The organism is Clostridium sp. 1001271B_151109_B4 (assembly GCF_015670405.1).
GTDB lineage: Bacteria > Bacillota > Clostridia > Clostridiales > Clostridiaceae > Clostridium.
Genome location: NZ_JADPBQ010000022.1, coordinates 1 through 44,335 on the forward strand (window position 1 = coordinate 1; position 44,335 = coordinate 44,335).

Here is a 44,335-nt window from a genome sequence, read left to right on the forward strand (position 1 = left end):
TTAAAATTTGGAGACTTACTTAGGAAACTCACTCCTCACATGCGTTCGGAGGAGTAAGTTCGAGCAACCAAATTAAAATTTGGGCTCTTACTTATAACTAAACTCAAAGTTTTTTTCTATATTAAAGAAATCAGCATAATCTATATCAAATAAACTCTTTGTAACTTTTGATACATCTATATCTTCCTTAATAAGCTGAGTTAAAACTCCAGCATAAGAAAGGTCTCCTTGAATTATTGCACCATAGATTTTTCCATCTTTATGGATTATCTTTTTATAGTTATTATCTTCAACTTTAGTTTCAACTATATAAGTTTCATCAGCTGGTTCTACCATACCAAGAGACATTGTAGCTATACCTACAAAGTTCATTGTATTTTTACTTCCAAAGAAATCAGTCATTATCATTTCTTTTCCTAACATATTATGTGCTGCTATTATACCTTCTTTAACAGCTGTTGGCCATATTGGATTTCTTCCCGTTACATCTCCAGCTCCATATATATTTTCTATATTAGTTTGCCCTTTTGCATCAATTATTAATCCAAATTTATCACATTCAACATTACTATTTTCCATAAATGCAACATTAGATCTAACACCTGTAGCAACTATTACTAATTCACATGGAACTTCTTCACCAGTATTTAATACTAAAGCTTTTGGATTGTTATTTTCATCTAAAAGTAACTTTTCAGCTTTAACATCTAACTTTAAAGAAACACCTTCTTCAATGAATTTCTTTTCATATACATCTGAAGCATGCTTGTCTAATTGTAATGGAAGTATCTTATTACTCATTTCAACTAAAGAGATATTTAATCCTTGTCCAAGTAATCCACTAACTGCATCTATTCCAACAAGTCCAGCACCTAAAACTACTACATTCTTAATTTTTTTAGCTTGTTCTTTTATTAATATAGCATCATCTAAGTTTCTTAGTCCAACTACATTATTACCTTCTCTAAGTCCTGGTACTGGAGGTATAAATGCAGATGCTCCACTACAGACTAATAATTTATCATAACTTAAAGTCTCACCATTTGATAGTTCTAAAGTTTGTTCTTTATCATTTAATGCTTTAACTTCTAAACCTTTCATCCAAGTAATATTGTTTTCTTCAAAGAACTCTTTACCTGTAAAGTTTAAAGCATCTACATCTCTATGATTTGAAATGTAATGATGAAGTATGCATCTTGAATATACATTTTCATCTTTAGATATTAATACTATTTCAGCATTTTTATCTAATTCTCTTAAAGTTTTAGCTCCACTTATACCTGCTGCAGAGGCTCCTATAACTACATATCTCATTATTCAGTTACCTCCTCTAAAGTAATTGCTCCCATAGGACATTTAGCTACACATTGTGCTGTTCCATGTTGCTTACATGCATCACATTTCATTATTTCTTTATGCATTCTGCTATCAGCTTTTAATACTCCATAAGGACATGCCATTATACACATGTAACAACTAGCACAGTGATCTTTATTATATTCCACTAATCCAGTTTCTTTATTCTTACTCATAGCGCCTGTCATACAAGTATAAACACATTCTGGTCTATCACAATGTCTACAGAATATTGGGGCATATTTACCTTTACTATCTATTGTTATTCTACTTCTTGTATCCTCTGACTCGTGAGCTACAATACATGCTGTTGTACAAGTTAAACAGCCAACACATTTATCTCTATCTATCTTAATTCTTTTCATCTTTAGTCACCCTCTATTTTTTAATGATATTTACTGCAACTGTTTTAAATGATGGTTCCTTTGAATATGGATCATAAACTGAAGGAGTAAGTGCATTTGTTTCAATATAGTGAATTGGTGCATATAAATGATCCTTCTTCACATGATCAGATATCTTTATAGTAAAGTCTTTAGTTACTCCATTTTGAGAAGCTATTGAAACTCTTTCATTTTCTTCTATATTTAATTCTTTTGCTAACTCTGGATGCATAAATGCATATGATTCCTTAGAGTAAATTCTTTCTGACTCAGCAATTTCTCTTGATCTAACTTGAGTATGCCATTGCCCTACTGTTCCTCTTCCTGAGTTAAATATATATGGGAATTCTGCACTTGTTTGTGTTGGGTTTTCTGCTATATCTTCAAAATGGAATTTAGCCTTCTTTGATGGAGTATAGTAATTACCATCTTCATATAATCTTCTTTCATCTTCCACTAAAGTTTCTCCAGCTCTAAATGGCCATTGAACTCCTCTTGAACCTTCCATATTTGGTCCTTCTAACATTTCATAAGTTACACCTGTAATATCACAAGGCATTCCCTTAGAACATTTCTTTAATAATTCAAATGTAGATCTTGGAGTTTCCCATCCTTTTAATAAATCTCCCATTCCAAGTTCCTTACCAATGTTATAGAAGATTTCGAAATCTGATAATTCCCCTTCTTCTTTTTCAATTACAGGATTAACCTTTTATAATCTTCTTTCAGTATTTATTAATACACCTTCTTTTTTAATTGCTGGAACAGAAGGTAAGTATAAATCACAAAGCTTAGCACTATCAGTATCTTCATATATATCTTGAACTACTAAGAAATCTAAATTTTTAACGCACTTTTCAAATTCTTCATTATTTGCCCATGAATGTCTTGGGTTTGTACAAATTACCCATAACCCCTTAATTTCCCCTGCAATTGCTTTTTCAATTATTGCATTGTAAGGAATTGTTGGTTTTGTAGCAAGTACACTTTCATCTACACCTAAAGCTTCAGCAACTGCTTTTCTACGTACTGGATTATCGAAATCTCCACCACCATAAAGTCCTGCCGTATTACTAAATGCTCTTGAACCCATAGCATTACATTGTCCAGTTAAAGAGTTTGCACCTGTACCTGGTCTACCCATGTTTCCTGTTATTAATGCTAAATTAATTATAGATTGAGCTGTTCTAACTGCTTGGTAACCTTGGTTAACTCCCATTGTCCACCAGAATGAAACTCTTTCTCCTGCATGAATAATTTCAGCTAATTCTAAAACTCTTTCCGCACTTATTCCTGTTTCAGCTTCAACTTTATCTAAAGTAAATTTAGCTACATGATTCTTGAAATCTTCATATCCTTCTGTATGATTCTCTATGTAATCAACATCAATATATCCTTTTTCTATTAAAACATTAGCTAAAGTATACATTAATACTAAGTCAGCCTTTGGTTTAATATCTATCCATATATCAGAATTCATAGCTGTTTCTGATTTTCTTGGATCTATTGTTATTATTTTAGCTTCTTTATTTTCTCTAATTCTTCCCCAGAATACTGGATGAGCTATAACTGGATTTGCTCCAATTAAAATTATTGTATCTGAAAGTTCTGCATCATTTAATGTATATGGTGGAGCATCAAATCCAAAACTTTGTTTATGAGCAACTACTGATGTAGCCATACATAATCTTGTATTACCATCACCATTAATACCCATATAATTTCTTCCTACATGCCCTAATAAAGCCATATCTTCTGTTGGCATTTGTCCTGTACTAATGAAAGCAACACTTTCTTTACCGTATTTTTCTTGAATGCTTGTCATTTTTTTAGCAAATGTTTTAAAGCCTTCTTCCCATGAAATTTCTTTCATTTCTCCATTTTCATCTCTTAAAAGTGGGCTTTTTCTTGCTTTAATTTTTGTTTGTTGCTTATCTAAGTTTAATCCTTTTATACAACAAAAACCTTTATTTACAGGGTAATCAACAGTAGGAGAAACCTTAGCTATCTTACCATTTTCTACATAAAAATCTACATTACATGCTAATGCACATAAATTACATGTTGATTGAATCTTCTTCATATTACTCCCATCTCCAATTCATGATTTTAATAAACTCTATATTCAGTATTATTTCAGATTCATTTTATCACTAAAGGTTATATGCAACTGTGACTATAATCACAAATTGTACGTTTTATTGTCATTTATTTAACAATATTATTAGTAAAATCTCTTTTTTTATTTAATAAAAGTAAAAATAAGCTATTAGATTTTTCAAAAATAACCTAATAGCTTATTTAAAATATTATACTAATTCAATTTGACTAATAAAATATTCATCGTCATTTTTATTTGATATCTTTTCAATTCCAAATCCAGTTATTCCATTAAGTTAATGCAAATTTAACTATTTACTATTTCTCCACCGTTTATGTGAATAGTTTGACCAGTAATATACGATGCTGCCTCTGAAGCTAGAAATACATATGCACCTGCACATTCAACAGGTTGCCCAGCCCTCCCCATAGGAGTATTAGATCCAAATTGAGGAATTTCTCCTTTTTCAAAACTTGATGGAATAAGCGGTGTCCATATAGGTCCTGGAGCTACTGCATTTACTCTTATACCACTTTTATTCTTTGCTAATGATGTTGATAAAGATCTTGTTAATGTTACAATTGCCCCCTTAGTCATTGAATAATCTATAAGCTTTTCATTTCCGGCAAAAGCTGTAACTGAAGATGTATTTATAATACATGCACCTGATTTCATATGCTTTAATGCTTCCCTTGACATATAAAAAGTTCCATAAATATTAGTTTTCATAGTTTTATCAAATTGATCATCTGAAATTTGTTTGAAATCTTTACATTCATATTGAACTGCTGCATTATTTACTAATATATCTATTTTCCCATATTCATTAATTACTTTTTCTACTACAGAAGTACAAAAAGCTACATCTGAAATATCTCCTGAATAAATACTACATTTCCTTCCTGTAGCTTCTATTAAATTTTTAGTATCTTCAGCATCTTTCTTTTCATTGTAATAAACTATAGTAATATCAGCTCCTTGATATGCATAAGCAATAGCTACCGCTCTCCCTATTCCACTATCCCCACCAGTTATTATTGCAACTTTATCTTTTAGTAGATCTCCACTTTTTATATACTTTTCATCATAGTATATAGGTAATGGATTCATTTCACATTCAAACCCCGGGTGAATATTTTGATGTTGTGCCGGAAAATTTGTTGGAAAGTTCATATAATCACTCCTTTAAAAATCATTGTCATACTTTATTATTAGTTACTTTCCAACTTATAATTCTTTTTTATAAAAATCTTATATATTAATTTCATTTTATAAAAAAAAGAAATTGCCAAAGCAATTTCCTTTAATTTCATCCCTATATTAATGGAATACTTTATCATATACTATTGAATCTTTAAATCCAAATGTCATTTTTCCATTTTTCTCAAAAACTTCACTTACATACAACTTACCATGTTCTATTCTTTCTTTTAATGTAAAAATAGTACTATTTCCTAAATCACTTATACTTTCTCCATAAAAAGATCCATTTTTCTCTTTATAAATCATAGGGTTAAAATTTTCAGATTTAACTAAACTAGTATAATCCATAATTAGAGAAACATTGTCACTTCTAAATTCTTCTTTAGATATTCCTTCTGGTAATTCATAAGAAGTTAATGTCACATTATTTTCTTTATCTAACGTAAATAAAAATAAATGTGGTAATATATTCTTACCTCTTTCAGTTTCATAATAACTTTCTTCTATTACAAAATACCCCTGAAAATTTTGGGGCAAATTTCTAATTTTGTGATTACATACCGCATTTATATGCTTAGCTTTAGGATGTATAATCTTTCCTTTATCTTCTTCACCTTTTATTTGTGCCTCGTTATTAAATTTACCACACAAATTTTTGATAAAAGATTCTAATCTACTCATATCTCCTCCCTAAACTGTTTATTTTTTTAATAATTCATCAACAACAGCTTTAGCTTCGGCTAAGCAAGAACCGCATCCTTTTCCACAATTAGTTGCACTTTGAACCTTTTCAAAAGTATCTGCTCCATTTTCTATTGCTCTTTCAATATCTTCAACAGAAACATTAAAACAATAACAAATTTTTTTAGCTTTATCCATATATATTCCTCCATAATATTGCTATTTATGCATATAACTATAGTTATATGTATATTTATAGTTTTAACATACATGAAATCTTTATACTCACTTATTAATTTACTCATAAAAAAGCTTGTTATTATTCTTTATTTATTAACTACGTTAATAATTAATTATTTGCATAATATTGAATCAATTATTCTTCTTGCTATTGTTGTTTTATCTGGTAATATAGGAAGGTTATCTTTGCTATACCAGTCTGCATGAAGTATTTCATCTCCATCAACCTTAATTTCTCCACTTTCATATTCAGCAGTAAATCCAATCATTATAGAATTAGGATATGGCCAAGGTTGACTATCAAAATACTTAATATTTTTTACTTTTATATTAACCTCTTCTAATATTTCACGTTTTACACACTCTTCTAATGTTTCATTTACATCTACAAATCCTGCAATAGTACTATGTAATCCATCAGGAAAGTTTTTGTTATTTGCTAATAATATTTTATCCCCCTTAGTAATCCCTACTATAATTGCAGGGCAAACCTTAGGATAGCATGTATATCCACAACTCTTACACTTCATTGCAAATTCATTATTAGCAAACTCATTTTTTCCACCACATATTCCACAATATTTATTTGTCTTATGAAAATGAATTATCTGAGCAGCCTTTCCAGCTACTGATATACTTTCCTTATCAATAATTGCAGCACTTTCCCTTAATGTAATAAACTTTAATTCTCCAGATACCTTCACTGCAGAATTAATTTCACCACAAAAACACTGTGTATCTTTTAGCTTTCCAAGATGATACTTTATTTCTAATCCATCTATTAATTTCTTTATATCTTTAAATGTAGGAATGCTAGTCTTTCCCATATCCTCTTTAACTAAAATCATTTTATCTTGAAATAAAAACCATAAATCCTCCTCTTTATTTCCTTCTTGAAATAAGGGATTTGATACAAATTTCATATAATCATCAGTGTTAATCATATTTCCTCCAATCTTATTCTTCTACTATTTCACAATGCATATATTTCTCAGCCTCATCCCAAGGCACAATAAATCCTTGACCCTTAGAGCAAAATACTGAGTTTGAAGAATACTCTATATCTGCATTTTTATTATATCCTATTTTTCCCATAACCTCATCAGTATTATGACATATATCATATCCATCAAATATTAAGCTTATATTACCTTTTCCCTTAGTGAAAGCAATAAGCTCCATGCCATAATCCATAAATGTTGCTACTGGTCCTCTTCCCGTTACCCTGACTTTATTTAAATTAGTTTCAGGTGCATTAAATTCACCACTTAATTTTTGTATATCTGATAAAACTCTTCCCATATAATCTAATTCTACATCTATTGTAAATCTATAAAATGGTTCTAATAATAAATTTTCAGCCTTTTCTAATCCTTGTCTTAACGCCCTATATGTTGCCTCTCTAAAATCTCCACCTTCTGTATGTTTATTATGGGCTCTTCCAGTTAAAAGTGTAACTTTAATATCTGTAATATCGGAACCTGTTAATAATCCATGATGATTTCTTTCAAAGATATGAGTTTTAATTAAATTTTGCTGTCCTGTTGTTAAGTCATCAGCATGACACTTATTTTCGAATATAATACCAGTCCCCCTTGGCTGGGCTTCAAGTTTTAAATGTACTTCTGCATAATGCTTTAATGGTTCAAAATGGCCATAACCTTTTACTATATTTCTTATAGTTTCTTTGTACATTATTTCACAAGGTCCAAAATCTACTTTTAAATTAAATCTTTCATTTACAATTTCTTTTAAAACTTCTAATTGTATCTTACCCATAATATGCACTTGAATTTCCTTATGTGTCTCATTCCACAACACATTTAATGCAGGGTCTTCAGCTTCTAATATTTTAAAATACTTTAAAACTTCTTTTTCATTATAAGATTCATCATATATAACTTTAGACATTAAAGTTGGAATCATATTAAACTTTATATCATTATTAAAAATACCTATTCCATCTCCTGCATTTACTTCTGATAAACCTGTTACTGCAAAAATATCCCCTGCTTCAACTTCATTTACATTTATAAACTTATTTCCATTATAAATTCTAATACTACTTATCTTTTCTTTTACATTTGTATTTTCTTTAGAAATTTCTATTTCATCCCTTACTTTTAGTTTGCCACTTAATGCTTTAATAAATGTAATTCTAGTTCCATTACTATCATAGCGTATTTTGTTTACTACACCTGAAAATTCATCACTTGAATCATAATTAGTAAATGTTAACTTATCTAATACATTTAAAAATTCATTTACTCCTTCATCTTGAAGAGCAGATCCACTAAAACATGGATATATTTTATTTTCTTTTATTAAATCCCTTAATTTATTTACCCATAATTTTTTTTCATATTCATCATTTAAATATTTTTCTAAAAGAAGTTCATCTTTTTCAGCTATAAATTCTATTGTTTCTTCATCCATATCTTCTAAGTTTCTTATAAAGCAAACATCATTAGAAAGATTTTTATTTATTTCTTGTAATACTCTTTCTAATTCAGCACCAGTTCTATCTAATTTATTTATAAAGAAAAGTGTAGGAACCTTATACTTGCTTAGCAAATTCCAAACTGTTTCAGTATGCCCTTGTACCCCTTCAACTGCACTTACTATAATAATTGCATAATCCATTATTCTTATAGCTCTTTCCATTTCACAAGAAAAATCTATATGTCCTGGTGTATCTATTAAATAATATGTTGAGTCAGCTATCTCAAAGACTGCTTGATCTGAAAATACTGTAATCCCTCTCTTTTTTTCTATATCATGACTATCTAAAAAAGAATTTTTATGATCTACTCTTCCTCTTGTTTTTATACTTTTTGTATGATAAAGAACTTGCTCTGAAAATGTAGTTTTTCCAGCATCTACATGAGCTAGTACTCCTATTGTTTTCCTCATATAATCTCCTTTGCTAATTATGTGAAAATTTATATTTATAATTATATCATCTTAAGTATTTTTTGCTATTTTAAATGTATTTTAATTATAAAAAAGCACATTAAAAGCAATTTTAATTACCTCTAATGTGCATAATTCACCTTATTAAATATATGATTCTGATATCTTTACAAAATATTTTTGTGTTAAATATAACAACTGACAAGTGGTTTTAATTGTAAAATAAACATCATTCAAACAATCTTCTTCTAAATCAAGATATTCTTTTCTATTAATTTTTAATTCATCTAAATAATCTCTTGATTCGTTAATATTATTTAATATTTTATTAAAATTTTCATCATTTTCCTTTAATGCTTTTTTTAATGTTCTGTGCAATAATAATTCATATACGAAATGATCTTTCATATCCTTTCCGTAATATTCTTCTAAATGATATTTACAAAAGCAATCTGCTATATAGTGAGCAATTCTACCTACAATAAAAGATACTTCATTAATATCAAGGTCATTATTTTCAATGTATTTTTTATATTCAAGCATCTTGTCTTTTGAAACACTATATGTGTGTTTAATCTTATTTTTTCTTTTGTGTAGGTCTGGTTCTATACATCCAAGTAAGAATCTCTTTTTATCTAAATTTAAATTATATTTTTCGTTACAAATTTTATAACAATATGAGCCAATGGCTAAATGTGTGTTTATTAACATAAGAGTTCTCCCCCTATCAGGAATTAATATTATATATAATCCCGATAATATTATTATACATCATAAATCCAAATTGTGATTGTAAATTTTTTGTTTTTATTCTGGCTGCCATGTAATATTTTATAAGTCTCAACCAATATTATCTATGTAAATAAATATTACATTTAAATATTTATGATTAATTTCTTAACATATGACTATTTTATTTTGCACATAATAAATAAAAATTATTAATTACCTTAATTATTGGAGGCTAATTATGAAAATTAGATTAGGATATGTTGCAATTTCAAAGAAATTAGGAAAAAAGGTTACTTCTTCTAGTACCGTAACATTTTCAAATTATAACAAAATTATTCTTCCATCAAAAAAATTAGAAAAATTACAAACCGTTGCTGCATCAAACTTACATGATTTAGAAAAAATAATAAAATATAATATTGAAAACAACATTCACTTTTATAGAATTACATCAGCACTAATCCCATTAGTAACTCATCCTGAAGTTGGATATTGGGGCCATAGAGAATTTTTAAAGCAGGATTTTGAATATGTAGGAAAGCTTATAAATGAATCTAATATGAGGATCGATACACATCCTGATGAATTTAATGTAATAAATAGTATTAATCCCAAAGTAGTGGAAAATACTAAAATAAACTTGCTTCGTCAAGCAGAATGGTTTGAAGATTTTAAATATGATCTCGGTAAAATGGTAATGCATATTGGAGGGGCAACAAATGGAAAAGAAGCAGGTTTAGAACGTTTTATTACTAATTTTGCTACCTTCCCCAAAGAAGTTAAATCAAAGATAATTATTGAAAATGACGATAAAACATATACAGCACGCGAAACCTTAAATTTGTGTAATGAATTAAATTTACCTATGGTTTTAGATATTCATCATCATAATTGTAATAATGATAATGATAATATATATGACTTAATTCCTAAAATATTTGCTACTTGGAAAAATGAAAAGCTTCCCCCTAAACTTCACTTTTCTTCTCCTAAAAATGGAGAAAATGATAGAAAACATGCTGATTATATTAATCCTAATGATTTTATTAATTTTCTAGAAAATATAAAGGAATTTAATACTGATATTGATATTATGCTTGAATGTAAAGAAAAAGATTTAGCGCTTTTTAAACTTGCCAGTGATATAAAGGATTTAAAACCTGAATACAAATGGGTCGATGAAAGTACTTTTCTTGTATAAATATATGAAAAATGGTATATAATAAAATATGGTGTAAAACATACTGCAATATATTTTACACCATACAACTTTAGTTAATTCGACATATAGCATTTAAAAATTTAGTAGCAACCCCTTAATGGATTAGCTACTATTTCTTATTTTTAGGACAAACCTTATATTATATAAAAGCTCTCCTTTATTTTTCCGAGCAAGTTCACTACATAAATATAATCCTAATCCCGAACTACTTACTTCTTTTGATAAGTCTTCAAAAGTGTTATATTTAATAAAAGGTTCTAATAGCTTTTCTCTTATATTTTCCGGGAAATTAGTACATTCATTACTTATTGTAAAAACTATATTTTTTCATCCTTATATAAATCAATATTTATAGTTTCCCCAATACTGTATTTTAAAGCGTTATCAATTAAGTTTACAGCAATAGATTCAATATCTTCTAGTACTGAATTATATTGATATTTCTTGACTGGAGTTTCTACTCCATCAAATGATTTAACTCCCTAAACACTCTTTATCTTATCCTCTAATACAACACTTTCTTTACCCCCTATCATACTTAAATATAAAACCGCTACTAATATTATATTTATTGATTTTTTCATAAAACAAAACCTAATATATTATTCAATTATATAATACATAGGAATTTTTACATAGTAATACTTAATTGTTACAAAGTTCTTAACTATTTTTCTAATGCTTTTTCTACCTCATCATAATATCTTAATGTTTCATCATTGCTCTTACTATTAAAGAAAATATATCTACCATCTTTTAACTTAATGCTAATACAATTAGGATTTTCAAAGTAAAGATATAATTTACACTTTCCATAACCATCTATACTAAAATTACCAAGATTATATGTTGATGCCCCTACCCCATTTGTTCTTATTCCTGAAGGTAGCTTATCTATCATTGTTACCTCTTCAATATCATCAACACTAACCTCTATTCCATAAGTTGGTGCCTTTATTTTTACAACATTATCACTTACATTTAAAGTAAAAGTAGCATGGTCCATTACAACTAAATTTCCTACTATACCTACTATAAGTATTCCAGCAAATATTAAACTTCCATAATAAATTCGTCTTCCCTTTTTAGTACCTAAATTATAAGTTATCCCATAGCCTGTCCTATCTTCAACCGTTACACTTCTATCATTAGGATTATTATATACACCTTTGCTCCAAAACTCATCATTATCAGTATAAATAGGATTTGTACAAGTATTTATTATTTTTCCTTGTTCTTCTTTTATTTTATTATTTATATAAAATATGCCAAAAAGAATAATGCTTGAAGGTATTATTACTGATAAAAGAAATAATATCATACTATTGTTATTATTTAAGAAAAGTGAAAACATAAATAACATACCAATACTTTGGATTGTAGCAGCTATTATAGTTCCCATCGTCCATGTTCTTTTAAATACTGTATTATATGCTATATTAGCATTTGTATCTTCACTTATAACTTCTGTTTTCCCCTTAGAATATATTTTGTACATAACTAAGAAAATTATATTACCTATTAATGCATTACTAGCTGCAATTCCAAGTGAAACTCCATACTCTTTTATATTATTAAACACAATTATTATTGGAAATAATGAGATTATAAAACTTGGAATAAACCAAAGAACAGATACTGGCATTTTATCTTTTAAACGAGTAACTTCCGTGTCTATAGTTACTAATCTTTTACTTGGTAATAACCAATTATTTTCTCGTTTTAAATCCATTAACCTTTTATTATATTTAATAAATAAACTTCTAGTAAAAATATATACTCCAATTAACCATAAAAAAAAGTATAATATTTGATTTGAATTATACTTAAAGAAAAAAGATGGACTAAATAAAATAGCTGCAATAATAAAACCTATTATATTTACTTTCTTAAACTCTTTTACTATATCTAATACTTTTTCATTTTTAAGTTCTAAAAATGGAATAGTTACTCCAATTAAAATATTTTTATCTCCCTTGATCATATATTTACAATTAAAATACATTGATAACAAAACAACTACAGGTATACTCGCCCAAATAACATTAAAAATCCCCATCTTTACCCCTCATTCCATACGATATTTAAGCCATTCATATTTTTGTAAATATCTTCACACATTTTCATAAATTCTTTATATTCAATTCCCTTTATACCTGATTCAGCAATTATAAGTTCTAGTTCCTCTTCTAACTTTTCCTTAAATTCTTTGCTTACATCTAATGATGGACTAACCTTAGCTCCATGACGTCTATCTATCTCTATATATCCTTCATTTTTTAATATTGTATATGCCTTATTAACAGTCATATTATTAACACCTATATCTTCCGCCATTTGCCTAACGGTTGGTAGACCTTCACCTTTTTTTAATTCTCCTCTTCCAATTCCCAGTACAATTTCATTTCTTAATTGTACATAAATAGGAATATTGCTAGTCATATCTAATTTAATAATCATAATTTTTCCTCTTTGTATAGTTTGTATTATTAATTGTAATACAAACTATACAAATAAACAATATTAAATTAAAAAAATTTATCTGATGACTAACTGTTATAACACTCGCTCTAACAATGGGCACCCCCATATATAACATATTCTTAGCTTCTAAATAAAAAAAGCAACATTAATTAAGTTATAAAACAAATTAATGTTGCTTAAAAATTATTTTTTTAATACTAATCCTTTACTTCTGATACATGTACACTCTCTTGCTTCTTCAGTATGTAAACATTGATACTTTATTTTTTTAGGAGCCTCTATCTCAACTTGTTTTTTTTCTTTTAAATCCTTTTTATTCATTTCTCTTCTCCTTTTCTCTATAATTCAAATTCTAAATTTTAATTTAGGTAATTGAACTTACCCTACGAATAAATGTAAGTAGCGAGTTTTCTTTATATAAATAATTATTTACTAATTTATTTTTTATTATATAATAATTACTATCTATTAATATTTATTATATAATACTTCTTTTAATAAGTACATATAATATAATTAGCAAAAAACAAATGATAAGTTTAATTGGTTTAATAGTTTCATTATCTCTAATTATGTATTTAGCATATAAGGGATATTCAACAATTATAACTGCTCCCATTATAGGGTTATTAACTATTTTAATTTCTATTGGTCTTAATGGTCATTTAATGGCTAATTATACTGAAGTTTATATGAGTGGATTTGCTGGATTTGTAAAAAGCTATTTTCCACTATTTTTAACAGGTGCAATTTTTGCAAAGTTAATGGATGAAGCTGGATATGGTAGATCTATTGCAGCATTTATAACAAGTAAATTGGGTAAAGATAAAGCAATCCTTGCAATTGTTTTATCTGGTGCTTTTTTAACTTATGGCGGAGTATCTCTTTTTGTTGTTGCATTTATTTTATATCCTCTAGCAAATATTTTATTTAAGGAAGCTGATATTCCTAAAAGGCTTATACCAGGAACCATAGCACTAGGGGCATTCACCTTTACAATGACTGCTATGCCTGGTTCACCTGAAATACAAAATGTAATTCCTATGAGTTATTTTGGAACAGATACTTTTGCAGCACCTCTCCTTGGAATAATAGCAAGTATAATAATGTTTACTTTAGGTATGCTATGGCTTACAAGAAGAGTTAAAAAAGCAAAAATCAACGGTGAAGGATATGGTAATTATACTGATACTCACAAAATTGATTCAAATGAAAACTTACCTAATATTATTTTATCAACACTTCCCATATTAATTATATTCATAACTAATTTTACTTTATCTAAATTTTATTTTCCTAATACTGATGGAAGTTATTTAGATAAATATGGTGTTACTTTAGATAAGGTATGTGGTACATGGAGTGTAATAATTTCAATTGTTATAGCAATTATATATATCATTTTACTTAATTTTAAGAAATTTAAAAATTTAAATACTTCTCTTAATGAAGGAGTAAAGAATTCATTTTTACCGTTACTTAACTCAAGTGCAATAGTTGGATACGGCAGTATAATAAAAGCATTACCAATTTTCACAACAATTCAAACTAGTATAATGAATATTTCTTCTAATCCAATTATTTCTGAAGCAATATCAGTAAATGTAATTTGTGGACTTACTGCTTCTGCTTCTGGTGGATTAGGTATAAGTTTATCTGCTCTTGCACCAACATTTATAGAAATGAGTCAAAATTTATCAATTTCCCCGGAAATATTACACAGAATAGCATCTTTATCTTCTGGAGGGTTAGATACTCTACCTCATAATGGTGCTGTTATAACCACACTTGCAATTTGTGGCTTAACACATAAGCAAAGTTATAAGGATATATTTGTTACTTCAGTTGTCATTCCAATATTAACAACTGTAATAATAGTTATATTAGTATTTCTAATATTTATATAGTATAAAAGAACTCAAGAATACTCTTGAGTTCTTTTATACTAATGATATTTTTTATCCCTTAACAGCTCCTGCTGCAATACCTTCAATTATGTGTTTTTGACATGTTAAGTAGAAAATTATAATTGGTATAATTGCAAGTACTAGTATAGCCATCATTGCTCCCATATCAACAGCACCATAACCACCACGTAAATATTGTACTGCTATTGGAATAGTCTTATATTCTGTTCCTAACAATAAATATGGCAATAAGTAGTCATTCCATATCCACATTACATTTAATATAGCTATTGTAATTGCGATAGGTTTTAATAGTGGTAAAACAATTAAAAAGAATGTTTTTACCGGCGAGCATCCATCAATCATTGCGGCTTCTTCTATATCTATTGGAATTGATTTAACAAATCCACTGAACATAAAGACGGATAACCCTGATCCAAATCCTAAATATATTATTATTATACCAAGAGGATTATCTAAGCTTAACATATTTGCTACTTTACTCATTGGAAACATAACCATTTGGAAAGGCACTATCATAGATAATACAAATAAATAATATAAACAACTTGTAAATTTTGATTTTACTCTTGTAATATACCAAGCTGTCATTGATGTAAATAATATAATTACAACTGTTGATCCAACAGTTATAAATAAAGAATATCCAAAAGCTGAAATAAAGCCAGTCTTATCTATACCATTAACATAGTTCGCAAGCCCTGAAAAAGTTGTTGAATTTGGTAAAGCAAATGGCGATCTACTAATATATAATTTACCCTTAAATGAATTATATAAAACTATGAAGATCGGTGCTAAAAATACAATAGAGAATATAATTAATATTAAATATAAAAGTACATTGTTCTTTTTCTTAGGTTCATACTTTAAATTAAGTTTTGTATCATTTTTTAATTTAGCTTCCATTAATTTTCAACCTCCTTCTTTCTAGTTATACTTAATTGAAGTAACATTATTACTGCTACAATTAAGAAGAAGATTACTGCTTTAGCTTGACCAACACCTTCCCATCCTACTCTTCCATAGAATGTCTTATAAATATCTAATGCAAGCATTGCTGTTTTATTACCTGGTGCACCATCAGTCAATGCTAAGTTTTGGTCAAACAATTTAAATGCATTTGACATTGTTAAGAAAAGACAAATAGTAATTGATGGCATAACTAGCGGTATAGTTATCTTTCTTAATGTCATCCATTTAGAAGCACCATCAATTTTAGCACTTTCCATAAGTTCACCTGGTATGTTTTGTATACCTGCAATATATATTATCATCATGTATCCTATTTGTTGCCAATTTAGTAAGATAACTAATCCCCAAAATCCATACTTAGGATCCATGGTTAAATTTACACCAAAATAATTTAATATTCCATTAATAATAATTAACCATATATAACCTAAAACTATACCACCTATAAGATTAGGCATAAAGAAAACAGTTCTAAATATATTAGTTCCTTTTAATTTTCTAGTTAAAAGATATGCAAGTGCAAAAGCACATACATTTACAGTTATAACTGATACAACAACAAATTTAGTTGTAAAAATTAATGCATTCATAAATTCTGGTGTAGAAAATACTTTTTTATAGTTATCTAATCCTACAAATGTTGCATTAGTAACAGTAGTAAATTTAGTAAATGATAAGTAAATCCCCATTATAAATGGAACTAAAAAAGCTATACCAAAAGCTACTAATGTAGGTAATGCGAATAACCAGAAATACTTCTTTAACCCTTTTTGCATAGTCTCATCCCCCTTTAATTTTTGTACTTAATATCCTATTACTCTTTAATAAAGGCAGCACATATTATATGCTGCCTTATTTAAAAATTACTGAGCTTTTTCAGCTTTCCAAGAATCCTTAACGGTATTAACTACATAATCCCAATCTTGAGTACCTTGTACATATTCTAATAAAGCACCTGCAAATGTATCTTTAAAGTTTTGGCTTGGGAATGCTTGGAATATCCAAGGAACAGTATTTAGAGTATCTTTACTCATCCAATTTAAAACTTCCTTAGATAATGGATCTGCTGGCTTTTCATCATCATCAAATGTATCAAATGGAGCTATAAATCCTAAATCTCCTGAAACATAAGCTTTTCCAGTATCACTTGTAAATAACCAATTTATAAAATCAATTGATGCTTGTTGCTTTTCTTCTGAAACTTGACTATTTATTGCTAAATAGTTTTCAGTACCAATACAAAGCCCTTGATTTTCTTCTCCATCAACACCAGTATATATAGGCATAAACTTAATATTTTCTTCTTTAACTGTATTACCATCAATATCGCTAATTTGTGCCCAAGCCCAATTACCATTTTGAACCATAGCACAATCACCTAATGCAAATTCAGCCATTGCATCATCAACACTCTTATTACCTAATACACCTTTTTCTGAAACTGAGTTATTAGTATACAAGTCATATATATTTTTAAAGTTATTATTATACTTAAAATCAATTTCCTTGGCATCTAATCCTGTTTGAAGAACATCTCCATTTTCCCCAGCATCATCTTTAAATTCATAATATAGTGGTAAATCAGCTAAATGAGTTTCCCATCTCCACGCATTACCTGATGCCATTGAAGTAGATGCAAACACACCTTGAATTCCTAATTCATCTTTATTTGCTTCCATATCTTCTACAACAGCCTTCAATTTATCAAAATTATTAATGTCATCTATAGATGTAACATCAGTTGCCTTATTTGATAAAGCAAAATACTTTTGCATTATTTCATCATTATAAATGATTCCATATCCCTCAACGGCATAAGGAATACCATAAACACCATCACCATCTGTTACTGCTAAAGTTTTATCAAGTAAATGACTATATATTTCTGTATCTTTTAGATCTAAACAATAGTCTTTCCAAGATTGATATCCAACTGGTCCATTAATTTGGAATATTGTTGGAGCATCTTTCTTTGCAATTTCAGATTTTAACGTTTGTTCATAAGTACCACTAGCTGCAGTTTCAACTTTTACCTTTACTCCAGTTTCAGCTTCATAATCTTCAGCTATCTTTTTATATACATCTGCAATTTCTGGTTTGAAATTTAAGAAATAAATTTCCTCTCCTGCTGATTTAGAATCACTTGTAGCATCACCAGTACTGTCCCCCTTACTTCCACATCCTACAAATGCACTTGCAACCAATGTTGTTGCAACAGCAATAGCTAATAGTTTTTTAATCTTCATAAACTTCCCTCTCCCCTTAAACATACTTTATATATAAATGACCTACAGATTTACTGTAAATCTTTACATAGCATTTTAAAAAATATATTCTGATTTGAAATTGGAATGGTTGCTGGTACCGTTTCCTATTTGTAATAAAAAAATTTCTTTAAAAGTTTTTTATTACTTTAAATCATCTTATATTTTTATTCTACTGCAAATTTTTGTTTAATTCAATTCATTTTTCCTTTTTTTACTTTTTTTATTAATCCACTCTTTTTTCATGTAACTAATTTGAATTATTAATAAATAATTTTCCAAATTTTAACTGTTTCGTATTTATTTTAACATTTACATGGTTGTTTGTTTTGTAAATTTTCATAAATAAAGAGTAATTTTAATTTAAACTTTAAAACTACTCTTTATTTATTATCTATTAAATATTCTATTTAAATTTATATTTTCCTCAAAAAGTTTTGCTAATTCATCATATTGATTTAATTTATACTTTTTATAATCAATTAACTCTTTATCTAGAATATTAATGCCTTTATTTACTGTTAGTGAGTTTATAAATGTTCTAAGGAAAATTCCTTCATCAAAAATTCCATGCAAGTAGGTGCCAAAAACATTTTCTTTAAATAGACCTAATATATCCCCATCTTTATTTTCAATAAACACTTCGCTTTTTTCTTTAACATTACTAACTCCATTATGTATTTCATAACCTGATACAGTTATTCCAACACATTCTGATAATGAATTACAAATGTTTTTTATATATCCAGTAGTTTGCTTAGTTGTTTTTTCTTTATTAAAAATAGTATCAACGCTTAAAAAACCAAAACCTTTCTCAGCTGTAATCTCTCCCTCTACACCTTCACTATCTATGATATTTTCTCCTAACATTTGATACCCTCCACAAATGCCCAATATCATTGTTCCCTTGTTTTTAAGTTCAATAATTTTATTAAAAATCCCATTTTTCTTAATTACTTTTAAATCATTAATCGTATTTTTACTTCCTGGAATAATTACTAAATCTGGATCATTAATATCATTTATATTTTCTACATATCTGACACTAACACCATCTAAGATTTCTAAACTATTAAAATCAGTAAAATTAGACATATGTGGTAACCTTATAACTACTATATCTAAGTCTTCTATTTTATTATTTCTTATTCTTTCAGTAACACTATCTTCATCTTCAATATCTAATTTAAAATAAGGTAATACTCCTAATACAGGTATATTAATTATTTCTTCTAACTGCCTCATTGCATCTTTAAAATAATCAACATTTCCCCTAAATTTATTAATAATAACACCCTTAACTCTTTTTCTTTCACTTTCTTCAAGTAACATTAAGGTTCCAACTACAGAAGCAAATACTCCACCTCTATCAATATCTGCTACTAAAATCACATCTGAATCAGATGCTTTTGCCATAGACATATTAGCTATATCTGTTTCTCTTAGATTTATTTCAGCACAGCTTCCAGAGCCCTCTAATATCATAACCTCATAATCTCTTGAGAAATTTTCAAAAGTCTCTTTTACTATTTTCTTCAACTCTTTATTTAATTCCTTATATTTATAAGAATCCATCATAGAATGAACTTTACCATTTACAATTACTTGGGTTTTATTATTTCCACTTGGCTTTAATAAAACGGGGTTCATATAAGCCATAGGTTTTAACCCACAAGCCTCTGCTTGTACAACCTGTGCCCTCCCCATTTCTAAGCCATCCTCAGTTACATATGAGTTCAAGGATATATTTAATGCTTTAAATGGAGCTACTTTAAAACCTTTATTTTTATAATATCTACATAAAGCTGTTGCTACTGTACTTTTTCCTACACCAGAAGCTGTTCCTAAAACCATTATCTTATTCATTTTTACTTTCCTTTACATCTAAAAAACCATGTGTTTCATTTTTTATAATATTAGAATGTTCAAATTTTATTGGATACTTAAATATAGGACCATCATATACAAAAGTATGATATTCTCCATTTTCTCCACAAGCATCAGAGCCTGTTTCTTTTATATCTTTAACTACTTCTTTTGTTAAAACTTTACCCAGAAAATCTTCCCCCATACATTTAAGCTTTACATTTTTTATAACTGTTTTAAATCCATTGTCTATAAATTCATATACTAATTCTTCTCTATTTTCTTGCCATAGTGGAAAAATTGCTTCTATCCCAGCTTCATCACATCTTGCAGTACACCATTCTCTATGTAGTTCTAAATCTATATCCCCAAAAACACAAGAATCTATTTTAAACTTCTCCTTAGCTTTCAATAATTCTTCAGTAAATTTAATTTCGTAATCATCACCTTTTGTTTCTGCTAATATTAACGGTATATTTAATGATTTAGCAACATCCTCTATTAACTCTCTAGGGACTCCATGAAACCAGGACCTATCCTCATCCTTTTTAACAGTTACAAGTAATCCTGCTGGAATATTTCCTCCCTTTATCATTCTATACAATGCTAAAGTACTATCCTTTCCACAACTATATGACATCACAAACTTTTTCATATACTACCTCCACTTTTTTAAAACCTCAAGCATAAACCCTTTTACATCAATTCCATAAACTTTTTTCAGATTTTCTTCAGTTAATACCTCTTTAGGATTTCCTGAACTTATAATTTCTCCATCATTCATCATTACTACTTTTTCACCAAATGCTTGAACTAAATTTAAATCATGTAATACCGCAACAATAATTTTATTATTTTTCTTAGTCCATTTGTTTAAATAATCTAATATTTCTATTTGGCATTTTAAATCTAAATGATTTGTAGGTTCATCTAAAAGAATTATATCTGGATCTTGCGCAAAAGCCCTAGCTAAATATACTCTTTGAAGTTGTCCTCCTGATAATTCACTTATAAGTTTATCCTTAATATCAATTAAACCTACATTTTCGATACTTTTTAGAATTATTTCCTCATCCTCTTTATTTATCTTTGAAAATACTCCTTTTAAATGAGCATATCTCCCTAAAGATACTGTTTCATAAACTGTATATGGAAAGTATATGTTACTAGCTTGTGACATTAATGCAACGTTTTTTGCTAAATCTTTTCTATTTAATTTACTTATTTCTTTAGAATCTAATGTTATATTTCCTTTATACTCTAATAAATTTGCTATTGACTTTAAAAGTGTACTTTTCCCACAACCATTAGGTCCAACTATGCAAAGACTTTTTCCTCTCTCAACACTAAAACTTACCCCTTTAACAATTTCTTTATTATCATATCCACATCTAACTTTATTAACTTCTAGCATTAAAATACCACCTACTTTGACTTTTTAAAATATATATAAGCAAAAAATGGTCCACCAATTAATGCTGTTATTGCGCCAACTGGTAATTCTGATGGAACTACAATAGTTCTTGCTACTAAATCTGTCATTATCATCATACATCCACCAAAAACAACAGACATCGGTATAACGTAAGCATGTTTTGATCCGAATATTTTCCTAACAACATGTGGAGCAATTAAATCTATAAAGCCTATGGTTCCACTAAGTGCAACCGCACTCCCTGTAAGCAATGCAACAAATAAAAACAACCTTCTTTTAACCTTATTTGTATCTACTCCTATTGTTTTTGCTGCTTCTTCTCCAAATGTTAACACATCCATTTCTTTAAAATAAAAAGATACACCTAAAATCCCACTAGCAAAAAATGGTGCACATGCTTTAACATAACTCCATCCTCTCATAGAAAATGACCCCATAGACCACATAGTTATGCTTTGCATTTTATCTGATGCTAAAGCTGAAATAGTAGTTAATGCTGCACTAAAAAATAGGGATAATACCATACCTGCAAGTATTATTGTTGTGTTAGACATTCCCTTATCTACTTTTTCTGAAAACTTTAGTACTATTATCATAGTAATTAAACTACAAGCAAACCCTACTACTGGCATAGTTAATCTTCCCAAAAACGGAATTGATATTCCTGTTACTATTATAATACCTACACCTAATGAAGCACCTGATGATAATCCTAAAGTATATGGTGATGCTAATTGATTTTTTAAAACTGATTGTACTATTGCACCACTAGCAGCAAGGGACCCACCAACCATAAATGCAAGTAAAACTCTTGGTAATCTTAAATTCCATATTATAGATACTTGCTTAGGTTCAATTCCATCAAACAAAGGGACACTAAAAATCTTATTAGCTACTATAGAAAAAGTATCCAATATGCTAATATTGGAACTTCCTAAGGAAGTTCCAATACATATAGCTAATAATACCAATGGAATTGATAAAATTAATAATATTTTATTTTTATAGGTCTTTATATTCATCTGGATAAATAGCTTTTGCTATTTCCTTTAATGCTTTTATAACATTTTGTGATGCTCTTGAAGATGAATTTTTATCTATTTGATATACATCTCCATTTTGCACAGCAGTTATTGTGTCCCAACCTTCTCTGCTTTTTACATCTTCCTCAGCAGTTAACCCTGCTTCATTAGTTCCAGGAGTATTTACTAAAATAACATCTGGATTAGCATCTAAAACAGCTTCTGGTGTTACTGTTATCCATGAATTTTCTTCTCCAAAAATATTAGTAGCTCCTACTGTTTCTATTAGCTCATTTAAGAAAGTATCATGTCCAAATGTATTAAGCCCTGCTCCAGCTCCAATTTCAAAATAAACATTCTTTTTATCTGCTATAGTATCTCCAATTGATTTTATTTTAGAAACTTCGTCTTTCATAGAATCAACTATTTCTTTACTCTTTTTTTCTGTACCTGTTAAGCTTGCAATAAACTCTATATCACCATATATTCCATCAATGCTATAACTACTTGGAATATATACAACTGTAATACCAGCTTCTTTTATTAAGGCAAATGGATCTTCATCTCCAGATTTGTTATGCCCTGATGCTATAACTATATCTGGATTTAAAGAAATTATCGTTTCTGCATCTGGATTTCTAAAATCTATTTTAGGTAAATCTTCACTTATCCCTTCAACATCAGCCGAATATTTATCTACAGCCACTAATTTATCTGCTAAACCTAATTCTACTAATATTTCAGTATTAGATGGTGCTGTAGAAATAATACTATTAATCTCACTAGGAACGTTAAACTCATTTCCTTCTCTATCTTTCATTGTTGTAGACTTGCTTGAACATCCTACAAATATCATCATAGCCATCATAAATGTAAGGGCTAATGATAAAACTTTTTTGATTTTTTTCATTACTATTCCTCCTAAATGTATACTTTAGAGTGGTGTAATTTAGTTAGTAATATATTAGTTAGATTTTTCATATATATTTTTATATTAACTCTAATCCAATTAATTTTTTCTAACTAAAAAGAGCGCTTTCATCTTGAGAGCGCTCTAAAATACATAATAATTTTGATAACGTCTTAATACTTATTAACAATAAATATTCATAAAATAAACTTAATATTAATAATTTATTAACTTTATTTTCTAATACTTAAAATCTAAAAACAAATCCATATTAATTCTATTATCTTTTATTCGTATCTATTATCTCACCCTCAGAAGATAATATTATCATCATAGTAGGCAGGTCTCCCGACTTAACTTCATTCTACTCTCCATACCTTCCCGTATTTTTATACAGTGGTAATACATGAATTTCGTCAGTTTTACGGTTACTGGGGTAGTTTAGGACTTTAACCTAATTCCCTATTAAGTTTAAAAAACACCTATTACGCATTAAAATTCATAATGATTATATCTTTATGTATTTTATTTGTCAAATAAAATCTGCCTTAATTCAGAAATCAATTTATTATTTTCTTCTCTTGTTCTTACTGCAACTCTATAAAAACTATTATTTAGCCCTATATAATTATCACAACTTCTAACTAGTATTTTTCTTTTAATTAATTCGCTTTTTAAATCTAAATTGGTTAATAATTTAAACATTATAAAATTAACACTTGGCTCAAATACATATAAACATTTTATTTCTTTTAAAGCACTATATAAGTATTCTTTCTCACCTTTTATATATTCTATACTTTTTTTAATATAATCTTTTTCATTTAATCCCTTAGTTATACCTTCAGCTACCATAACATTTATACTCCAAGGCACAGTAACTTTATTTAATTGATTTATAGTTTCCTTATTTGTACATAATCCATATCCTATTCTAGCTCCTGGAATTGCAAAAAACTTAGTTAACGATTTTACAATTATTAGATTTTCATAATCAACTAATAATTTATTGCTTGAATATTCTTCATTTTCCTTAACAAAGTCTAAAAAAGACTCATCAATAACTACTGTTGTATTTGTAATCAATGCCTTATTTAATACTTTTCTTATAAATTCACCTCTAGTTAAAACTCCTGTTGGATTATTAGGATTACAAATAAAAACTATATCTATATTATTTTTTATATTATCTATAAACTCCTTATCTAAATTAAAATTATTAGATTCCTTTAATTTATAATATTCTATCTCTCCATCAACACTTAAAATTGCTTCTTCATACTCTGAAAAAGTTGGTGCTGGTAACAATGCCTTTTTAGGCTTTAAAGCACGTACTATATTAAATATTACTTCTGCAGCACCATTTCCTAAAGTTATATTGCTTATATTTATTCCTTCAAACTTTCCAATGGAATTCTTTAAATCAAAATAAGTTATATCTGGATATTTAACTACTTTATCAATTGCATCTATCATGGCCTTTTTAATATTTTCATTTGTGCCTAATGGGTTTATATTAGCTGAAAAATCCATAATTTCACTTGGATTTAATTTATATTTTCTTGCAATTTCTTCAGTATTTCCACCATGAACAGCCAAAACTATACCTCCTTAAAAAATAATACTTATACCCCAATTTATAATTATTGCCATAACGCAACCTAATATAGAACTACCATATAATATATTATTTGTATTATTAACCTTATCGATATCTATTTTTTCTATATCATCACCTATAGTTGGTTTTTCTACAAGCTTTCCAAAATAATAGTTTGCCCCACCTAACTGAACATTTAAAGCACCTGCTACAGCTGCTTCTGGGTGTGCACTATTCGGGCTACTATGATTATTTTTATCCCTTTTATAAATTTTAAAACTATTTTTATAATCTAAACCTAAAATAAAAGATACTACTCCAATAAAATATCCACTTAATCTTGCAGGAATATAATTAAATACATCATCTAATTTTGCTGGAAAATATCCAAATTCAATATACTTATCATTTTTATATCCAAACATAGAGTCCATAGTATTTACTGCCTTATATAAAAATGCTAATGGCGCTCCTCCTATCCCAGCATAAAAAAGTGGTGCTATAACTCCATCAGACATATTTTCAGCTACAGTTTCTACAACCGCCTTTAATATTTCTTCTTTTCCTAAGCTTTGTGTATCTCTCCCTACTATATATGATAATTGCCTTCTTGCTCCTTCAATATCATCTTTAATAACATATTTAACAACCTTTAACCCCTCATCCTTAAGTGCCTTTGTTGATATACAAAAATAAATCATTATAGCCCCTAGTATCATTGATATAATTGGACTAATGTTATATGTAACTTTAATTAATAAATAATTAAATATAAATACTACTGAAATTACTACTATCCAAGTTAATAAGCCTGCAACTTTTAAGTATGTCTTTAATATGTTTCTAAAGAATTCTTCCACCTTCTTGCATAATGCTCCTATTATTCTAATTGGATGAATAGGATTTTGTGGATCACCTATTATTAAGTCTAATAAAAACCCTAATATTATTTCTATCATTTTTCTAACCTTTCTATAACTAAATTTTATTTATCTCTTTAAATTTAATATTATTATCTACCTTTTCTAAAATAATTTCATAGCCTCTTCCACATGCTGGTTGATGCTCATAAAAACTTTTACTGCTATCATAAAATATTTCTAATATAGTTCCTATTGTACCACCATGCGAAACTAAAACTACTTTCCTCATACCTTCTAAATAACACATATCTATAAACAGATTAAATACTTCTTTTATTCTTTTTTTATATTGACTCTTACTTTCTCCATTAGGACATAATACTTGTCCGCTTTTATCTGTAATCCACTTAATATATTCTTTATTTTCTTTAAGCATATCATAACTTTTCATTTCAAAATCTCCAAAATTATATTCCCAAAACTCATTAATTTCACTATATGTTTTTTGGGGATATAAAATTTCTAATGTTTCATTTGCTCTTTTTGCTCCGCTACTAAAAAGACTAGTACACTCTGGATACTTTACTGTATTTTTAATATCATATAATTCTTTTTTTCCTCTTTCACTTAATGATATATCCGTCTTTCCACAATACAGATGCTTTTCATTAGCTTCTGTTTTTCCATGCCTAATTAAATAAACCTTTAGCTTTTTCATACCATCTTTTCTCCTTACAATTATCTCTTACGAGAATATCATTTTTAAATCTTTTCCACAACTAAGTTTTTGTTAATTATTATATTATTTAATTTAACTACCTTTGTTTTAACTGTTACTATAAGTAAATTTTAGTTAATTTCTAAATTCTTTATTAATATTTTTAACAGTGATCCTGAATTGATTTCAAAGGGTATACCATCATTAAACATATATTTCTTTGGATTTTTTATGATGGCATTACAATTTGCATGACAAGCAACCTTCGTTGCATTAAAAAGTCCAAAGCAATCAATATTTTTCTCATTGCTTCGTAAAGTTATAATTGTAATTCCAGTTACACTAATTTTGCCTAATTTATTTAACTTAGGAGTTTATGGTGTATTTTTAGCTGAATCAATTTCTAACTTTATCTGTGAAATTTCCAGCCTTACAACTATACTACTTACAGTATGGCCATCTTTAAAAAAAGAAAAACCAACAAATAATTTTTGTTGGCTAAATCTAGTATATAAACTTAATTCTTAACTTTTAATTATTGTTGGTATACCACAAAAAACTCTATATACACAGGAAGATTCTTTTGATAAATATTGAAGACATCTTCCTGTTTCTTCTCTCCACATTCTATCTTCTTTTTTTAATGGAACTATTCCACTTGATATTTCGTCAGAAATTATTATTTTATCTTTAAATAAATTTATATTTTCTTTTATATATTCAAGTGAACTTTTATTTTTCAATGTATTATTATATGTAAATTTATGAATTCCGCAAATAACTTTTTTAGAAAAATCTATTTTATCATCATTACAGTAAAATATATTCTCTTCATCAATATTAAACTTTTCTTTGATAAAATCTTTTTTCCCGTTATATGCTCCACCAAAAACTAATATCATGTTTTTCTCCTTAGAACTAAATTTGTTTTATTATGAATATCTAATATTAAATAAAACTTAAAACTAAAACTCCAATAGCTTCTGCAATAACAAGCCCATATCCAGCACTATCTCCAGACATTCCATCAAATTCTTTAGCTGCATTATTAACTAAAAAAGTACTTATTAAAATCATTCCTAAGCTAATTATTAATCCATATATTCCAAAAATAACTACTGAAATTACACTTGCTATTATTAAGCCTAATAACAATATAATCTTATCTACTTTTCCAGTCCCTTGTTTGAAAAATGCTCCTAACGAACTTCCTTTCATTGATTCTTTTGATAATAATAAATATCCCATTAAACTTCTTGATATAATAGGTATTAAAATTAATCCTACAGAACTACTATTAAGATTATTAATAGTGCTTTCATTAATATTATTGCTTATTACTGTATAAAGTGTAGAAAAGTTTACTATAAATAACATAATTACAGATATAACTGCAAACGCCCCAGTATGAGGATCCTTTAATATTCTTAACTTCTCCTGCTTATCCCTTCTAGAAAGAAGTGCATCACAAACATCCATATATCCGTCTAAATGAAGCATTCCAGTTAAAACAAATGGTGTTATTAACGTAACTGCAGTAGTTACCATAGTGCTAGCCCCTAATAAATTTAGTATTCTAAAAACTCCATACCAAATAACACCTACAATTAACCCTATTATAGGATAAAACTTCATTATATTTTTTCCACCTTCATCATCCCATTCATATCTAGGTAATGGAATAATAGTAAACATGCTTATTGCCATTAAAAATCCCTTAAAATATTTTTTCATTTTTCCTCCTTTGGATTCGTCTATGACTGCATTATATTTCTTTACCCTTATGATAAATTATATTTCCATAAGAACATTCAACTACTGTATCAGCTATCTTTGCTAATTTTCTATTTATAATTCCTATTTCTTTTCTGAAACTTTCTGTATAACAATCATATTCAATACTATCACTAAATAAATAATCTGATACTATAACTATATTTTTAGAATTATTAATAATTTCTAATACTCCAGCCAAAATCTCCTCACTAACATCTTTATAAAACTCTTTCCCCTTAAACATAGAATTTGTAATAAGAGATGTTATACTATCTATTAAAACAGTATCTTCTGCTCCTATAATCTTTGAAACTTTACTCATATTTAATGTTTCTTCTATTGTATTAAATCCATACCCTTCTCTTTCTCTTAAATGATTTTCTATCCTTTTTAAATCTTCTAAGTCGTATGGATTCATCGTTGCAACATAATATAATTTTCCAAATTCTCTTTCTATAACTCTATCTAACTGAGTCTTTATAGGACTTTTTAAACTTTCATTTAATAACTTAGCTAAATTTTGCGCAAACATTGATTTTCCACTTTTAGCTCCACCAACTACTAAAACAATCATCTTATCTCCTAAACTATATAGTTTTCTTCCCCTCTAACTTCCTCTAAATAATCATCATTTATTTCGGCTTCATCAAATGTTGCCATATTGTTCATCATTGCACAACTAAATTCAATTACTGAAAATGCTATAGGACATCCGCTACCTTCTCCTAATCTCATATCTAAATTGAGCATAGGCTCTAAGTCTAATTCTTTCATAGCAATATTATAACCTATTTCTTTAGAGCAGTGTGATGTTATTAAATACTCTCTAACTAATGGGTTCATCCTTACTGCTGCTAATGCAGCCACCACTGATATAAATCCATCTATAACTATAGGAATTTTATAATATGCAGCTCCTAAAAACACTCCTACCATTCCAGCTATATCAAATCCTCCAACTTTAGAAAGTACATCAATAGGATCTTTTTTATCTGGATTATTGACTTTAATGGCTTCTGATACTACCCATTTTTTCTTTTCAAAAGCTTCTTTAGTTATTCCTGCACCCTTGCCAACAGCTTCTTCGATACTACATCCAGATAAACTTACAAGGATAGAACTACTTGTTGTTGTATTTCCTATGCCCATTTCTCCAACACCTAATATGTTATATCCCTCTTCATAAGCTTTCCCTGCCATTTCAATTCCTATATTTATTGCTCTTATACATTCTTCATAGCTCATAGCTTGTCCTTTAACTATGTTGTAAGTTCCTTTTCTTATTTTTCTATCTATAGCTCCTGGAATGTTCCTATCTGTATTTACTCCTATATCAACAACTTTTAAATCACAATTATTTTCTTTAGCAAGTACAGCAACACCTGTTAGTCCCCTTGAAAAGTTAATTGTTTGTGCCAGTGTTACACTTTGAGGTGCTGAAGCAACTCCTTCCTCTACAACCCCATTATCTGATGACATTATAATAATACATTTTTTATTGATGGAGTTTTTTACCTTACCTGTAATCCCAGCAAGCTTTATTGCAATGTCTTCCAATTTTCCTAAACTTCCTAAAGGTTTTGCAAGTGAATCAACTCTTACTTTAGCTTCTTCCATAACCTCATTATTTAATCCTTTTATACCATTAATAACTTTTTTCAAGATTAATTTTTCATCTATCATGATTTCACCCCAATTATTTATTTAAAATATCCTCTTTTTTTGTTATAATACTTTATAATTTGTTTAAATGTCAACAATGATATATAAAGCAACTTTCATTTAGGAGAACAATATGAACACTACTGTAATTAATTTTTTACAAAATGAAGTAAAGTGGAATAAATTAAACATATCATCTATAGAAAAAATAGGTGGTCTTAGTAGCGAAAACTATAAAATTTCTTATAATAATAATTATTATTTTGTAAAAATTTGCACACATAATTATTTACATACTGATAGGGAAAATGAATTATCAATAATAAATAAAGCTATAAACATAAATTTAGCGCCACATTTATATTATTTTTCTACTAAAACAGGAAATATGATTAGCACTTGGATTAATGGTACTATGCCCTCCTTAAATGATTTTTCTTCAACTAAATTTCTGTATAAACTTTCTGTTTCTTTAAATAGTTTTCATAATTTAAAATGCCAAAAATATTTTAATCCTTTTAATCATATAAGAAAAAGAATAGAGCTATGTAAAGATTTAAAGCTACCCTTGCCTAAATCTATAAATGCACTTTTAGATTATTTGAAATTTTTAGAAGTTAAACTTAGTAAAAATCCTTTAATAGGACTTTGTCATAATGACTTAAATGCTTCAAATATTATTTTGACTGATGATAATTTGCATTTTGTAGATTATGAATACTCTTCTATGGGTGATGTATTTTTTGACTTAGCAACAATATCTTGGTTCTTAAATGAAGAATCTAGAAAAAAATTATTAGAACTTTACTTTAATGAATCTAATGAAAAACATTATGAAAAATTATTAGATTATCTTTTCATAGTCAAATTTTATAATGCCACTTGGTCACTGCTTAAATCTTCTGACTCCAATTCTGACTATGATTATTTAACTGGAGCCGAAATAATATTTAATGATTTACTCGATTATAACTCTATACGAAATTTTTAATAAAAGAAATGAAAATCCTAAGTATAAATTACACTAATATTTCAAATTATTATTCAAAATCTTTTGTTAACTACATTTTATATTACTATGTATTATTCCTCAGTAAAAAAGAATAACATTTCTGTTATTCTTTTTTACTACCTTTTGCTGTTACAATTATTTTCCAAACAATTTTCTAATAAATCACTTATTGCATTTGTTAGTTGACAATTTGAATTCATAAAATAGCAATTAGTCATTTGATTATTCCAAGCATATAAAAATATTAGGAATAATACTAAATTCATAAATCGTTGTCCGTAACACTGTAGTAAATTTAATAATTGACAAGCTAAAAATTCATTTGTTCCTTCTGTATCACTATTATTACCACAATAATTTTCACAAAGTTCTTCTAACTCATCAGAATTTAAGTCATTTAATATATCATTTAAATTAGATGTCGATCTCAATGTACTCAATTTTCTTTTCCTCTCAAAAGTTATCTAATGCTTCATAATACGCCAAAAACATAGACATTGCTACACTTTTATATCTTTTATCTGAGTTAATTATTTATGTAAATTATTCCTTTTCTTAATAACTCTTTTAGCTAAATTTATATTTATTAAACACTCACTGATAATAATATGTAATAATCAATAAAAAAAATGTTACAACACAAAAAGTCTTGTAACATTTTTAAAACTATATATTAAACTTTTATACTTCCATGCTTTAACAAATGATTTATTCTTTTAAAATATGTTATACCTAATGGAATTGCCGCTGCAAACCAAGCTACTGGATCTGCTAAGCATATTCCTAAAAACTCTATATATCTTGGTAATGTAAATGCTACTACTGCTCTTGCAATAAGCTCATATGCTCCTGCCATCATTGGAACAAATGAATCACCTATTCCTTGAAGTGCATTTCTATATATAAATATTAATCCAAGAGGTATAAAGAATATTGCTGATATATTAAGTACTTGTTGAGCATAGCTTAATATTTCTGCATCTGGATTATTTATAAACATCATAACAAAATATTTACCAAGGAATATTAATACTGCTGCAGAAATAAGACTAGTCACTATAGAGATTTTAGTACATGCCTTAACACCTTCTTTTATACGATCATACTTCTTAGCGCCAAGATTTTGACCACAATATGTAGCCATAGTTACACCAAAAGTAATTGCTGGCTGCATTACAAGCTGAAGTGCTTTTGAAGCTGCAGTATATGATGCAATAATAGTAGATCCAAATACATTTAATGCAGATTGCACTGTCATTATTCCAATTGCAGTTATTGAAAATTGAAGTGCCATTGGAATTCCTATTTTTAAATGCTTATGATAATATCTTTTCTTAACTTTAAAATCTTCTTTCTTAAGTCTTAAAATAGTAAATCTCTTATATGTATATATTAAGCAAAGTATTGCTGATACACCTTGAGAAATAATTGTTGCATAGGCAGCACCTGCAACCCCCATATTAAAGTTAATTATAAATACTAAATCTAAAATTACATTTAATACTGAAGAAACTATTAAGAAATATAATGGTGTTTTACTATCACCTAATGCTCTTAATATACTTGCAATTAGGTTATATGCAACAGTTGCTACAACTCCAGCATAAATTATTTTTATATATAAATACGCATCACCTATAATGTTTTCAGGTGTATTCATTAATCTTAATAAAGGCATAGCTCCTAATAAGCTAACTATTGTAATTACCACTACTGAAATTACAGTTAATGTAACAGCACTAGCAACTGCTTTACGTAATCCCTTTTCATCTTTAGCTCCAAATCTCTGAGAAACTAATACTGCAAACCCACTAGATAATCCAGTTGCAAATCCATTAACTAAAAATACCATTGAACTAGTTGCTCCAACAGCTGCTAATGCATCTACTCCAACAAATCTACCAACTATTATAGTATCAACCATACTATAAAACTGTTGGAATACATTTCCTATTAATAAAGGTATTGAAAATAGTAGAATTAACTTTACTGGATTACCTTTAGTCATATCATTCGTCATATTGTTTTTCATCCACTCATCTCCCCCTAACGTCTTATTTCACAATTAAATAGAATATCATCTTTATTATACTTTTGCAAAACAAATTTTAAGATTCAATAATAAATTATTTTCTCAATTCTTTACTTACTTCTCCAATAATCTTAATTCCTTCTTTTATATCATTAATTGATAATCTAGAAAGCCCTAACCTTAAAGTATTTTTGCAACTATAATCAACTGAAAATATATCTCCAGGGGTAAATATAACTCCCCTTTTATGACACTCATCTAAAAGCCTTCTAGAATCTACCCCTTCTATTCCAATATAAATATGCAATCCACCTTCACCCCATATAAATGTGGACTTAATATATTTATTAATATATTCTACTGCAACCTCATATTTTTCCTTATATACTTTTCTTACTTTTTTAATTTGCCTTTCAAATGCCCCTGAACGTAAATATTCATATAATATCCCTTGATCTAAAAATGATGTATGAATATTTTTACATCTTTTTACACTTTCCAATATATCAATAACATTTTTATCTGCAAGAATCCAGCCTACTCTTATTCCTGGAAATAGTATTTTTGAAAAACTCCCAATGTATATAACTCCACTCCCACCATTATCAAGAGCCGCCATTGGAGATACATGAGCACTATTATATAAAAGTTCTTCATTAAAACCATCTTCAATTATGGGAACATTATACCGCTTAAACAAATTATAGACGGAATACCGTTTTTCACCCTTCATTACAATTCCTGTTGGATTATGATATGAAGGGATTAAATATCCAAACTTTATATCATTAGATTTTAACTTTTCTTCCAACTCATTAGTATCTATTCCATCTTCATTCATCGAAACCCCTATAACATCTAATCCATGAACTTTCATAATTTTAATAGCTGTATTATGAGTTGGATTTTCACAAATAATTTTATCTCCTCTATTTGTATAGGCAGTTAGAAGCATTTCAAGTCCTTCTGTAAATCCATTAGTAATTATAATATCTTTCCCTGTTGCATCTACTCCCTTTGCCTTCATATACTTTAAAAGATATTCAATAAGAGGCTTATAGCCCTTTGCATATCCATAATTTAATATTTTATGTCCTTCTATTGAAATTCTATTTAAAAATGCTTTTTTAAACTCCTCCATATCAAATAACTCACCATCAGGTGATATACTTTTAAAAGATATTAAATTCTTTTCCCATGGTATTTCACTTTTTACAATATCCAATTTTTCTGCAAGTTTTCCATAATCATTAGCTCGCTGATTCCAAGAAACTTTCCATCCATCTTCATTTACCGATTTAACCTCTGAAACAAAGGTTCCTCTTCCTTTTACTGTATATAAGACGCCTTCTTCTTCAAGGTTTTCATATGCAGTTATTACAGAGTTTCTACTAACCCCAAGTAATTTAGAAAGCTCCCTGGTAGCAGGGAGCTTTCCATTTGAAACAAGAAGATTACTAGCAATCATGCTCTTTATATAATTTTCTATTTGCACATATAACGGCTCTTCATCATTAAAGTCAATTTTAGAAAATATCATTATCTTACAACTCCTAAAGTAGTGAATACTCTATTATTTCATCTAATAGATCACTAAATTCTAATCCTCGCACCTTTGCACTTTTAGGAATAAGACTTTGTGTTGTCATTCCTGGCAAGGTATTTACTTCTAGTAAATAAGGTACTTCATCTCTTATTATCATATCAATTCGTACATAGCTATTGCAACCTAAACTATCCCAAACATTTTTTGATATATTATTAATTTTCTCTTGTAGCTTTTCTTCTAATAAAACTACTTCCTCTTTTGCTCCATTTTCCTCATATTTAGATTTATAATCAAAGAATTCTCCCTTTTGTGATTTAATCATAACTGTAGGAAAAACTTCTCCATTTAATATAAATGAAGTTATCTCCTCTCCATTTATATACTCTTCTATCATTACTTCAGTATCATACTTTAATCCTTCTCTTACTGCCATTTCTACTTCATCTTCACTTCTAACAAAGAAGGTAGCAACACTTGAACCTCCTTTATTAGGTTTAATAAATACAGGATACTGTAACTCCTTTATTTTTTCATAATCTATTTCCTCAGCTGATCTAACTATAATCCATTTTGCAGTATCAATCCCAACAGATTTTACTAAAGTTTTAGTTAACCCTTTGTTCATACATATAGCACTTGGTAACACTTTACATCCACTATACGGTATTCCCATAGTTTCAAAAACACCTTGGATTGTTCCATCTTCTCCAAATTTACCATGCAAAGCAATAAAAGCAAAATCAATTCCTTTTACTTTTTCTATAACCTCTTGCTTTGAATTTATTATTATAGGAATTATTTCTTCATATTTATCTTTATTTAAATTTTTTATTACTTGCTCACCTGATTTTAAACTTACTTCTCTTTCTGATGATACTCCACCCATTATTACACCAATTTTCATCAATATCACTCCTGCTTTTTAATCTTTACTTTATTTTATTAATTATATGAAAAATAAAAAAGCACCACAGCAAAGCTATTTTTCTTTAACTGTGGTACCATTTTTCTTTATATATTACTTTTATCTTATTCTATAAGTCTTTATTAACCGTAATTAACTACATTAGACCTATTTTCAATTTAAAAAATTATTTATTTACTAAATCTAAAATCATATCTAATTAAGAATTTATATTTCCCCTCCTATTGATTATCTAATAAAAATATTATATAACAACATTTTTATTAGTTTTTTTCATATAATTGATAGCTATAATAACAGTCACTAATTCACTAATAGGTACAGTTAACCATATACCTATATCACCTAAAATCATAGGTAAAGTAATTATAAATACAATTATTAAAATTACACCTCTTAACACTGAAATGATAGCGGAAGTCCTTGCGTTTTCAAGTGCTGTGAAATAAGCTGATGCTAAAATATTTAATCCATTAAAAACAAAAGCTATAGAATATAAATTAGTAGCTTCAGTAGTAATTTTAACTAATTCACTATCTCCATCAACAAACATTGCAATAAGTGTTTCTCCACCAAATACCATAATAATAGCACTAAATACTCCAATGATACTTATAGTTAATATAGCTAACTTTAAAATCTTACCTATTCTTTCATTATTATTTGCTCCATAATTAAAGCTAATTATAGGACTGATTCCATTGCATATTCCCGAAAATACAGCTGTTACTAGCGATGCTATATAAAGAATAATTGAAAAAGCAGATACCCCCATTTCACCAATCCTAACCATTAATACAATATTAAATATATATGTTGAAAAAGCAACTGCAAATTGTGTTATACCCTCTGATGATCCATTATAAAATATCCTAACTATTTTTTTTAAATCAAATTTAACTTTACAGAACTTCAGTATAGAATCTCTTTTTAGATATTGAGTTAATGCAAATAAAAAACCAACTGTAAAGGCAATTCCTGATGCAAAACCTGCTCCTGCTAAACCTAGATTCATCTTTACTATAAATATATAATCTAATACTATGTTTAGTACTGAACTAATAATGTCAGCTACCATAGCATGATTTGGTTTCCCCATAACTCTAAGTCCATTACTTAAATATGAACTTCCCACAAACGTAGCTAAAAATAAACATAATGATACTAAATATTCTACAACTAAAGGTACTAAATCATCATTAGCTCCTAGAATTCTTGCTATAGTTGATGAAAAAATAACAGTAAATACTGATAACGTTAATGTTATAATAATTAATGAATAAAAAGCTAAACTAAAAGTCTTTCTTGCTTCATCTCTATTACCTTTTCCAAGCTCTATACTAGTGATAGTTCCTCCCCCTATAGCAACCATGATTCCTATAGCCATTGCAATACCAAAGAAGGGCATTGCTATATTAACTGCTGATAATCCCTTAGAACCTACTACATTTCCAACAAATATTCCATCTACAACTATATATATTGAAAATACTATCATAGCTATAACTGATGGTATTGAATACTTCACAAATAACTTACCTATATTTTCTTTTCCTAATGATAAATCCATACTACTCACTTCCTTTCTTTAAAAATAATAAACCTTAGAGTAACTCTAAGGTCAATGCATTTTTTAAAATCTATTTTTGCCCTTTTTTATACCTCCATATCATATATTTATAATAATTCTTAAATTTTATATTAATATATTAATTTATTATTGTCTATTTTTATACCCTCTATTAGTGTATGTAATCTTAAATCCCCCTAAAAACTAACTAGAAATCTTAAAGTTAATATTAAACTATAAATAAATTTTTTATTATAAAAACTATTTTCTCATTTATATATTCTAGAAAAATATACTTATTATATATTGACTTGTTTTTGTTTTTATTAGATAATAATTATTATTAAATAATAATTTGATTTATAGGAGGATTTTTATGAATAATATTATTAATGGGTCTTGGAGTGACTTTAGAGAATTAACTTTAGTTGATAAGGTTGAAGTCTGTCCTTCAATTGTTTCTTTTTATTTTAAATCAAAAGATGGAGGTAAGCTTGTTAAACCAAAGGCTGGACAATTTTTACCTTTTAAAATCAAAACTGATAATCCTAAATATAAAGATATAATGAGAACATATAGCCTTTCAATGTTTCCTAATGATGATACTTATAGAATTAGTGTAAAAAAAATTGATGGTGGTCTAATTAGTACTTATTTACATGAAAATCTTAATATAGGCGATTCTATTGAAGCTATGATTCCTATGGGTGTCTTTACTGTAAAAAATAAAAAGAATGATATTGTTTTAATTTCCGGCGGAATAGGTGTTACCCCTCTTTTAGCCATGCTTTATGAAGAATCTTCATCTAGAAATAATATTCACTTTATTCAAGCAGTTCAAAACTCTAGTTTACACCCATTTAAGAATGATATAGAATCTATTGCTAAAATTAGAGATATTAAAAACACTGTATTTTATTCAAATCCATTGGATAGTGATAAAGAAGGAATAGATTATAACTATACTGGATATGTTAATAAGAATTATTTAAAAGACAATGTTAACTTAGATTCAGATTTTTATCTTTGTGGCCCTCCTGTTTTCATGAAGGCTGTAGAAAGCATTTTAGTTGAACTTGGAGTTGATAATTCTAAAATTAATTATGAGCTTTTTAGCAAATAATTATTAGAGCTATAGCCCTTAAATATGGCTATAGCTCTTCATTCATAATGTAACTTTACTCCCTCAATATTCTTTTCATAGCATTTTTTACATAACACAATCAATTCATTACTGCTACTATTAAAATTATTTTCATAAACCTCCAAATTAGCTATATTTCCACATTCTTCACATTTATATTTTGCCTTTTCTAATGCATCTTGACGTTTTAGGTTCCACTCTTCTTCAATATGTATATCATTAACTTCTTTATTATTATTTTTACTATCTCTATAAATAAATATATTGTTTCCTTCACTAAAGACATTTTTTATTTTACCTATAATAATCTTCCTAAAACTAAATAATTCTCTTCTCTCTTTTCCTCCTATTTTTTTATACTCTATTACCATTCTTATACTTATAATTTTGATTAAGTAAATTCCTAATACTACATAAATTAAATTAAACATAAACATCACCATTTTTTATCTTTAACCATTTATAAAAATTTATACATTTATTCTTTAGCTATATATTCAGTAAAATGAAAGTTAAATTTAATTTTATTCATATATTATTAAAACCTTTTAATCTTTTTTCTAAAAAATCCTATTTCCCTTACAATTTCATATTGTATGATTTTATTTTATATGGTAAAATTTATTAAAAATGCAAGTTTTCAAAAAAAATCATTCATTTTTTCTAAAAATAGGGGGCTAATATGAAAAAAAAATTAGGATTAACAACAAAAATTTTTATTGGACTAATACTAGGGGCAATTTGCGGCATAATTCTTTATGGATTAGTTCCAGCTGGAACAATAAGAGATGATATACTTATTAACGGTATTTTTAAAGTGGTAGGAAAAGGATTCTTAAGGGCAATGCAAATGCTAGTTGTACCTTTAGTATTTTGTTCTTTAGTTTGTGGAAGTATGGCTATAGGTGATACTAAAAAATTAGGTCGTGTCGGTGTAAAAACTATAGTTTTTTATCTTTTTACAACTGCTATTGCAATTAGTTTAGCAATCGGTGTAGGTAAATTAATTAATCCTGGAATTGGATTGGATATGAGCAATATTGAAATTGCTGAAACTACCGTAAGTGAAGCAACTTCAGTATCAGATGTTCTTTTAGATATAATTCCAACAAATCCTATTTCGGCTTTAGCAAATGGGAATATGTTGCAAATTATATTTTTTTCAATTCTAGTTGGAATCATACTTGCTATGCTTAATGAAAAGGCTAAAACAGTTGCAAATTTCTTTAGTGAATTCAACGAAATAATGATGAAAATGACTATGATAGTGATGAAGGCTGCTCCACTTGGAGTATTTTGTTTAATAGCTACAACATTCTCTAATATTGGTTGGAGTGCATTTACTCCAATGCTAAAATATATATTTGCAGTAATGTTAGCATTAGTGATGCAATGCTTAATAACTTATATGGCAATGTTAAAAGTATTTACAAAATTAAATCCTTTAACATTCTTGAAAAAGTTCTTCCCTGTAATGAGTTTTGCTTTTTCAACATCATCTTCTAATGCAACAATCCCTCTTAGCATCGAAACTCTTGATAATGAAATGGGTGTTTCTGAAAAGATATCATCTTTTACAGTTCCATTAGGTGCTACCATAAATATGGATGGTACTGCAATAATGCAAGGTGTAGCAGTTGTTTTTATTTCTCAAGCTTTTGGAATTGAACTAGGTTTAAATGCTTATCTTACAGTTATATTAACAGCCACACTAGCTTCTATAGGAACTGCAGGTGTACCAGGTGTTGGACTTATTACATTATCAATGGTTCTTAATTCAGTAGGACTTCCTGTAGAAGGTATAGGAATAATCATGGGAATTGATAGAATTCTTGATATGACAAGAACTGCTGTTAATGTTACAGGAGATGCAATTTGTACTACTATCGTTGCAAAGCAAGAAGGTGAATTTAACGAAGAAACCTTTTATTCAGATGTAGTTGAACTTGATGAAGCAATTTAATATAAAAATAATTACCTACTTAATATAAATTAAAGTAGGTAATTATTTTATAACTATTAATTTAAGTTTGGAAAATTAAATATATTTTCTATTCCTCTCTTTACTTTAGGGTTATCTCCATGAATTAATTTTTGCTCTTCCTCTTCACAAATTATAACTCCATCAATTAAACCTTCACTATTTTTATTGTTAATATCATTTTCATTATTCATAAAAATACACCTCTTATAATTTTGTTATGTTATTATTATTCCGCTATGTATTCTTATTTATAAATTAATAATAAAAAAACTTTTATATATTACTCTATATTAAATTAATATATAGAAGTTTAAATCATCTACTAAAATTGTCTTACTATTTTCAATGCAAAAACTGTAGAAATTCTTCTTTTTAACTTTTCATTTAAAGCTAACTCTATTATTCTATTATCATTCATTTCAAATGTAAAAATGCTTAATCCATTAACTTTAGAGTTATAATAAGAAACTTTATTTTTATTATTAGTATTATTATTACTTTCATAAACTTTTCTTACATCTTCCATTGAAATGTTAGCAACTACTTTTCTTTTACTTTCATTATAAATTTTAGTTATAGTAATACTTTTATTATATAATTCATACTCATATTCAACATAACATAAATAACTTAAAATAAAAGATCCTACTGCTAATAATAACATAACAATTGCAATAACTAATGATGATAATAAAAAGAAAGCTGACAATACTACTAATACCATAGCTAATCCTTGTAATAGCTTAACCATTCCCTTTCCCTTATCACATTCAATTAATTGTTCAAAAATCTCATCCATACTTTTTCCTCCCATTACCCATCATTGATATACCATAATTAAATTATATCAAACTTATAACTACATTAATACTTAATAGAGTTATAATATAAATAATTATTATAGTCCCTTATAGTAATTAATTAACTTCTCCTTAGTATTAATCCCCATATTTTGTGGTATTATTAATTCGTCAATATCTTTTCCATTTAGTTTACCATCTACTATATATTCTTTTTCTAAGAACTTTTGGCCCCATGTTGCTATTTTATCTATTTCTGGTGTATCAACATTTAATATCTCTGCAAATGCTTTTAAAATACATAAACCAAATTTTATATCTTCAATAAAATACCTTGAAGATTTATCTGGAATATATCCACCTTCTATTTTAACCATAGGCGAATCAATTCCTATAAACCCAGGTGCTGTATTTATCTTTTCACTTAATTCTTCTGGAGTATTTATATTATATCTTGTTTTTATTTTTTCAATATCACTAGGATCAAAATCACCATTTTCATTAAATGCATTGAAAATTTCTTCTAACTCCTCATCTAACTTTAATAATTCTGTAGATGCTAAAGTTCCCCACTCCTCATAAAAATATGGATTTCTTTCATATACATGTTCTCCTTCAACATAATCATAGAATAATTCATATAATCTTGAAGGATGCATAGTAGGGTTAGAAGGTGATAATGTTATTGCTAAATATGAATTTAATGGAATACAAGGAATATCTATGAAACTACTCATATCCTTAGCAACCTTTTCAGAATATTCTCCTGGTATACTTCTAATTTTCATAAATGGATTTTTTTGCTTTAATACAACACTTTCTCCATACTTTTCAAGTCTAATAATAGAAGGTACTCTTTGAGATCCAAAGAATATGCATCCTTTATCTAAAAGTTTATCTATTAAATACTCTTTTCCACCAAAACCTGGAATTGCACCAACAACAGCACCTTCTTTTAAATATGGCAGTATTGATTCTATTGTCTTTTCCATCATAAAAGAAGGATATGTAATTAATATATAATCGGCATCATTAACAGCCTCTTCATAACTATTTGTTATACAATGTAAATTTATATGATGTGTTATATTTTTTTCCTCTTCAACTAAAGCAATAGTTTCATTAAACGCTTCTGGTTTCGAAGTATGTAACCAAACCTTATTTTCATGTTTCATTGAGATATATGCAGCTAAATATGTTCCTATATTTCCCGCACCTATAATACAAATATTCATTTTTATCCTCCTAGTTCTTTCTTACTTTAAGCTTTTTATAATTATATATTATCATCTTTTACAGTAATAACTTGTATACCTTTTGTAAAATTTTACTTATTAATTGTATTAAACTATAATAATATCTAAATATTGTGATTATATAATTTTCACATATAATTATTTTATACTATTACTTAATAATATTTCAATTGATTATAACTTATATTTACTATTTAAAATCACATACAATAGAAAAAACTCATATCTTGTAATATAACAATAAATCTAGGTAGATTATATGACTTTATCAACTATACATTTTATTTATATATTTTTTACAGTTTTAATATTAATATCTATTTTCAGGAAAAAGGATATAACTATAATTTGTGTCCTTGGTGTTTTATCAATTGCTCTGTATAGCAGTAAATCTATACCATTATCAATAATTTCAGTATTTAATGGTTTCTTATATGCTATAACAGAATTATTGCCTATTATTTTAATAATATCTATCATTACTGCTTTTAGTAAATTATTATCTGTAACTGGCATAAACGAAGCCTTAGTCGCACCATTATCAAAACTAATAAAAAATAAATATATAGCTTATTGGGTTATCGGAATAACAATGATGATTATTTCTTGGTTTTTCTGGCCTTCTCCTGCAGTTGCATTAATCGGTGCAGTTTTAATTCCAGTTGCAAAAAAAGTTGGATTACCAAAACTATCTGCTGCAATGGCTATGAATTTATTTGGACATGGAATAGCATTATCAAGCGATATTATAATTCAAGGAGCATCTAAATTAACTGCTAACGCTGCTAATATAAGTATTAGCTCTCTTAATTCTACTCTTATTCCCCTAGAAATAGTAATGGGAATTACCACCACAGTAATTGCCTTTTTTATAGTTTTGAGAGATATCAAAAAAAATACTGTTTCTCAAAGTTATTCTGAGCAAATAACACAGGACTCTAATAAACCTGCTTCAAATATCGTCAAGTTATCTAAAAAACAAAAAAACTTATATGCTTTATTAGTTTTTGCTGGATATCTTTTAGATATCATATTAATGATAGTATTTTCTTTAACTGGAGGAGATGCAACTGCTTTAGTTGGTGGTACCACTTTATTTTTGTTAATTATAATTTTTCTTGGAAACTATAAATTTAATAGTATGAAACAAATAACTCCATATATTGTTGATGGTTTTCAATTTGCTTTTAAAGTATTTGGTGCCGTTATCCCTGTAGCAACTTTTTTCTATCTTGGTGGAAGTGGCTTTGAATCAATTATAGGGACTATATTGCCTCCAAATTCTAATGGTATTATTAACGATCTTGGAATTGCACTTGCTAATTCAGTACCATTAAATAAAACAATTGCAACAGCAACAGTTTCTGGTGTAGGTATACTTACTGGCCTTGATGGATCTGGTTTTTCTGGTCTATCCTTAGTAGGTTCATCTGCAATGCTCTTCTCGCAATCAATGACTATAAATGTTTCTGCCTTAGCATCAATAGGACAAATATGTACAATTTGGATTGGTGGCGGAACATTAATACCATGGGCACTAATCCCAGTAGCTGCAATTTGTGATGTTTCCCCTTTTGATTTGGCCCGCAAAAATTTATTACCTGTATCCATTGGGCTAATTGTAACAATAATTTTTGCTATAATATTTTTTGTATAAAATTTAATATTTTATTACATGGGGCTGTATCAAAATAAATTTTGATAATAGCCGATAAAAAAAGGAGGGTTCGAA

Annotated in this window: 41 protein-coding genes, 1 pseudogene and 1 riboswitch; of the genes and pseudogenes, 6 read left to right on the plus strand and 36 right to left on the minus strand. The window is 27.7% G+C overall.

Annotation, left to right across the window (positions count from 1 at the left end):
* Window positions 1-87: 87 nt before the first annotated feature.
* From I4V63_RS13150 to I4V63_RS13190, 9 genes and pseudogenes are all read right to left on the minus strand, one after another.
* Window positions 88-1,314: an FAD-dependent oxidoreductase gene (locus I4V63_RS13150; RefSeq protein WP_196001702.1), complete on the minus strand. Its 1,227-nt coding sequence runs from the start codon at window positions 1,312-1,314 to the stop codon at window positions 88-90.
* The gene (locus I4V63_RS13155) at window positions 1,314-1,721 is read right to left on the minus strand and encodes a 4Fe-4S dicluster domain-containing protein (RefSeq protein ID WP_196001703.1); all 408 of its coding nucleotides are present in this window, start codon (window positions 1,719-1,721) and stop codon (window positions 1,314-1,316) included. The genes I4V63_RS13150 and I4V63_RS13155 overlap by 1 nt, the downstream gene beginning before the upstream one ends.
* Window positions 1,722-1,734: 13 nt before the next feature.
* Window positions 1,735-3,822: pseudogene (locus I4V63_RS13160) on the minus strand (molybdopterin oxidoreductase family protein).
* Window positions 3,823-4,146: 324 nt separating this feature from the next.
* Window positions 4,147-5,013 (minus strand): SDR family oxidoreductase, encoded by an 867-nt coding sequence (locus tag I4V63_RS13165; RefSeq protein WP_196001704.1) that lies wholly within the window; start codon window positions 5,011-5,013, stop codon window positions 4,147-4,149.
* Window positions 5,014-5,160: 147 nt separating this feature from the next.
* Window positions 5,161-5,724, minus strand: a complete 564-nt coding sequence (locus tag I4V63_RS13170) for a hypothetical protein (protein ID WP_196001705.1) — start codon at window positions 5,722-5,724, stop codon at window positions 5,161-5,163.
* A gap of 18 nt (window positions 5,725-5,742) precedes the next feature.
* Window positions 5,743-5,922 carry a (2Fe-2S)-binding protein gene (locus I4V63_RS13175; RefSeq protein ID WP_196001706.1) on the minus strand — a complete coding sequence of 60 codons (180 nt, stop codon included), beginning with the start codon at window positions 5,920-5,922 and terminating at the stop codon, window positions 5,743-5,745.
* A gap of 155 nt (window positions 5,923-6,077) precedes the next feature.
* A complete protein-coding gene (gene nudC / locus I4V63_RS13180; RefSeq protein ID WP_196001707.1) occupies window positions 6,078-6,908 on the minus strand; it encodes an NAD(+) diphosphatase in 831 nt (276 codons plus the stop codon).
* A gap of 13 nt (window positions 6,909-6,921) precedes the next feature.
* Window positions 6,922-8,877 (minus strand): TetM/TetW/TetO/TetS family tetracycline resistance ribosomal protection protein, encoded by a 1,956-nt coding sequence (locus I4V63_RS13185; protein WP_196001708.1) that lies wholly within the window; start codon window positions 8,875-8,877, stop codon window positions 6,922-6,924.
* Between the two features lie 144 nt (window positions 8,878-9,021).
* Complete coding sequence (locus I4V63_RS13190; RefSeq protein WP_196001709.1) at window positions 9,022-9,588, minus strand: zinc dependent phospholipase C family protein; 567 nt, start codon at window positions 9,586-9,588, stop codon at window positions 9,022-9,024.
* 259 nt (window positions 9,589-9,847) lie between these two features.
* Here I4V63_RS13190 and uvsE point away from each other — a divergent pair, with 259 nt between their 5' ends.
* Window positions 9,848-10,810 carry a UV DNA damage repair endonuclease UvsE gene (uvsE, locus tag I4V63_RS13195; protein ID WP_196001710.1) on the plus strand — a complete coding sequence of 321 codons (963 nt, stop codon included), beginning with the start codon at window positions 9,848-9,850 and terminating at the stop codon, window positions 10,808-10,810.
* Window positions 10,811-11,498: 688 nt separating this feature from the next.
* Here uvsE and I4V63_RS13200 read toward each other — a convergent pair.
* The 3 genes from I4V63_RS13200 to I4V63_RS13210 all read right to left on the minus strand — a co-directional run bounded on the left by I4V63_RS13200 (window position 11,499) and on the right by I4V63_RS13210 (window position 13,636).
* A complete protein-coding gene (locus tag I4V63_RS13200; RefSeq protein ID WP_196001711.1) occupies window positions 11,499-12,890 on the minus strand; it encodes a PH domain-containing protein in 1,392 nt (463 codons plus the stop codon).
* A 2-nt stretch (window positions 12,891-12,892) separates the two neighbouring features.
* Window positions 12,893-13,291, minus strand: coding sequence for a GntR family transcriptional regulator (locus tag I4V63_RS13205; protein WP_196001712.1), 399 nt, complete (start codon window positions 13,289-13,291; stop codon window positions 12,893-12,895).
* Between the two features lie 207 nt (window positions 13,292-13,498).
* Window positions 13,499-13,636: a hypothetical protein gene (locus I4V63_RS13210; protein WP_196001713.1), complete on the minus strand. Its 138-nt coding sequence runs from the start codon at window positions 13,634-13,636 to the stop codon at window positions 13,499-13,501.
* Window positions 13,637-13,845: 209 nt separating this feature from the next.
* Between I4V63_RS13210 and I4V63_RS13215 the strand changes: the two genes are divergently transcribed.
* Entirely contained in the window at window positions 13,846-15,222 is a 1,377-nt protein-coding gene (locus tag I4V63_RS13215; RefSeq protein ID WP_196001714.1) for a GntP family permease, read from the plus strand.
* 51 nt (window positions 15,223-15,273) lie between these two features.
* On the opposite strand, the gene I4V63_RS13220 is transcribed toward I4V63_RS13215, so the two are convergent.
* The 15 genes from I4V63_RS13220 to cobT form a co-directional block, all read right to left on the minus strand.
* Window positions 15,274-16,149, minus strand: coding sequence for a carbohydrate ABC transporter permease (locus I4V63_RS13220; RefSeq protein ID WP_196001715.1), 876 nt, complete (start codon window positions 16,147-16,149; stop codon window positions 15,274-15,276).
* Window positions 16,149-16,991 (minus strand): sugar ABC transporter permease, encoded by an 843-nt coding sequence (locus I4V63_RS13225; protein ID WP_196001716.1) that lies wholly within the window; start codon window positions 16,989-16,991, stop codon window positions 16,149-16,151. Before I4V63_RS13225 ends, I4V63_RS13220 begins: the two co-directional genes overlap by 1 nt.
* An 87-nt stretch (window positions 16,992-17,078) precedes the next feature.
* On the minus strand, window positions 17,079-18,461 hold the full coding sequence (locus tag I4V63_RS13230; RefSeq protein WP_196001717.1) for an ABC transporter substrate-binding protein: 1,383 nt from the start codon (window positions 18,459-18,461) through the stop codon (window positions 17,079-17,081).
* Window positions 18,462-18,869: 408 nt separating this feature from the next.
* Window positions 18,870-20,345 carry a cobyric acid synthase gene (locus I4V63_RS13235; protein ID WP_196001718.1) on the minus strand — a complete coding sequence of 492 codons (1,476 nt, stop codon included), beginning with the start codon at window positions 20,343-20,345 and terminating at the stop codon, window positions 18,870-18,872.
* On the minus strand, window positions 20,338-21,000 hold the full coding sequence (locus I4V63_RS13240) for a diphthine--ammonia ligase (RefSeq protein WP_196001719.1): 663 nt from the start codon (window positions 20,998-21,000) through the stop codon (window positions 20,338-20,340). The genes I4V63_RS13235 and I4V63_RS13240 overlap by 8 nt, the downstream gene beginning before the upstream one ends.
* Before the next feature lie 3 nt (window positions 21,001-21,003).
* On the minus strand, window positions 21,004-21,759 hold the full coding sequence (locus tag I4V63_RS13245; protein WP_196001720.1) for an ABC transporter ATP-binding protein: 756 nt from the start codon (window positions 21,757-21,759) through the stop codon (window positions 21,004-21,006).
* An 11-nt stretch (window positions 21,760-21,770) separates the two neighbouring features.
* A complete protein-coding gene (locus I4V63_RS13250) occupies window positions 21,771-22,802 on the minus strand; it encodes an iron ABC transporter permease (RefSeq protein ID WP_196001721.1) in 1,032 nt (343 codons plus the stop codon).
* Complete coding sequence (locus tag I4V63_RS13255; RefSeq protein ID WP_196001722.1) at window positions 22,783-23,712, minus strand: ABC transporter substrate-binding protein; 930 nt, start codon at window positions 23,710-23,712, stop codon at window positions 22,783-22,785. Before I4V63_RS13255 ends, I4V63_RS13250 begins: the two co-directional genes overlap by 20 nt.
* 320 nt (window positions 23,713-24,032) lie before the next feature.
* Window positions 24,033-24,213, minus strand: a riboswitch (cobalamin riboswitch).
* A gap of 24 nt (window positions 24,214-24,237) precedes the next feature.
* A complete protein-coding gene (gene cobD, locus I4V63_RS13260; protein ID WP_347707736.1) occupies window positions 24,238-25,317 on the minus strand; it encodes a threonine-phosphate decarboxylase CobD in 1,080 nt (359 codons plus the stop codon).
* A 6-nt stretch (window positions 25,318-25,323) separates the two neighbouring features.
* Window positions 25,324-26,271 (minus strand): adenosylcobinamide-phosphate synthase CbiB, encoded by a 948-nt coding sequence (gene cbiB, locus I4V63_RS13265; protein WP_196001724.1) that lies wholly within the window; start codon window positions 26,269-26,271, stop codon window positions 25,324-25,326.
* 19 nt (window positions 26,272-26,290) lie between these two features.
* On the minus strand, window positions 26,291-26,893 hold the full coding sequence (locus I4V63_RS13270) for a histidine phosphatase family protein (protein WP_196001725.1): 603 nt from the start codon (window positions 26,891-26,893) through the stop codon (window positions 26,291-26,293).
* 524 nt (window positions 26,894-27,417) lie between these two features.
* On the minus strand, window positions 27,418-27,795 hold the full coding sequence (locus tag I4V63_RS13275; protein WP_196001726.1) for a bifunctional adenosylcobinamide kinase/adenosylcobinamide-phosphate guanylyltransferase: 378 nt from the start codon (window positions 27,793-27,795) through the stop codon (window positions 27,418-27,420).
* Between the two features lie 46 nt (window positions 27,796-27,841).
* Window positions 27,842-28,627, minus strand: coding sequence for an adenosylcobinamide-GDP ribazoletransferase (locus tag I4V63_RS13280; protein WP_196001727.1), 786 nt, complete (start codon window positions 28,625-28,627; stop codon window positions 27,842-27,844).
* A 31-nt stretch (window positions 28,628-28,658) separates the two neighbouring features.
* On the minus strand, window positions 28,659-29,243 hold the full coding sequence (locus tag I4V63_RS13285; RefSeq protein WP_196001728.1) for a bifunctional adenosylcobinamide kinase/adenosylcobinamide-phosphate guanylyltransferase: 585 nt from the start codon (window positions 29,241-29,243) through the stop codon (window positions 28,659-28,661).
* Window positions 29,244-29,251: 8 nt separating this feature from the next.
* Complete coding sequence (gene cobT / locus I4V63_RS13290; protein WP_196001729.1) at window positions 29,252-30,352, minus strand: nicotinate-nucleotide--dimethylbenzimidazole phosphoribosyltransferase; 1,101 nt, start codon at window positions 30,350-30,352, stop codon at window positions 29,252-29,254.
* Between the two features lie 112 nt (window positions 30,353-30,464).
* On the opposite strand from cobT, the gene I4V63_RS13295 reads away from it, so the two are divergent.
* A complete protein-coding gene (locus tag I4V63_RS13295; RefSeq protein WP_196001730.1) occupies window positions 30,465-31,322 on the plus strand; it encodes a choline kinase family protein in 858 nt (285 codons plus the stop codon).
* 137 nt (window positions 31,323-31,459) lie between these two features.
* Here the strand turns inward: I4V63_RS13295 and I4V63_RS13300 are convergent, their stop codons facing one another.
* The 5 genes from I4V63_RS13300 to I4V63_RS13320 all read right to left on the minus strand — a co-directional run bounded on the left by I4V63_RS13300 (window position 31,460) and on the right by I4V63_RS13320 (window position 37,419).
* Complete coding sequence (locus I4V63_RS13300) at window positions 31,460-31,783, minus strand: hypothetical protein (RefSeq protein WP_196001731.1); 324 nt, start codon at window positions 31,781-31,783, stop codon at window positions 31,460-31,462.
* 233 nt (window positions 31,784-32,016) lie between these two features.
* Window positions 32,017-33,363: an MATE family efflux transporter gene (locus tag I4V63_RS13305; RefSeq protein WP_196001742.1), complete on the minus strand. Its 1,347-nt coding sequence runs from the start codon at window positions 33,361-33,363 to the stop codon at window positions 32,017-32,019.
* Between the two features lie 106 nt (window positions 33,364-33,469).
* Window positions 33,470-34,915, minus strand: a complete 1,446-nt coding sequence (locus I4V63_RS13310; RefSeq protein WP_196001732.1) for a PLP-dependent aminotransferase family protein — start codon at window positions 34,913-34,915, stop codon at window positions 33,470-33,472.
* Window positions 34,916-34,928: 13 nt separating this feature from the next.
* Window positions 34,929-35,828, minus strand: coding sequence for a D-alanine--D-alanine ligase (locus I4V63_RS13315; RefSeq protein WP_196001733.1), 900 nt, complete (start codon window positions 35,826-35,828; stop codon window positions 34,929-34,931).
* Between the two features lie 265 nt (window positions 35,829-36,093).
* Window positions 36,094-37,419 (minus strand): MATE family efflux transporter, encoded by a 1,326-nt coding sequence (locus I4V63_RS13320; protein ID WP_196001734.1) that lies wholly within the window; start codon window positions 37,417-37,419, stop codon window positions 36,094-36,096.
* A gap of 376 nt (window positions 37,420-37,795) precedes the next feature.
* Here I4V63_RS13320 and I4V63_RS13325 point away from each other — a divergent pair, with 376 nt between their 5' ends.
* The gene (locus I4V63_RS13325) at window positions 37,796-38,542 is read left to right on the plus strand and encodes an FAD-binding oxidoreductase (RefSeq protein WP_196001735.1); all 747 of its coding nucleotides are present in this window, start codon (window positions 37,796-37,798) and stop codon (window positions 38,540-38,542) included.
* A gap of 38 nt (window positions 38,543-38,580) precedes the next feature.
* On the opposite strand, the gene I4V63_RS13330 is transcribed toward I4V63_RS13325, so the two are convergent.
* A complete protein-coding gene (locus tag I4V63_RS13330) occupies window positions 38,581-38,994 on the minus strand; it encodes a hypothetical protein (RefSeq protein ID WP_196001736.1) in 414 nt (137 codons plus the stop codon).
* A gap of 251 nt (window positions 38,995-39,245) precedes the next feature.
* On the opposite strand from I4V63_RS13330, the gene I4V63_RS13335 reads away from it, so the two are divergent.
* Window positions 39,246-40,526, plus strand: coding sequence for a dicarboxylate/amino acid:cation symporter (locus I4V63_RS13335; protein WP_196001737.1), 1,281 nt, complete (start codon window positions 39,246-39,248; stop codon window positions 40,524-40,526).
* Between the two features lie 56 nt (window positions 40,527-40,582).
* Here I4V63_RS13335 and I4V63_RS13340 read toward each other — a convergent pair whose 3' ends face one another.
* The 3 genes from I4V63_RS13340 to I4V63_RS13350 all read right to left on the minus strand — a co-directional run bounded on the left by I4V63_RS13340 (window position 40,583) and on the right by I4V63_RS13350 (window position 42,582).
* The gene (locus I4V63_RS13340; protein WP_196001738.1) at window positions 40,583-40,738 is read right to left on the minus strand and encodes a hypothetical protein; all 156 of its coding nucleotides are present in this window, start codon (window positions 40,736-40,738) and stop codon (window positions 40,583-40,585) included.
* A 131-nt stretch (window positions 40,739-40,869) separates the two neighbouring features.
* The gene (locus I4V63_RS13345; protein ID WP_196001739.1) at window positions 40,870-41,346 is read right to left on the minus strand and encodes a hypothetical protein; all 477 of its coding nucleotides are present in this window, start codon (window positions 41,344-41,346) and stop codon (window positions 40,870-40,872) included.
* 99 nt (window positions 41,347-41,445) lie between these two features.
* The gene (locus I4V63_RS13350; RefSeq protein WP_196001740.1) at window positions 41,446-42,582 is read right to left on the minus strand and encodes an NAD/NADP octopine/nopaline dehydrogenase family protein; all 1,137 of its coding nucleotides are present in this window, start codon (window positions 42,580-42,582) and stop codon (window positions 41,446-41,448) included.
* Window positions 42,583-42,862: 280 nt separating this feature from the next.
* Here I4V63_RS13350 and I4V63_RS13355 point away from each other — a divergent pair, with 280 nt between their 5' ends.
* Complete coding sequence (locus I4V63_RS13355) at window positions 42,863-44,260, plus strand: TRAP transporter large permease subunit (RefSeq protein WP_196001741.1); 1,398 nt, start codon at window positions 42,863-42,865, stop codon at window positions 44,258-44,260.
* The last annotated feature ends 75 nt before the right edge of the window (window positions 44,261-44,335 follow it).

Excerpts from the sequence above, each read along its gene's own strand:
- I4V63_RS13150 (WP_196001702.1), bottom strand. The coding sequence starts at position 1,314 with ATGAGATATGTAGTTATAGGAGCCTCTGCAGCAGGTATAAGTGGAGCT.
- I4V63_RS13155 (WP_196001703.1), bottom strand. The coding sequence starts at position 1,721 with ATGAAAAGAATTAAGATAGATAGAGATAAATGTGTTGGCTGTTTAACT.
- I4V63_RS13165 (WP_196001704.1), bottom strand. The coding sequence starts at position 5,013 with ATGAACTTTCCAACAAATTTTCCGGCACAACATCAAAATATTCACCCG.
- I4V63_RS13170 (WP_196001705.1), bottom strand. The coding sequence starts at position 5,724 with ATGAGTAGATTAGAATCTTTTATCAAAAATTTGTGTGGTAAATTTAAT.
- I4V63_RS13175 (WP_196001706.1), bottom strand. The coding sequence starts at position 5,922 with ATGGATAAAGCTAAAAAAATTTGTTATTGTTTTAATGTTTCTGTTGAA.
- nudC (WP_196001707.1), bottom strand. The coding sequence starts at position 6,908 with ATGATTAACACTGATGATTATATGAAATTTGTATCAAATCCCTTATTT.
- I4V63_RS13185 (WP_196001708.1), bottom strand. The coding sequence starts at position 8,877 with ATGAGGAAAACAATAGGAGTACTAGCTCATGTAGATGCTGGAAAAACT.
- I4V63_RS13190 (WP_196001709.1), bottom strand. The coding sequence starts at position 9,588 with ATGTTAATAAACACACATTTAGCCATTGGCTCATATTGTTATAAAATT.
- uvsE (WP_196001710.1), top strand. The coding sequence starts at position 9,848 with ATGAAAATTAGATTAGGATATGTTGCAATTTCAAAGAAATTAGGAAAA.
- I4V63_RS13200 (WP_196001711.1), bottom strand. The coding sequence starts at position 12,890 with ATGGGGATTTTTAATGTTATTTGGGCGAGTATACCTGTAGTTGTTTTG.
- I4V63_RS13205 (WP_196001712.1), bottom strand. The coding sequence starts at position 13,291 with ATGATTATTAAATTAGATATGACTAGCAATATTCCTATTTATGTACAA.
- I4V63_RS13210 (WP_196001713.1), bottom strand. The coding sequence starts at position 13,636 with ATGAATAAAAAGGATTTAAAAGAAAAAAAACAAGTTGAGATAGAGGCT.
- I4V63_RS13215 (WP_196001714.1), top strand. The coding sequence starts at position 13,846 with ATGATAAGTTTAATTGGTTTAATAGTTTCATTATCTCTAATTATGTAT.
- I4V63_RS13220 (WP_196001715.1), bottom strand. The coding sequence starts at position 16,149 with ATGGAAGCTAAATTAAAAAATGATACAAAACTTAATTTAAAGTATGAA.
- I4V63_RS13225 (WP_196001716.1), bottom strand. The coding sequence starts at position 16,991 with ATGCAAAAAGGGTTAAAGAAGTATTTCTGGTTATTCGCATTACCTACA.
- I4V63_RS13230 (WP_196001717.1), bottom strand. The coding sequence starts at position 18,461 with ATGAAGATTAAAAAACTATTAGCTATTGCTGTTGCAACAACATTGGTT.
- I4V63_RS13235 (WP_196001718.1), bottom strand. The coding sequence starts at position 20,345 with ATGAATAAGATAATGGTTTTAGGAACAGCTTCTGGTGTAGGAAAAAGT.
- I4V63_RS13240 (WP_196001719.1), bottom strand. The coding sequence starts at position 21,000 with ATGAAAAAGTTTGTGATGTCATATAGTTGTGGAAAGGATAGTACTTTA.
- I4V63_RS13245 (WP_196001720.1), bottom strand. The coding sequence starts at position 21,759 with ATGCTAGAAGTTAATAAAGTTAGATGTGGATATGATAATAAAGAAATT.
- I4V63_RS13250 (WP_196001721.1), bottom strand. The coding sequence starts at position 22,802 with ATGAATATAAAGACCTATAAAAATAAAATATTATTAATTTTATCAATT.
- I4V63_RS13255 (WP_196001722.1), bottom strand. The coding sequence starts at position 23,712 with ATGAAAAAAATCAAAAAAGTTTTATCATTAGCCCTTACATTTATGATG.
- cbiB (WP_196001724.1), bottom strand. The coding sequence starts at position 26,271 with ATGATAGAAATAATATTAGGGTTTTTATTAGACTTAATAATAGGTGAT.
- I4V63_RS13270 (WP_196001725.1), bottom strand. The coding sequence starts at position 26,893 with ATGAAAAAGCTAAAGGTTTATTTAATTAGGCATGGAAAAACAGAAGCT.
- I4V63_RS13275 (WP_196001726.1), bottom strand. The coding sequence starts at position 27,795 with ATGATATTAGTTTTTGGTGGAGCATATAACGGGAAAAAAGATTTTATC.
- I4V63_RS13280 (WP_196001727.1), bottom strand. The coding sequence starts at position 28,627 with ATGAAAAAATATTTTAAGGGATTTTTAATGGCAATAAGCATGTTTACT.
- I4V63_RS13285 (WP_196001728.1), bottom strand. The coding sequence starts at position 29,243 with ATGATTGTTTTAGTAGTTGGTGGAGCTAAAAGTGGAAAATCAATGTTT.
- cobT (WP_196001729.1), bottom strand. The coding sequence starts at position 30,352 with ATGATAGATGAAAAATTAATCTTGAAAAAAGTTATTAATGGTATAAAA.
- I4V63_RS13295 (WP_196001730.1), top strand. The coding sequence starts at position 30,465 with ATGAACACTACTGTAATTAATTTTTTACAAAATGAAGTAAAGTGGAAT.
- I4V63_RS13305 (WP_196001742.1), bottom strand. The coding sequence starts at position 33,363 with ATGACGAATGATATGACTAAAGGTAATCCAGTAAAGTTAATTCTACTA.
- I4V63_RS13310 (WP_196001732.1), bottom strand. The coding sequence starts at position 34,915 with ATGATATTTTCTAAAATTGACTTTAATGATGAAGAGCCGTTATATGTG.
- I4V63_RS13315 (WP_196001733.1), bottom strand. The coding sequence starts at position 35,828 with ATGAAAATTGGTGTAATAATGGGTGGAGTATCATCAGAAAGAGAAGTA.
- I4V63_RS13320 (WP_196001734.1), bottom strand. The coding sequence starts at position 37,419 with ATGGATTTATCATTAGGAAAAGAAAATATAGGTAAGTTATTTGTGAAG.
- I4V63_RS13325 (WP_196001735.1), top strand. The coding sequence starts at position 37,796 with ATGAATAATATTATTAATGGGTCTTGGAGTGACTTTAGAGAATTAACT.
- I4V63_RS13330 (WP_196001736.1), bottom strand. The coding sequence starts at position 38,994 with ATGTTTAATTTAATTTATGTAGTATTAGGAATTTACTTAATCAAAATT.
- I4V63_RS13335 (WP_196001737.1), top strand. The coding sequence starts at position 39,246 with ATGAAAAAAAAATTAGGATTAACAACAAAAATTTTTATTGGACTAATA.
- I4V63_RS13340 (WP_196001738.1), bottom strand. The coding sequence starts at position 40,738 with ATGAATAATGAAAATGATATTAACAATAAAAATAGTGAAGGTTTAATT.
- I4V63_RS13345 (WP_196001739.1), bottom strand. The coding sequence starts at position 41,346 with ATGGATGAGATTTTTGAACAATTAATTGAATGTGATAAGGGAAAGGGA.
- I4V63_RS13350 (WP_196001740.1), bottom strand. The coding sequence starts at position 42,582 with ATGAATATTTGTATTATAGGTGCGGGAAATATAGGAACATATTTAGCT.
- I4V63_RS13355 (WP_196001741.1), top strand. The coding sequence starts at position 42,863 with ATGACTTTATCAACTATACATTTTATTTATATATTTTTTACAGTTTTA.